56 protein-coding genes (2 of these 56 cut by a window edge) are annotated in these 55,722 nt (G+C 61.0%); 30 read left to right on the top strand and 26 right to left on the bottom strand.

The window, feature by feature from the left end; all coding sequences use genetic code 11:
* Positions 1–823: the 3' portion of a WD40 repeat domain-containing protein gene (locus tag Q5H92_RS11405; protein WP_305011653.1), read on the top strand. Its footprint begins 266 nt before the window's first position; 823 of the gene's 1,089 nt are visible here — the last part of the coding sequence; its start codon lies off the left edge, out of view; the stop codon is at positions 821–823.
* A gap of 132 nt (positions 824–955) precedes the next feature.
* Here Q5H92_RS11405 and Q5H92_RS11400 read toward each other — a convergent pair whose 3' ends face one another.
* Positions 956–2,401, bottom strand: coding sequence for a DUF5723 family protein (locus Q5H92_RS11400; RefSeq protein WP_305011652.1), 1,446 nt, complete (start codon positions 2,399–2,401; stop codon positions 956–958).
* A 196-nt stretch (positions 2,402–2,597) separates the two neighbouring features.
* On the opposite strand from Q5H92_RS11400, the gene meaB reads away from it, so the two are divergent.
* Positions 2,598–3,590 (top strand): methylmalonyl Co-A mutase-associated GTPase MeaB, encoded by a 993-nt coding sequence (gene meaB / locus Q5H92_RS11395; RefSeq protein ID WP_305011651.1) that lies wholly within the window; start codon positions 2,598–2,600, stop codon positions 3,588–3,590.
* A 139-nt stretch (positions 3,591–3,729) separates the two neighbouring features.
* On the opposite strand, the gene Q5H92_RS11390 is transcribed toward meaB, so the two are convergent.
* The gene (locus Q5H92_RS11390; protein ID WP_305011650.1) at positions 3,730–4,197 is read right to left on the bottom strand and encodes a hypothetical protein; all 468 of its coding nucleotides are present in this window, start codon (positions 4,195–4,197) and stop codon (positions 3,730–3,732) included.
* 531 nt (positions 4,198–4,728) lie between these two features.
* Between Q5H92_RS11390 and Q5H92_RS11385 the strand changes: the two genes are divergently transcribed.
* Complete coding sequence (locus Q5H92_RS11385; RefSeq protein ID WP_305011649.1) at positions 4,729–5,727, top strand: hypothetical protein; 999 nt, start codon at positions 4,729–4,731, stop codon at positions 5,725–5,727.
* A 260-nt stretch (positions 5,728–5,987) separates the two neighbouring features.
* Here Q5H92_RS11385 and Q5H92_RS11380 read toward each other — a convergent pair whose 3' ends face one another.
* On the bottom strand, positions 5,988–6,674 hold the full coding sequence (locus tag Q5H92_RS11380; RefSeq protein ID WP_305011648.1) for an LEA type 2 family protein: 687 nt from the start codon (positions 6,672–6,674) through the stop codon (positions 5,988–5,990).
* Between the two features lie 214 nt (positions 6,675–6,888).
* Between Q5H92_RS11380 and Q5H92_RS11375 the strand changes: the two genes are divergently transcribed.
* The 3 genes from Q5H92_RS11375 to Q5H92_RS11365 all read left to right on the top strand — a co-directional run bounded on the left by Q5H92_RS11375 (position 6,889) and on the right by Q5H92_RS11365 (position 10,021).
* Positions 6,889–7,779 carry a carboxypeptidase-like regulatory domain-containing protein gene (locus Q5H92_RS11375; protein ID WP_305011647.1) on the top strand — a complete coding sequence of 297 codons (891 nt, stop codon included), beginning with the start codon at positions 6,889–6,891 and terminating at the stop codon, positions 7,777–7,779.
* A gap of 127 nt (positions 7,780–7,906) precedes the next feature.
* Complete coding sequence (locus tag Q5H92_RS11370; protein ID WP_305011646.1) at positions 7,907–9,541, top strand: S8 family peptidase; 1,635 nt, start codon at positions 7,907–7,909, stop codon at positions 9,539–9,541.
* A 99-nt stretch (positions 9,542–9,640) separates the two neighbouring features.
* Positions 9,641–10,021: a hypothetical protein gene (locus tag Q5H92_RS11365; RefSeq protein ID WP_305011645.1), complete on the top strand. Its 381-nt coding sequence runs from the start codon at positions 9,641–9,643 to the stop codon at positions 10,019–10,021.
* Positions 10,022–10,115: 94 nt separating this feature from the next.
* Here the strand turns inward: Q5H92_RS11365 and Q5H92_RS11360 are convergent, their stop codons facing one another.
* From Q5H92_RS11360 to Q5H92_RS11335, 6 genes are all read right to left on the bottom strand, one after another.
* A complete protein-coding gene (locus Q5H92_RS11360) occupies positions 10,116–12,665 on the bottom strand; it encodes a DUF5916 domain-containing protein (protein ID WP_305011644.1) in 2,550 nt (849 codons plus the stop codon).
* Between the two features lie 330 nt (positions 12,666–12,995).
* On the bottom strand, positions 12,996–15,800 hold the full coding sequence (locus tag Q5H92_RS11355) for a M56 family metallopeptidase (protein ID WP_305011643.1): 2,805 nt from the start codon (positions 15,798–15,800) through the stop codon (positions 12,996–12,998).
* Positions 15,787–16,212 (bottom strand): BlaI/MecI/CopY family transcriptional regulator, encoded by a 426-nt coding sequence (locus tag Q5H92_RS11350; RefSeq protein WP_305011642.1) that lies wholly within the window; start codon positions 16,210–16,212, stop codon positions 15,787–15,789. Before Q5H92_RS11350 ends, Q5H92_RS11355 begins: the two co-directional genes overlap by 14 nt.
* Before the next feature lie 292 nt (positions 16,213–16,504).
* The gene (gene folB / locus Q5H92_RS11345; protein WP_305011641.1) at positions 16,505–16,870 is read right to left on the bottom strand and encodes a dihydroneopterin aldolase; all 366 of its coding nucleotides are present in this window, start codon (positions 16,868–16,870) and stop codon (positions 16,505–16,507) included.
* A gap of 323 nt (positions 16,871–17,193) precedes the next feature.
* Positions 17,194–18,261 carry a DivIVA domain-containing protein gene (locus tag Q5H92_RS11340; RefSeq protein WP_305011640.1) on the bottom strand — a complete coding sequence of 356 codons (1,068 nt, stop codon included), beginning with the start codon at positions 18,259–18,261 and terminating at the stop codon, positions 17,194–17,196.
* Between the two features lie 92 nt (positions 18,262–18,353).
* Positions 18,354–19,292, bottom strand: coding sequence for a WD40 repeat domain-containing protein (locus tag Q5H92_RS11335; RefSeq protein ID WP_305011639.1), 939 nt, complete (start codon positions 19,290–19,292; stop codon positions 18,354–18,356).
* A gap of 181 nt (positions 19,293–19,473) precedes the next feature.
* On the opposite strand from Q5H92_RS11335, the gene Q5H92_RS11330 reads away from it, so the two are divergent.
* Entirely contained in the window at positions 19,474–20,163 is a 690-nt protein-coding gene (locus tag Q5H92_RS11330) for a 4'-phosphopantetheinyl transferase family protein (RefSeq protein ID WP_305011638.1), read from the top strand.
* Positions 20,164–20,200: 37 nt separating this feature from the next.
* Positions 20,201–20,782 carry a redoxin domain-containing protein gene (locus tag Q5H92_RS11325; protein WP_305011637.1) on the top strand — a complete coding sequence of 194 codons (582 nt, stop codon included), beginning with the start codon at positions 20,201–20,203 and terminating at the stop codon, positions 20,780–20,782.
* Positions 20,783–20,922: 140 nt separating this feature from the next.
* On the opposite strand, the gene Q5H92_RS11320 is transcribed toward Q5H92_RS11325, so the two are convergent.
* On the bottom strand, positions 20,923–21,756 hold the full coding sequence (locus tag Q5H92_RS11320; RefSeq protein ID WP_305011636.1) for a transglutaminase-like domain-containing protein: 834 nt from the start codon (positions 21,754–21,756) through the stop codon (positions 20,923–20,925).
* Between the two features lie 196 nt (positions 21,757–21,952).
* Complete coding sequence (poxB, locus tag Q5H92_RS11315) at positions 21,953–23,680, bottom strand: ubiquinone-dependent pyruvate dehydrogenase (protein ID WP_305011635.1); 1,728 nt, start codon at positions 23,678–23,680, stop codon at positions 21,953–21,955.
* Positions 23,681–23,896: 216 nt separating this feature from the next.
* On the opposite strand from poxB, the gene Q5H92_RS11310 reads away from it, so the two are divergent.
* Positions 23,897–24,547: an outer membrane beta-barrel protein gene (locus Q5H92_RS11310; protein WP_305011634.1), complete on the top strand. Its 651-nt coding sequence runs from the start codon at positions 23,897–23,899 to the stop codon at positions 24,545–24,547.
* Positions 24,548–24,725: 178 nt separating this feature from the next.
* On the opposite strand, the gene Q5H92_RS11305 is transcribed toward Q5H92_RS11310, so the two are convergent.
* The 7 genes from Q5H92_RS11305 to Q5H92_RS11275 all read right to left on the bottom strand — a co-directional run bounded on the left by Q5H92_RS11305 (position 24,726) and on the right by Q5H92_RS11275 (position 30,324).
* Positions 24,726–25,985 (bottom strand): hypothetical protein, encoded by a 1,260-nt coding sequence (locus Q5H92_RS11305; RefSeq protein ID WP_305011633.1) that lies wholly within the window; start codon positions 25,983–25,985, stop codon positions 24,726–24,728.
* Positions 25,986–26,056: 71 nt separating this feature from the next.
* Positions 26,057–26,848 (bottom strand): DUF2490 domain-containing protein, encoded by a 792-nt coding sequence (locus Q5H92_RS11300; protein WP_305011632.1) that lies wholly within the window; start codon positions 26,846–26,848, stop codon positions 26,057–26,059.
* 184 nt (positions 26,849–27,032) lie between these two features.
* Entirely contained in the window at positions 27,033–27,758 is a 726-nt protein-coding gene (locus Q5H92_RS11295; protein WP_305011631.1) for a hypothetical protein, read from the bottom strand.
* Complete coding sequence (locus tag Q5H92_RS11290; protein WP_305011630.1) at positions 27,755–28,162, bottom strand: GntR family transcriptional regulator; 408 nt, start codon at positions 28,160–28,162, stop codon at positions 27,755–27,757. The genes Q5H92_RS11295 and Q5H92_RS11290 overlap by 4 nt, the downstream gene beginning before the upstream one ends.
* Before the next feature lie 15 nt (positions 28,163–28,177).
* Positions 28,178–28,975 (bottom strand): hypothetical protein, encoded by a 798-nt coding sequence (locus Q5H92_RS11285; protein WP_305011629.1) that lies wholly within the window; start codon positions 28,973–28,975, stop codon positions 28,178–28,180.
* Positions 28,959–29,816: an ABC transporter ATP-binding protein gene (locus Q5H92_RS11280; protein ID WP_305011628.1), complete on the bottom strand. Its 858-nt coding sequence runs from the start codon at positions 29,814–29,816 to the stop codon at positions 28,959–28,961. The genes Q5H92_RS11285 and Q5H92_RS11280 overlap by 17 nt, the downstream gene beginning before the upstream one ends.
* Positions 29,817–30,093: 277 nt before the next feature.
* Positions 30,094–30,324, bottom strand: a complete 231-nt coding sequence (locus Q5H92_RS11275) for a hypothetical protein (RefSeq protein ID WP_305011627.1) — start codon at positions 30,322–30,324, stop codon at positions 30,094–30,096.
* Between the two features lie 108 nt (positions 30,325–30,432).
* Between Q5H92_RS11275 and Q5H92_RS11270 the strand changes: the two genes are divergently transcribed.
* Positions 30,433–31,683, top strand: coding sequence for a hypothetical protein (locus Q5H92_RS11270; RefSeq protein WP_305011626.1), 1,251 nt, complete (start codon positions 30,433–30,435; stop codon positions 31,681–31,683).
* A gap of 53 nt (positions 31,684–31,736) precedes the next feature.
* Here the strand turns inward: Q5H92_RS11270 and Q5H92_RS11265 are convergent, their stop codons facing one another.
* Both Q5H92_RS11265 and Q5H92_RS11260 read right to left on the bottom strand, forming a co-directional pair.
* Entirely contained in the window at positions 31,737–32,207 is a 471-nt protein-coding gene (locus Q5H92_RS11265) for a hypothetical protein (RefSeq protein WP_305011625.1), read from the bottom strand.
* Between the two features lie 17 nt (positions 32,208–32,224).
* Positions 32,225–32,926, bottom strand: coding sequence for a hypothetical protein (locus Q5H92_RS11260; RefSeq protein ID WP_305011624.1), 702 nt, complete (start codon positions 32,924–32,926; stop codon positions 32,225–32,227).
* 297 nt (positions 32,927–33,223) lie between these two features.
* On the opposite strand from Q5H92_RS11260, the gene Q5H92_RS11255 reads away from it, so the two are divergent.
* Positions 33,224–33,910, top strand: coding sequence for a leucine-rich repeat domain-containing protein (locus Q5H92_RS11255; protein ID WP_305011623.1), 687 nt, complete (start codon positions 33,224–33,226; stop codon positions 33,908–33,910).
* A 2-nt stretch (positions 33,911–33,912) separates the two neighbouring features.
* Here Q5H92_RS11255 and Q5H92_RS11250 read toward each other — a convergent pair whose 3' ends face one another.
* The 3 genes from Q5H92_RS11250 to Q5H92_RS11240 form a co-directional block, all read right to left on the bottom strand.
* Positions 33,913–35,541 (bottom strand): acyl-CoA carboxylase subunit beta, encoded by a 1,629-nt coding sequence (locus Q5H92_RS11250; protein ID WP_305011622.1) that lies wholly within the window; start codon positions 35,539–35,541, stop codon positions 33,913–33,915.
* A gap of 211 nt (positions 35,542–35,752) precedes the next feature.
* A complete protein-coding gene (locus tag Q5H92_RS11245) occupies positions 35,753–36,757 on the bottom strand; it encodes an MlaD family protein (RefSeq protein WP_305011621.1) in 1,005 nt (334 codons plus the stop codon).
* Between the two features lie 120 nt (positions 36,758–36,877).
* Entirely contained in the window at positions 36,878–37,684 is an 807-nt protein-coding gene (locus Q5H92_RS11240) for an N-acetylmuramoyl-L-alanine amidase family protein (RefSeq protein WP_369811138.1), read from the bottom strand.
* Between the two features lie 265 nt (positions 37,685–37,949).
* Between Q5H92_RS11240 and Q5H92_RS11235 the strand changes: the two genes are divergently transcribed.
* The 11 genes from Q5H92_RS11235 (at position 37,950) to rplS (ending at position 49,497) form a co-directional block, all read left to right on the top strand.
* Positions 37,950–41,042 (top strand): putative LPS assembly protein LptD, encoded by a 3,093-nt coding sequence (locus Q5H92_RS11235; protein WP_305011620.1) that lies wholly within the window; start codon positions 37,950–37,952, stop codon positions 41,040–41,042.
* A gap of 127 nt (positions 41,043–41,169) precedes the next feature.
* Positions 41,170–41,553, top strand: coding sequence for an ANTAR domain-containing protein (locus Q5H92_RS11230; RefSeq protein ID WP_305011619.1), 384 nt, complete (start codon positions 41,170–41,172; stop codon positions 41,551–41,553).
* A gap of 166 nt (positions 41,554–41,719) precedes the next feature.
* Positions 41,720–42,535, top strand: a complete 816-nt coding sequence (gene panB, locus Q5H92_RS11225) for a 3-methyl-2-oxobutanoate hydroxymethyltransferase (RefSeq protein ID WP_305011618.1) — start codon at positions 41,720–41,722, stop codon at positions 42,533–42,535.
* A gap of 271 nt (positions 42,536–42,806) precedes the next feature.
* Entirely contained in the window at positions 42,807–44,309 is a 1,503-nt protein-coding gene (creD, locus tag Q5H92_RS11220; protein ID WP_305011617.1) for a cell envelope integrity protein CreD, read from the top strand.
* Positions 44,310–44,461: 152 nt separating this feature from the next.
* Positions 44,462–45,172: an RluA family pseudouridine synthase gene (locus tag Q5H92_RS11215; protein ID WP_305011616.1), complete on the top strand. Its 711-nt coding sequence runs from the start codon at positions 44,462–44,464 to the stop codon at positions 45,170–45,172.
* Between the two features lie 212 nt (positions 45,173–45,384).
* Positions 45,385–46,173: an acyl-CoA desaturase gene (locus Q5H92_RS11210; RefSeq protein WP_305011615.1), complete on the top strand. Its 789-nt coding sequence runs from the start codon at positions 45,385–45,387 to the stop codon at positions 46,171–46,173.
* 243 nt (positions 46,174–46,416) lie between these two features.
* Complete coding sequence (locus Q5H92_RS11205; protein WP_305011614.1) at positions 46,417–46,857, top strand: DUF2846 domain-containing protein; 441 nt, start codon at positions 46,417–46,419, stop codon at positions 46,855–46,857.
* 128 nt (positions 46,858–46,985) lie between these two features.
* Positions 46,986–47,531 carry a 30S ribosomal protein S16 gene (locus Q5H92_RS11200; protein ID WP_305011613.1) on the top strand — a complete coding sequence of 182 codons (546 nt, stop codon included), beginning with the start codon at positions 46,986–46,988 and terminating at the stop codon, positions 47,529–47,531.
* A 97-nt stretch (positions 47,532–47,628) separates the two neighbouring features.
* Positions 47,629–48,198 carry a ribosome maturation factor RimM gene (rimM, locus tag Q5H92_RS11195; protein WP_305011612.1) on the top strand — a complete coding sequence of 190 codons (570 nt, stop codon included), beginning with the start codon at positions 47,629–47,631 and terminating at the stop codon, positions 48,196–48,198.
* A 75-nt stretch (positions 48,199–48,273) separates the two neighbouring features.
* Positions 48,274–48,948 (top strand): tRNA (guanosine(37)-N1)-methyltransferase TrmD, encoded by a 675-nt coding sequence (gene trmD / locus Q5H92_RS11190; RefSeq protein ID WP_305011611.1) that lies wholly within the window; start codon positions 48,274–48,276, stop codon positions 48,946–48,948.
* A gap of 168 nt (positions 48,949–49,116) precedes the next feature.
* Positions 49,117–49,497, top strand: a complete 381-nt coding sequence (rplS, locus tag Q5H92_RS11185; RefSeq protein WP_241934825.1) for a 50S ribosomal protein L19 — start codon at positions 49,117–49,119, stop codon at positions 49,495–49,497.
* 140 nt (positions 49,498–49,637) lie between these two features.
* Here rplS and Q5H92_RS11180 read toward each other — a convergent pair whose 3' ends face one another.
* Positions 49,638–50,045 (bottom strand): hypothetical protein, encoded by a 408-nt coding sequence (locus Q5H92_RS11180; RefSeq protein WP_305011610.1) that lies wholly within the window; start codon positions 50,043–50,045, stop codon positions 49,638–49,640.
* 172 nt (positions 50,046–50,217) lie between these two features.
* Complete coding sequence (locus Q5H92_RS11175; RefSeq protein ID WP_305011609.1) at positions 50,218–50,901, bottom strand: hypothetical protein; 684 nt, start codon at positions 50,899–50,901, stop codon at positions 50,218–50,220.
* A 303-nt stretch (positions 50,902–51,204) separates the two neighbouring features.
* Here Q5H92_RS11175 and Q5H92_RS11170 point away from each other — a divergent pair, with 303 nt between their 5' ends.
* From Q5H92_RS11170 to Q5H92_RS11140, 7 genes are all read left to right on the top strand, one after another.
* Positions 51,205–51,612, top strand: coding sequence for a 6-pyruvoyl trahydropterin synthase family protein (locus Q5H92_RS11170; protein WP_305011608.1), 408 nt, complete (start codon positions 51,205–51,207; stop codon positions 51,610–51,612).
* Entirely contained in the window at positions 51,605–52,264 is a 660-nt protein-coding gene (folE, locus tag Q5H92_RS11165; RefSeq protein WP_305011607.1) for a GTP cyclohydrolase I FolE, read from the top strand. Before Q5H92_RS11170 ends, folE begins: the two co-directional genes overlap by 8 nt.
* A gap of 89 nt (positions 52,265–52,353) precedes the next feature.
* Entirely contained in the window at positions 52,354–53,289 is a 936-nt protein-coding gene (locus Q5H92_RS11160; protein ID WP_305011606.1) for a TIGR01777 family oxidoreductase, read from the top strand.
* A 30-nt stretch (positions 53,290–53,319) separates the two neighbouring features.
* Positions 53,320–53,571, top strand: a complete 252-nt coding sequence (locus Q5H92_RS11155) for a DUF6364 family protein (RefSeq protein ID WP_305011605.1) — start codon at positions 53,320–53,322, stop codon at positions 53,569–53,571.
* Positions 53,568–53,975: a type II toxin-antitoxin system VapC family toxin gene (locus Q5H92_RS11150; protein WP_305011604.1), complete on the top strand. Its 408-nt coding sequence runs from the start codon at positions 53,568–53,570 to the stop codon at positions 53,973–53,975. The genes Q5H92_RS11155 and Q5H92_RS11150 overlap by 4 nt, the downstream gene beginning before the upstream one ends.
* A gap of 332 nt (positions 53,976–54,307) precedes the next feature.
* Positions 54,308–54,517, top strand: a complete 210-nt coding sequence (locus Q5H92_RS11145; RefSeq protein WP_305011603.1) for a RyR domain-containing protein — start codon at positions 54,308–54,310, stop codon at positions 54,515–54,517.
* Between the two features lie 53 nt (positions 54,518–54,570).
* Positions 54,571–55,530, top strand: a complete 960-nt coding sequence (locus Q5H92_RS11140) for a hypothetical protein (protein WP_305011602.1) — start codon at positions 54,571–54,573, stop codon at positions 55,528–55,530.
* Here the strand turns inward: Q5H92_RS11140 and Q5H92_RS11135 are convergent.
* The gene (locus tag Q5H92_RS11135) at positions 55,527–55,670 is read right to left on the bottom strand and encodes a hypothetical protein (protein WP_305011601.1); all 144 of its coding nucleotides are present in this window, start codon (positions 55,668–55,670) and stop codon (positions 55,527–55,529) included. The two genes, Q5H92_RS11140 and Q5H92_RS11135, sit on opposite strands and share 4 nt — an antisense overlap.
* On the opposite strand from Q5H92_RS11135, the gene Q5H92_RS11130 reads away from it, so the two are divergent.
* Positions 55,662–55,722, top strand: partial view of a DUF2625 domain-containing protein gene (locus Q5H92_RS11130; RefSeq protein WP_305011600.1) — the beginning only. It continues 635 nt past the right edge of the window; the window shows 61 of its 696 coding nt (coding positions 1–61); it begins with the start codon at positions 55,662–55,664; its stop codon lies off the right edge, out of view. The genes Q5H92_RS11135 and Q5H92_RS11130 overlap by 9 nt on opposite strands.

Genomic DNA, 55,722 nt, shown 5'->3' with positions numbered 1-55,722 from the left:
GGGCAGCGGCAGCAGCACCCAGTCGGCCCTCATCGTGCCCGACCCCGGCTCGGGCAACATCTTCTACATCTTCACGGTGGCACCGCAGGGCACGCCCAACGGCCTGCGCTACTCGATAGTGGACATGACCCGCGACGACGGCTTCGGCGACTTACCCCGCGTGAACCTGCTCCTCATCCAGCCCGTGGCCGAAAAGCTGGCCGCCGTGCGCCACCAGAACGGCCGCGACACCTGGGTGGTGGCCCACCGCTGGAACTCCAACGCCTTCGTGAGCTACCTCGTGACGGCCGAGGGCGTGGCCGGCAAGCCGCTGATGAGCAACGTGGGCAGCATGAACGCCGGCCCCGGCCGCAACGCCATCGGCGCCCTCAAGTTTTCGCCCGACGGCAAGCACCTCGCCGCCGCCCTCTGGCGCGAAACCAACAAGTTTGAAATCTACGATTTTGACCGCGCCACCGGCAAGGTGAGCAACCCGCGTAGCTTCGGGCCCTTTGCCGAGGCCTACGGCGTGGAATTTTCGCCCGACGGCTCCAAGGTGTATGGCACCTGCAACGGCGTGGGCGGCGGCGAAACCCAAATCTGGCAGTTCGACCTCAAAACCAAGGACAAAGTCATGGTGGGCAAGTCGGCCAACCGCAAAATCGGCGCCCTGCAGCTCGGGCCCGACGGCCGCATCTACGTGGCCCGCGAAGACAACCCCAACCTCGGCGTCATCGAAAACCCCAACGCCCTGGGCAAGGACTGCAAGTACGTAGACGAGGGCCTGAAGCTGGGCGGCCGCCGCAGCAAGCTGGGGTTGCCCGCGTTTGTGGTGGTGCCGTAGGGTTGGTTTGGGCAATAAAAACGCCTGTCATCCTGAGCGGAGCGAAGGACCTTATCACGTTAAAACAGCTTGTTCTGACGTGATAAGGTCCTTCGCTCCGCTCAGGATGACAGGCGTTTTTGTTTTTAACTCTTAATTCGTCGTCGACTCCCCGCCAATCTTAAACCGCAGCACGCCAAAGGCCACCGACGAATACGGCGATTCCTCGCTCAGCAAACCCACCACGTCGCGGGTGCTGATGCCGGCTTCCCAGATGGGCGTCACGAAGGTGAGGCCCAGCGGCAGGCTCTTGCCGTAGCCGGCGCCCTCGGTGAAGCCGCTGCTCAGCTTAAGCCAGTGCAGGGGCTTGTAGTCGACGCCCACGCCCACGAAGGGCGCAGTGAGGTTGCCGGCCACCTTGTTGAGGGGCAGGGTCACGTCGAGGCCGGCTTCGAAGAACTGGCTGATGCGGACGCCGCCGCCCAGGCGCAGCTTGGCTGGCAGCGAAGCCTTGCGCTCCTTGGACGCTTCGTAGGTGAAGAGCGTCGACTCGGTGTTGCTGAACTGCTTGCTGATTTCGTTGATGACGTCGTAGGTGCTCAGGCCGGAGCTGTTCACCTGCTGCAATTTCTGGTCCTGCGCCTGCAGCACGTTGCCCGTCCAGGTCATCGAGCCCAGGTCAGCCACCGAGGCGCCGACGCGCACGATTTTGCCAATTTCGGCCGCCAGCCCGAAATCAAACCCATTGCCGTGCCCCACGGGGCTCAGCCCGCCGCCATTTTCATAATTGAAATTCGTAGCATTGGGATTAGCTAAAGTGCCGTAGTTGACCTTGAAGAGCGGCGACAGCGCGTTGTAGGCGTAGAGCGTGCCGCCGGTCGTGCGCACGTCGGCAATGCCGATGCCCTGAATGTAGCGGTAGCCCAACCCAGCCGATAGCTTGAACCCGGTGTTGTCGAGCACCTGCACGCCGTAGGCCAGGTTGAATTCGCTGGTCCAGGCCGCCTGAATGGCCGTGCCGTCCAGGAAAGCCGCCACCCCAATGGTCTGGCCTGTGGGCGTGACGGTGCCCGTGCCCGAGGCGTAGGCGTAGTAGGGCTGCAGGCTGGCCGCCGACTTGCCGTTCACGATAACATCGGCGGCGTTTTTGTTCAGGGCCAAGTGGCCGGCCACGCGCTGGCGGTTGCTGAAGGCGATGCCGCCCAGGCCGTTGGGCAGGGTCACGGCCAGGCCCAGGGTGGTCACGTCCACGTTCAGGTTCAGTACGTTGTCGCCGGTGAGCTGCTGCACTAGCGCCGTGCGGTCGGCGGGCGTCAGGGCTTGGCTGCCGTCGTAGAGAATGTGCTTGAACATGCTTTTGGTGAGCGACTGCGAGCCGATGCCCGCCCCGGTTTCGGCGATGGTGAAGGCTACCTTGAAATCGGTGCCGCGCCCCAGGTTGGCGGGGTTGATGCCGATAACCTGGTAGTCGGTGGCGAAGGTGTTGATGACGCCGCCGCGGCCGGTGGCCGAGAAGTTGCTCAACTCGTTTTGGGCCCATGCCGAGCCCGGAAGCGCCAGCCCGAGGGCCAGCAGCGCATAGTGAAAAGGTACTTTCATATCGAAGGCAGGTGAAAAAGGTGGACGAATGGGGAGGTGGGAGGGGAAGGGTGTGCGCAAAGAACCCGCGCGCGGCCAGCGGCCCCAACCGCAGTCGCCCAACGCCGGGGTAGCGTCGACAACTGCCGGGCTTCGGCCTTGATTGCCGAAACGCCCGTTCTTTGCAGCCGCAAGCTAACGCCTCCTTTTCAATATTTTGCCTCCCAAACGTCTTTCCGTCGCCGAATACGCTGCCGGCATCCAGGCCGGGTCCCGCACGGTGCTGGGCCGCGCCATCACGCTGGTCGAAAGCACCTTGCCCTCCGACCAGGCCCTGGCCCAGCAGGTGCTGCAGGCCGTGCTGCCCCACACCGGCCGCAGTCTGCGCGTGGGCATCACGGGCGTGCCGGGCGTGGGCAAAAGCACGTTTATTGAGGCCCTGGGCCGACTTTTGGTCGAAACCCAAGGCAAAAAACTGGCTGTGCTGGCCGTCGACCCCAGCAGCCAGCGCGGCGGCGGCAGCATTTTGGGTGATAAGACCCGCATGCCCTGGCTGGCGGCGCACGCAGCGGCTTTCATCCGCCCCTCCCCCGCCGGCAGCAGCCTGGGCGGCGTGGCCCGCGCCACCCGCGAGGCCGTGCTACTGTGCGAAGCGGCCGGCCACGACGTCATTTTTGTGGAAACCGTGGGCGTGGGCCAGTCCGAAACCACCGTGCACGGCATGGTCGATTTTTTCCTGCTGCTGCTGCTGGCCGGCGCCGGCGACGAGTTGCAGGGCATGAAGCGCGGCATCATGGAAATGGCCGATGCCCTGTGCATCACCAAGGCCGACCACGGCAACGAGCAGGCCGCCCGCCGCGCCAAAGTCGACTACCAGAGCGCGCTGCACCTGTTTCCGGCCGCGCCCTCGGGGCAGGTGCCGCCGGTGCTGCTCACCTCGGCCGTGAGCGGCACGGGCCTGGCCGAGGTGTGGCAGGCCATCGAAGCCTACGCCCAGGCCACCCAACAAAACGGCTATTTCCAGCGGCGGCGCCAGCAGCAACAGCTGCAATGGCTGCATCAAAGCATCGCCCAGGAGCTGGAAACGCGCTTTTATGCCGATGCCGCCGTACGCCAACGCCTGCCCGCCCTCCAGCAAGCCGTGGCCGCCGGAAGGGTTACGCCCTTCGCAGCGGCCACGGAGTTGTTGGACCTAACGGCGGGCAAATAGGAAGCCATTTTAAAAAAAGCACGTCATGCTGAGCGCAGTCGAAGCATCTCTACCGCGTAAGTAATCCAATCAACAGGATTTACTATTACGGTAGAGATGCTTCGACTGCGCTCAGCATGACGTGCTTTTTCCTAAACTGCTACAGCGCCGCCGTAGCTAGGCCGCTTTCCACGCGGCGCGTGGTGGTTTCGCGCACGGCAATGCTGGTGCGGCCGGCTTGGGCGGCCTGCACATCCACGGTGTAGCGGTAGCGGCTGGCGCCCACGCGGCACTGCACCGCATAGCGGCCCGCAGGCAGCCCGTTGAACTTGAGCAGGGTGCCGTAGGCGGGCGTGCGGTAGGTTTCGTTGAGCAGCGTTTGGTTGGTGCTGAGCTGAATAACCTGCATGCTGGCCTTTTGCTGAGCGGGGTTGCTGATGCGGACGCGCAGGCTCTCGGCGTCGGGCTGGGTCACCTGCACGGGCTCAGTGGCCAGGGTTTGGGCTTGGGCGGGCTGGGCCCAGGCGGCGCCGAGCAGCGCCAGCGCGCCGATGACAAATGAGCGGGCGCCCTGAGCAGCTTTTGCGGCTGGGGTGGCGAGGTGGGCGGAGCAGAAGGTGGTTTTCATGGGTTTGCAGAAAAAAGGTTTTGGGAAATGATGAAGCGTTGTCCCTGGCAAGGCCGGCGCCAGCTTGCCACTCGTGTCCAGTTTTGAGCGGCGGCGGCCCAGGGTCAGGAGGTACAATTCTATTCCCGTGCCAATTTTATAAGTTATTATTATACAGATTATTGCCATACATATAGCTGGTTTTTGGGTTTGGAAAACATGTTCACGACCGGCCACTTGTCCGGTTATGAACATTCGCCGGTGCTACCAGCCACTGCCTACGCCCGCTGCGTGCGGCAAGTGGGTTGGTTGCGCTGGCATCGGGAGCAGATTCTGGCTTGGTATGGGGCCAAATCCATCGGGTTCTGCTTGTGCCGGGCCAAAAGTTCCGCTTGGTGAGAAGCGCCATTCGCCCGCTTTATGCCGCCGCTCACTTGGTAAACCCGCCTACTCAACCGCCGGCCTCCACTTAGGGGCGTACTTCTGGGGCCGCCTCATCCTCAAGGCGCACTACCACGCAGTCCAGTAATTCTTTCACTTTTCACCCTATCCATGACACCTGTTTCCAACACGACCGACCACGGCTACCCCGCCGCGCCGGCTCCTTTCATCAAGCGCATTTCCTGGGGCGCGGTGCTGGCCGGCGCCGTGCTGGCCCTGGTCATTCAGCTGTCGCTGAGTTTGCTGGGCCTCGGCATCGGCCTGGGCACCATCGACCCGCTGGAGGAGCAAAACCCCATGTCGGGCATCGGCATCGGGGCCGGCATCTGGTGGCTGGTTAGCTCGCTGGCGTCCATCTACATCGGGGCCACGGTGGCCAGCCGCCTGGCCGGCATGCCGCGCCGCACCGACGGCCTGCTGCACGGCCTGCTCACGTGGGCCGTGGTGACGCTGCTCACGTTTTACCTGCTCACCACGGCCGTGGGCCGCATCATTGGCGGCGTGACGGGCGTGGCCGGCCGGGCCCTCTCGGGCATCGGCAAGGGCGTGGCCGCCGTGGCCCCGGAAGCCGGCGAAGCCATCAAAGGCGAGCTTAAAGAGCGCGGCATCGACACCAACGACCTCAAGCGCGAAGCCCGCAAGCTGCTGCGCCAGACCGGCAAAGCCGAGCTAAACCCCGACAAACTGGAGCGCGACGCCAAAGCCGCCGGCCGCGACGCCAAAGCCGAAGCACGCCAGACCGCTGCCGACCCCCAGGCCGCCGACGACAACTTCGACGAGCTGATTGACCGCCTCACCAGCAAGGCCGAAAACATCGGCAACGCCGCCGACCGCGACGCCGCCGTGAACGTGGTGATGCAGCGCACCGGCAAGACCCGCGCTGAGTCGGAGCAAATTGTCGATAACTGGATTGCCACCGCCAAACAGGCCCGCGCCAAGTTTGAGGAAGGCAAAGTGAAAGCCGAAGCTGCCGCCCGCGAAGCCGGCGACAAAGCTGCCGAGGGCCTCTCGAAAGCCGCGCTGCTGGCCGCCCTGGGCCTCGGCCTCGGCGCCGCTGCCGCTGCCTACGGCGGCCGACGCGCCACGCCCCACGCCGTGGTGGCGGAATAGGTTCGCCCACTCGTATTCCTCAGTAAAAGGCAGCTCCATATTGGTGGGGCTGCCTTTTTTCGTTTGCGGTTAGTTGCTGGCGACTAAAGCACGTCATGCAGAGCGCAGCGAAGCATCTCGCTTGTGGTAGCAACCCAATCGTAAGAATTAGTGGTGGCACGCGAGATGCTTCGCTGCGCGCTGCATGACGGCTAGTGCCTACAACGAAAAAGCCGCCCCATTTGCGTGAGCCGGCTCTTTCTGTTGCTCCTGGGGCCAGGCTAGGGACGGCGGCTGCGCACGGTGTCGCGGCGGGCGGCAGCGTCGAGCAGGTCGGTGGCGCGAAATTCTTTATCGACCGTGGTGTAGCCGCCGGGCGAGATGCGCCGGCCGCTGTTGGTGATGAACGTAGGCTTGAGGCGCAGGGTGAGGCGCACGGGCTGGCGGTCGCCGTCGGCGAGGCCGAGCACGAAGTCGGCCAGACTGTTTTCGGTCTGGTCGCCGATGGCGTCGCGCAGGTTGCTATTCACGTCGATGGGGGCCGTGGTGACGCCGCCGTTGGCGGGCACTTCGATGCGCTGGGTGCTGCGGCCTTTGGCCACTTCCTTGCCATCGATGAGGGCGATGTAGTCGAACTCGTTGAGGGCGGCGGTTTCGTCGTTGGGGTTGCGGAATTCGAGGTTGACGCGCATGCGCAACGGCAGGTTGCGGGAGGCGTAGCCGGCCAGCAGGGCGGCTTTCTGGATGGTGGTGAGGTCGCTGGCCTGGCGCACGCGCGTCACGTCGATGCCGGCCACGGTGGCCTGCTCGATGTTGACGAGGCGCACATCGACGCCCTTAAAGGCTTTGGCTTGCTGCACCTGCTTGCTAATGCCGCAGCTGCTGAGGCTGAGGCCGGCGGTGCTCAGGGCCACCGCCGCGGCCAGGAGGCGGGCATGCCGCTGGTGGGAATAGGAGAAGCTGAACATGGGTGAAGAAATAAATAGTTGAAGATGAATAATCTATGGTCTTACTTTCTGCATCCTCCTATCGTTGGCCCCGGGCGGCGAGCGGCGCTTTTTGGCCGGTGAATGGTATTGTTTTGGCCGGTGAAGCAACAATTCTTACCCCACCGACCGTGACTGGCTAGTCCGTTTTGCTACCTTCGTTTCTAATCAACTCACTTTCTTGATTCCCCCTGGTTTGGTTTTTCGTTCCTTGTTTCCGGCCCTTGTATCGGCCGCGCTTGGCCTGCTGCCCGGCCGCGTTCTGGCCCAAACTTTCAGCGGCACCGTCGTCAGCGGGGCCACGCAGCAGGGCGTGCCGTTTGTGAATATCGGCCTGCCCCGCCGGGGCCTGGGCACCGTGAGCGACGAGCAGGGCCGCTACCACCTGACCTACAATGCCGCCTACGCCACCGACACGGTGCGGATTTCCAGCGTCGGCTTCCGGACGCAGCTTCTGCCGTTTGCATCCCTGCTGGCCGCCCCGAGCATCCAGTTCGTGCCGGAGGAGGTGGCTCTCAATGAGGTGAGCGTGACGGCCGCCGGCGCCTACCGCCGCACCCACACGGTGGGGCTCGACAAGCCCAGCTCCCATCTCAATTTTCACATGATTTCCAACGAGCTGGGCACCGAAATCGGTACCATCGTGCACCTCGACCGGCGCCCGGCGCTGGTGCAAAGCCTGCACGTGGCAGTGGTGAAGAACGAGGCCGGCCCGCTCACGTTCCGCCTCAACCTGTACCGGCTCGACGCCAAGGGCGTGCCCACCCCCGAAAAGCTGCTGGCCCACGATGTCTTCGTGACGGCCCAGCCCCAGGCCGGGGTGCTGAGCGTGGACCTGGGCTCCGACCGCGTGGTGCTCGACCAGGATTTTCTGCTGGCGCTGGAATGGGTGAAAGCCCCCGACGGCGCCCCCGAGGCCGATTTCACCAAGCGCATCAGCTTCGGGGGCGCCATGAAGGCGGGCGGGATGCAACTCTACATGCGGCGCACCAGCCAGGCCGCCTGGATAAAGCCAACCTTCAGCAGTAACGTGCCCATGCTGGGTTTGCGGCCCGCGCTGGCCCTTTATGCCACGGTGAAAGACTAGGGTGCCGCCCGGGGTTTGAGCGGCCCGAGTGCAGCCCGTGGCGCTTTTGCTTGTTTTTAAATAGCTTCGTTGCCCCGTCCCTACCGGGCTGGGTTTTTCCTTCGTTCCTTCCGTTTTTCCACTGTTTATGTCGTTTGTCGCTCGTTTGCCGTATTCGCGCCTGGCACTGCTGGGCTTGCTCACCTTCGCTTCGTTTAGCAGCCGCGCCCAAACGGCCCCCACGCCCGAGCAGGTGCGCCGCTGGCAGCACCTCGACCTGCAGGCCGACGGCGTGCCCGGCATCAGCGCCGACAAGGCCTACCGCGAGCTGCTGGGCAGCCGCGTGCCCACGCCGGTGCTGGTGGCCGTTATCGACTCCGGCATCGACACGGCCCACGTTGACTTGAAGCCGATTTTGTGGCGCAACGCGAAGGAAATGGCCGGCAATGGCGTCGACGACGATAAGAACGGCTACGTGGACGACGTGCGCGGCTGGAATTTTCTGGGCGGCAAAGACGGGCAGAACATCGCCGTCGAAACCCTGGAGCAGACGCGCATCGTGGCCCAATACCGGGCGCAGTTTGAGGGAGCCAAACGCAAAAAACTCTCGGTCGACGACCAGGTGAAATTTGACCAGTACCAGCGGGCCAAGAAGTCGTTTGAGAAAGACCTGGACGAGGAAAACAAGCAGCTGGCGTACCTGAAAGAGGCGTATTCCAACAACACGTTCTCCTTCGGCAAGATGAAGCAAGCCCTGAACGTAGCCGTGCTCGATACGGCCCTGCTGCGGCAAGCTGCGGCGTCGCGGGCCGATGTGCCCAGCGCAGGTTCGCTGTACGCCTTTTTGCGCCGCAACCATTTCGCCAGCACCGACGACGCCCTGAAATCGTTGGACCAGGCCGTGACCCGCTCGCGCAACCGGGTGGAGAAAAGCCTCAACCCGGCTTACAACCCGCGCCCATTGGTAGGCGACAACCTGAACAACCTTGCCGAAACCGGCTACGGCAACCCCGACTCGCAGGGGCCCGATGCCAGCCACGGCACGCACTGTGCGGGCATCATTGCGGGCCTGCGCGGCAACGGGCTGGGGGCCGACGGCGTGGCCGGCGACATGGTGCGCATCATGAGCGTACGCTCCACACCCAGCGGCGACGAGCGCGACAAGGACGTGGCCAATTCCATCCGCTACGCCGTCGACAACGGCGCCCAGATTATCAGCATGAGCTTCGGCAAGGACTTTTCGCCGGAAAAAGCCGTGGTGGACGACGCCATGCAGTATGCCGCCCAGAAGGGCGTGCTGCTGGTGCACGCCGCCGGCAACAGCAGCCTCAACACCGACAAAGACCAGAACTTCCCTTCGGCCCGCTACCTCAACGGCAAGTTTATTCCGAACGAAATCACGGTGGGCGCCAGCAGCCGCCTCAACACCTCGGCCCTCACCGCCACCTTCTCCAACTACGGCAAGCAGACGGTGGACGTCTTCGCGCCCGGCGTCGACATCTACTCCTCCACGCCCGGCAACACCTACGCCACCTACAGCGGCACGAGCATGGCGGCGCCGGTGGTGGCCGGCATCGCGGCGGTGCTCAAGTCGTACTTCCCGCAGCTCACGGCCCTACAGCTCAAGCAGATTATCGAGCAATCGGCCACGCCCTACCACACGCAGGTGCTGCGGCCCGGCAGCAAGGAAATGGTCGATTTCGCCACGCTCTCCAAGTCGGGCGGCATCGCCAACCTCTATGAAGCCGTGAAGCTGGCCGACCAGATGATGGCCAAAAAGTAATTATAGCGTGGACTCTGCGAGTCCGCGCCTGGTCGGTCCGTAAAGCAGGCGCGCGATACCGTTTCGCACCTTCTGGCAATCAATAACCCAAACGATGAAATGGCCGATGCTGAAAAATATCGCAGATTGGTGAAAGGCAAAACCCTCACGAATCTGTTCTTCACCAAGCAGGATGGGCCCTATGACTATAGGCCGGGGATTCACCCGGCCTATTTTTTTTCAACAATCATGGAATTGGGCGACAAAAGCCAATGGGCTTTTGACAGTGATTCTATTTTTGAATGGAAGGCCGCCGGTGCGCTGATTGAGTTGACAAATGAGAATTGGGATTTACCCGCCGCGCTTATTTTCAAAGGACAAACGATAGTTGATTTAACCGAAGACGAAGAGAGGAATTTGACTTTTCACCTTGGAAACGGGATAACCATCGCGCACACCACCGATTATGGTGACCAACTGTTAATCAGAAAGTTGGATTGATGATTTAAACACATCTGGTTTTAAATGCTTTCTGTGAAAGTCCGCGTTTGAATCGTTCGCTCAGGCGCGGACTCGCAGAGTCCACGCTACATTCCTACCCCCGCCGGGGCCGCAGGGCCAAGTAATCGAGGTAATACAGCACCTTCACCGACACGTTGTTATTGTGCGGCGTGTTGATGGTGTTGTTCAGGTTGTCGAAGTAGAGCGGGGTGGCGGCGTTGGCCTCGAAGAAGGAGGCACTGGCGTTTTTCCAGACGATGCTGACCTGCGAGCCGGGCGCAAACCACCACGAATACACCGCGTCGATGTTGAAGGCGTTGAAGGTGTTGTCGCGGTTGCGGCTGTAGGTGGGCTCGGGCGTTTCCACGCCGTCGGGGTGCAGGCGTGAGAAGTCGCGGTAGTGCACGTTGCTCACGTAGTGGCGCAGCCGGATGTTGAACGACATGCGGTTGGTGAAGGTGAAGGTGCCCGTGGCCGTGTTCGTGAACGTGGTGACGTTGCGGCGGCCCAGCAGCACGTCGCCCTCGCGGCCGCCGAAGCTGGTGAGGAAGCCATTATCGTAGGGCAGGCTGCCATCGAGGCCGCCGGCGTAGCCAATCTGGTTCTGGTTGCGCTCCATGCTCAGCGCGTACACGAAGCTGAGCTGGTTGCTGGCGCGGTAGCGCGGGCTCAGGGTGAAGGCTATGGAACGGCGGCCGGTGCGGTCGCCATCGGCGGCAAACAGCCGGACGCCGCCGCTGATGTCGTAGGCGAACTTCTTGCGGTAGTCGGAGGAGATGAAACCGCTCAGGCCCGTGACGGCGGGCTTGCGCACGTAGTAGCGGCCCAGCGGCGCGCGGCGCGGGTCGTAGTAGTCGCGGGTGGTGGGAATGGCCGACAAGTCGACCCCGAGGGTGAGGAAGTTTTTGGTGAAGGTGGTGTTGCCGCCGGCGTAAAAGCCCATGTCCTGGTACAGCGTGGGCCTTTGCAGCAGCGAATGGCTAATGCTGGCGTAGCTCCGGAGCTTGTTCAGCTTCCAGAATGGCTTGTAGATATTATAGTTGGCATAGAGCGACTGCGAAATGTTGTTGTTGCCGAAGAGCAGGCCCAGGTCGTTGGGGTTGTAGCTGTGCGACTCGATGCCGTGGTCAGCGCCCCAGGTGAAATTACCCGATATCTTATTGAAGCCCAGGTAGTACTTGTAGCCGTCGCGGTCCGAAACTTCATCAGAAGTGCCGAAGAATTTGCCGCGGCGGTTGGAATACACCACACCGCCGTTCATGGCGTAGGAATTCTTCTTGTTGGCGAGGCGGAAGAGGGCGCTGGTCACGTTGGCGTCGTAGGTGGCGCCGGCGCGCGTCACGTTGGTGTTGATGAGCGAGACGTAGGAGTTGTTTTTCAGGCTCTGGTCGAGCACCACGATGTTGTAGTTGCTCAGCGGCTGGGTCAGCACATCGCGCCGGGCGCCGTCGGTGCTGTCCTGCACCGTGGCGTACACGTCGTTGCTGATGGCGTTGAACACGCCGATGCCCAGGCCCTTGCTGGTGCGGCCCGATACTTTGGTGGCGTTCAGCAGGCGCGTCACGCCGGGGTTTTGCACAATGAATTCACCCTTGTGCAAGCTGCCGTCGGAATCCCGGCGCCTCGGGCGCAGCTGCCCGCTCACGCCGCCAAATCCGACGGGCGTGGCCCCTACCCTTCTAGAATAGAACAGGTTGCCCTTGTTGAACAGCTCGGTGCCTTCGGTGAAAAACGCCCGGTTTTCGTTGTATTGCACCTCGAAGGGCGAGAGGTTGAGCACTTGGTTGTCGCTCTGCACCTGCCCGAAATCGGGCACCAGCGTGGCGTCCAGCGTGAAGCTTTCGTTGATGCCCCACTTCACGTCGGCCCCACCGTTGAAGCTGGTGCTCATGTTCTGCTTGCCCTGCTCGTTGAAGGGGTAGTGGTTGACGTAGGCGCTTACGTAGGGCGTGAGCGAGAGGCGCAGCGGCGGCTTGAGGTCGCGCAGGCCGGTCAGCTCGCCCCACTGGTTCACGAAGCCCGAAACCTGGGGCTTCACCTCGTTCCAGAAAAACTTCTGCCGGCTGGCCCGCCGCTGCCGCCCAAAATTCATTCCCCACACCTGCTCCGGGGCCTTGCTGAAACGAATGGCCGAGTAAGGAATGCGCAGCTCGGCCACCCAGTTGTTGCCGCGCAGGGCGGTGCGCGAGTCCCACACGGCGTTCCAGGAGTCGTCCTCGCCGTTGGCCGGCGACTGCCGCAAATCGACCTGCACGCCGCCCGAAGTCACGATGAACTCGTAGCCGTTGAGGTGGTCGTTGTACGTATCAAAAAACACCCCGAACCAGTCCGAATTGCCAATGTTGTCGCGGTTGCTGAGCTCGCGCAGGATGGAATCCTGCGACATGTCGTGCATGATGGCGCCCACGTAAATGGCGTTGTCGTCGTAGAGCACGCGTACTTCGGTGGGGTATTTTTCGAGGCGGCCCGGCGTGGGCTCCAGCTCGGTAAACTTCGTGGCAATGGGCGCCGACTGCCACACGGCTTCATCGAGCAGCCCGTCGAGCTTGGGCGGGGTGCTGATGCGCACTGCCTGCAGCTGCCGCTTAGGCGCGGGCGTGGTGGCCGAGGTGGCGGCAGCCGGCTTTTCCTGCGCCTGAGCCATTCCAGCGCATAATACCAACCAACACCCTAGTAAAAAACGAAGCATAGATAAGTCCCGCGTATTTGATTCGGAAGGCCAAGAGATGCTTGCCTGGGCCCGAGAGTTGCTTTTTTCAAGCGAATATTTCTGGATGAGCCTGGGTAGAGAGGTGCCGTTGGATGTCGGGGCGAGGCTTCCCCCGCCCGGGCAGTTGCGCCGTTTCAAACAGTTCCGTTCAACAACCGGGCGACGGCAAGCCCCGCCCCAGCATCGTTCAGCTCATCCCCCACCAAAACAGAGAAGCCGGTTTTCACACAGAAAACCGGCTTCTCTCCCTTCAAACACCAACGCTTAATCGTTGGAAAACATCATGTTGTAAGTGCCTTTTTCGTGGCCCAGCAGCTTGCGGTACTTCGCTGCCATTTCTGCCGATTGGGTTTTGCCATTCACTGTCATTCCCGAGGAATTCAGTTGGAACTGAAAGCTCTTGTCGTCGGCGCCGATGAGGCCGTCTTTGCGCAGCTCACTCCGCAAATCTTCCGAATCAATACGAGGCGGGGCCGGCGGCGGCGGGGGCGACATGGGAGCCGGCGGAGCCATCATTGCACCGGGCGCCTGGGGCGCACGCGGGGCTCGGGGAGCGCGCGGCGGCCGGGGCGGGGCCGGGGCGTCGTTTTCGCTGGTGCTCGTGCTGCTGTCGCTGTTGCGGGTCATCACCACGGCATTGTTGCCGGTCAGCTTGCGGCCGGTGCTGCGCTCATGCAGCTGCCGGTATTTCTGAAACACCGCTTCGGGCTGCGTTTTGCCGTTCACCGTGAGGCTGGTGGCGGTGAGCTTGAACTGGAAATTGCCTTTGTCGGTGATGAGGCCGTCTTTGAGCAGCTGGGCTACCAAGGCGTCGTCCTGCTGGCGGCGACGTTCGGCGTGGGCCCGGTCGCGCTCGGCGTGGCGACGGTCACGCTCGGCACGGGCCCGGTCGCGCTCGGCTCGTTCGATGACCACGCTCTGCACTTCCTCGATGACGTTGTTTTGCATCTGCTCCTCGCGCGACTCCCGGATGCGCTCCTGCTGCCGCAGTTGCAACTCGGCCGGCTGCTCGCCGTTCAGGCGCAGCTGGCGGAAGGCCGTCGCATTGTCGGGCTGCTTGAGTTGGGCCCGTACTTTTTCCAGGCTTTCGCTGATGCGCTGGCGCTGGGTGGGGCTCAGGTTTTTGGTCGTGCTGGCCTCCTGCAGGGCGCGCTCGGCGCTGCGCAGAGCTTCGCGCTGGCCGTCAGTATCCTGCCGCAGGCCGGAGGCTGTGCCGGACTGCAGCCAGAAGCCACGGTTCACCGAGCCGCTCGGGGCCACTTCCACCCGCTGAAATCCCCGGTTGGCACTGAACCCCCGGCTGCCATTGAAGGTCAGCGACTGAAACTGCCGGTTGCGCGAGGGCTGCAACTGGTATTCAAAGGACTGGCTTTGCCCGGCGCGGCGTTCAAATAGCCGTTGCTGCCCGTCGGCATCGCTCCGGTACACAAAAGCCCGGGCCTCGGGCGCCGCGGGCACCTGAATAATCTGCACCAGTTGGCCATCGTCGTCGCGGCCCTTTTTCGCTTTGATTTTGAGCTTGCTCTTACCGATTTCGGTTTCCACGCGCTGGCCATTCACCACGAGGTCGGTCACGCGGCCTTTCTTGTCTTTGGTAATGACGACCGTGCCGGGATTTCCAGCAAAAGGCACCGGGGCAATGAGTTGCCCGTTGCGGCTGGCGCGGCGGTCGCGCCGCCGGGGGCGCGGCCGGTCCTGGTCGGGTCCGGCCTCCTGCCGCGTCACGATGGTTTCGCGGCGCGCTTCGGCAGCGCCAACCACCCCAGAGGCAGAATTAGTTGTAGTGTTTGCGGTACTGGTTATAGTTTTCGTGGTGTCGGGCGCACCGGCGGCTTTGGGGGTGGCCAGGCCGGTTTGCCAGTCAATAGCTTCTGGCTTGGCCGGGGTAGCTTGCTGGGCCAGCGGCCCCGCCAGCACCGCGCTACCGCCCAGCAGGCCCAATCCGCCCAACACCAGCGCCCCGGCCATGAAGCCCTCGGCCAGGGTTGGCGCCGCCGGCCGGCGCTGCACCAGGCGGCGCACGCGGTTCAGCAAGGCGCCGCGGCTGCCCATGGCGGCCAGCGCCAGGCGCGGCGCAGTGGGCACCACGGCGCTCTGGCTCCATTCGGCCAGGGCCGTGAGGGCGCGGGCCAGGCGCAGGGCATCGCCGCCGCACAGGGACGTGGCGGTGTCGTCGCAGCAGTTTTCGCGCTCGGTGCGCACACAGCGGGCCATAAACCACACCGCCGGATGGTAGAAAAACAGGACTTCGGCCACCGTTTGCAGCAGGTTCACGAGATAGTCGCGGCGCAGCACGTGGGCCAGCTCGTGGGCCAGAATGGCTTCCAGATGCGCCACCGATAGCCCCGCCACCGCGCCCAGCGGCAGCAGTATCACAGGCCGCACGTGGCCCACCACCAGCGGCACCTGCACCAGCGCAGATTCCAGTAGCTCTACCGGCCGACGCAGGCCGCCGCGGGCCGAAAGGGCCGCCAGCCGCTCCTGCCACGCTGCACTCACGGCCCGCACCCGGTAGCGCTTCAGGCGCTGCACATACAGCAGGCCGCCCAGCATGCGCAGGCTCATGGCCAGCAGGCCCAGCAGCCAGCCTACCACCAGCAGCGGCATGTGCTTGTCAAAATAGCGCAGCCCGGCCACCAGCCAGTTGGCCGAAGTGCCTCGTTGCGGAGCGACCACAGTAAGTGGCAGCGCAGCGTTGGCTACTGTTGCTTTTGAGTTTCTCGCCTCCGATGCCACAGTCACAGTAGCATCTGTCGCAGCATGTTTAGCGGAGGATTCAGCCCGCCGCGAATCCAGTTGCGAAACTTTCACAGCAGCAGGCAGCAGCTTTTCATTCTGCTCAGCATCAGAATTAAAATAAAGCCCAAACGTGATGCCGGCCAGCGCCACCACCACGCCCAGCGCCCCGGCCGAAGCCACGTAGCGCACCTCGGCGCGCTGGCGGCGCAGCAGCAGCAGCGCGCCTGCCAATACGGCTGCCACCAGGGCGCCCTGCCACAGCGAGTGCAGCAGCGTCCAGCCCAAAGCCCGCGTCAGGGCGGGCGAAACGAAATTCTCAAGCGCGGTCATCGTCGTCGGAATTAGGAGTGGAATTCTGAATTTCAATGTCGTTCAGCAGGCGGCGAATTTGGGCCAGCTCGTCGGCCGAGGTCTGGCGGCTGCCCAAAGCCTGCATCACCAGCTTCAGGGCCGAGCCGCCGAAGGTGGCGTCCACGAACTTGTCGAGGAGCAGGCCCTGGGTTTCCTGCTCGCGCACCGCGGCCCGGTACACGTGGCTACGGTCAGCATCGTCGCGCCGCACCAAGCCCTTCTCCAGCATCAGCTGGCATATCTTGAGCGTGGTGGTGTAGCCCACCTCCGCCTGGCGGCGCTGGCTCAGATGGTCGTTGATGGCCCGCACCGTGGCGGGCCCATGCTGCCAGAGCACGTGCAGGATTTCCAGTTCGGAATCCGTAGGTTTGGGGGGCGGTGCTTTACTCATGATATGGAAACGTGAGGTTACTACGAACTATTTCGTAGGATAAAGCAAAGATGATACGAACATATTCGTAGTTGCAAGAGACATCTACGAATTTATTCGTATAATCAACTCAATTGCTGTTAATCAATTGATTTAAAGACGAATAATTTTTATTCATAGCGTCGAGTATTCCCACGCGGAGCCAACGAAGGACGCGGTACTATCGCAGCCATCGTGGCCAACAGCCCGGAATATGTTTGCCGGGCATCGTTCAGCGGTAGGCGCAAATATGCGTCTCTACCTCATTTGCGCCCTACTGCTGCTTCCGACGCTTCACCAGCGTCACACGGGCGCGGTGGCAGATGCCGCCCAGTGGCGGATTAAATTTGCTCACGTTGATTTTCACCTTGCGCACGTGCGGCAGTTCGGCCATGATGCGGTCGAGCACGCGGTGGGCCACGTGCTCCAACAGCCGCGCGGGCGCCAGCATTTCCTCCGCCACCAAGCGGTATAGCACCTCATAGTTTACCGTTTGTTGCAGCTTATCCGAAGCGCCGGCGGCCAGCAGATTGGTGCCGATGTAGAGGTCGACGCCGTACTTGTTGCCGATTTTCTGCTCTTCATCATAGTAGCCGTGGAAAGCAAAAAACTCCATGCCTTCGAGTGCGATTTGGCCCATGCGGTGAGTGGTGGATTTGTGGATTGGTGGTTTTTTGGATTAGCGGGTTGGCAGAGTAATAGCCCGTTATGCAGCGCGCAGCGAAGCATCTTGCCCGCCACCAGTAATCTTAACCTTAACGAATGGGCTGCACTGCACGGTAAAGATGCTTCACTGCGCGCTGCATAACGAGCCAATGAGGCAACACATGCTGCCTATTACTCTCGCCACAGCGCCCCGCAAAGGTCAACCACAAAAAAGAAAGCCCGTCTTCTCAGACAGGCTTCCCAGTTGAATTCGATACAAAATCCGCGAAATCCGAAAAATCCGCGCGAATCCGTGGTCTAGATTTCGTCAAAAAACGACTTCTCCGCCACCGCTACGGCCGGCTCGGGTGCCTTAGCAGCCATGCCGGGCTGGCCGGGGTGAGTCACGGGCGAAGGCTGGTTGATTTCGGGGTGGTTGGGCGTTACGGGCTGAATGTCGGGCGCGGCGGGCTGCACGTAGGGCGGGTTGGGCTCGGGCACCTGCGAGGGCGCGGGCGGGTCGATGTGGGGCGCGGGTGAGATACCGGGGTTTTCGGCGGGTGCGCCGGGGCGTTCAATCTCAGGGCGCGGAGCTTCGGCGGGCGCGCCGGGGTCGGGCTGCTGGCCGGGCTTGGGGTTGTAGCCGGTGGTTTCGATGGCGCGCTCCAGCTGCTCTTCCGAGCGGGCGCGGGCCGACTGGTGGAACGAGGTGGGCGTAGCGGCGGCCACGGCCGCGGCGGGCGAAACGGCGGAACTGGAAGTAACCTGCATGGCGGAAGGGGGCTCAGATGTGGGTTCGGCGGCCGCTTCTTTCGGCCGCTCTACCTGTACGCGGGCGGCGCGGGAAAGGATGGCTGCCGTGCCACCTTTGGGCCGGTTGCGCGCTTTTTCTACCTTGTCGAGAGCATCGGAAGCCAGGTGATGCAGGTCGCGCACGAGGCCGTCGAGCTGCTGCTCGAGGCGCTGGCACTCCTGGCCCAGGCCCGATACCTCGCGCTGCATGTCGGCCACGGTTTTTTCGGCCTGCTGGTAGGCGCTGTCCACCACTTCGCGGGCGCGCTGGCGGGCGTCGTTGAGGATGGTCTCGGCCTGAAACTGGGCTTCGCGGATGCGCAGGTCGGCGTCGCGCTGGGCCTGCTCGGTGATGTTGTTGCCGGTATCTTCGGCCGTTTTGAGGGTGCGGTAGAGGCTGCTTTCCACCTCGCGCATCTTCTGCACATCCTGCTGGGCGTGCTCAAGCTTGAGGCGCAGCTCGCGGGTTTCGTCGCCCATCCGCTCCCACTGCTGCGAAATCGTGTTCAGGAAGGCCTGCACCTCGTCTTTATCAACCCCGCGAAAGGATTTTTCAAACGTTTTCTGGCGGATATCGAGGGCGGTGATTTTCATGATTTCAATGAGGAATGAAGAATGAGGAATGAAGAATTAGCCCAAGGAGAAGAATGAATGAATCCACATGAATTGGATAAATTCCTCATTCTTCATTCCTCATTCTTCATTCCCAATTGCCATACGGCCAGGCTGCGGTCGTCGCTACACGAAACTAGCCGGTTTTCGGCGCCCGGCCAAACCAGCCGGTTCACTGACGTGCCGTGCCCGGCCGAGCGCGCCCTGTCGAGCACGCGCAGCAGCGTGAGCGTGGCCGCGTCCCACAATTTAATGCTTTTGTCGAGGCTGCACGAGGCCACGTACTGCCCGCTGGGGCTAAAAGCCAAGTGGTTGATGGTGTACATGTGGGCCGGCACGGTGCCACTCAGCGCGTAGCCAGCGGCCACGTCCCAGTTCCGAATCTGGGCATCGCGGCCGGCCGTGAGCAGGCGCGCGCCATCGGGCGAGTACGCTACGGAAAACACCGAATTCGTGCTTTCGCCCAGCGTGTATTTGGTTTCCAGCGAGTCCAGGTCCAGAATTCGGGTGAAGGTATCGGAGCTGCCCACGGCCAGTTCGGCGCGGCCCTCGTGCAGGGCCAGGCAGCGCAGGCTTTTGTCGGCGAGACGCAGAAGCTTCTCCAGCCGAAAATCGGGCAAAGCCAGCACGGCCAGCGTGCCGTCGCCCATGGCCACGTAGAGCCGCTGCCGGCTGGCCGAAAACACGATTTCGAAGATGGCCACCGGCGGCAGGGCCGTGGCGTGGGCCAGCTTACGCTCGGCCAAATCGATGGCCTGAATGCCTTGGAAATTGTGCCCCAGCACCAGCAGATTCAGCTCCGGCAGGTGGCGCAGGGCGTACACCGAGTTCTCGACGCGGGCCAGCAGCTCGCCGTCGCGGGCGGGGTCGGCGGTGTCCCAGCCCACCACCATGCCATCGGCGCTGCCCGAGTAGACGGTGCTGCCCGTGCCGCCGGTGAGGGCGTACACCGCGTCGCGGTGGCCGGCCAGGGTGGCTATCTTGGTAACGGGCGGGCGGAAGATTTCAGACATAGCGGAGCGGCAAAGGTAGCTTCGGGCCACTTGGATAGGCATAGAGTGAACTCAAACGTCATGCTGAGCAGAGTCGAAGCATCTCCCCCGCTTCGTTGTGGCAGTATTGATTACTTACGCGGCAGAGACGCTTCGGCTCCGCTCAGCATGACGTTCTTTGTTTTCGACGACTGCTTCAATTATGCCCCTCTACTCCCTGCAGCACCTCTCCCCTACCGCCGTGCTGGGCCTCTGGCACCTCACCGAAACACCCGCCGAGCTGTGGCCGCTGCTGCCCCAGCCGGAAGCCTACCAAGCGCTGCTGCCCGCCAAGACCGATGCCCGGCGCCAGGCCCAGTGGCTGGGCGGCCGGGTGCTGCTGCACCGGCTGCTGAGCGAAACCCTACCGGACCTTGCCGCCGAAATTCTGGTTCAAAACGACAACACGGGCCGCCCCTGGCTGGCCGGGGCCGGGCCCGGCCCGACGGTTTCGCTGTCGCACTCGGGCACCTGGGTGGCCGCCATTTTGGCGCAGGATGGCCGGGCGGGGGTGGATGTGGAGGAAATTCGCGACAAAGCCCACCGGCTGGCCAGCAAGTTTCTGGCCGCTGATGAGTGGGCGGCGGCTCAAGCTGCCAGCCAAGCCGGTTTAAATGATGCCAGCACTCACTACAGCCTCTTGTGGAGTGCCAAAGAGACACTTTACAAGCTGTCGGCGCAGCGCGGCATCATTTTCAAGACCCAGCTTTTGCTCGGCGAATTTGAGCCCCGCGAATCCGGCGAAATCCCGGCTACGTTGGTACTGAACGGGTTGCAGACGCGGCACTGCATTTGCTATTCTCAACCAGCGCCGGGCTACGTGCTTACGTATTGCCACGAACCGCACGCGTAGCCGTCGGCGCTTACATTTGATTCATAAACCCTTCGCCATGTCATTCCGCCGCATTTCCATCGTCGCCGCCGTTGCGCTACTGGCCCTCACGCTGGCTGTGGGCGCAGCCCGCGCCCAGGGCGGTGGCACCGTCACCGATTTCACCCTCAAAACCGCTGCCAACGCCGACGTCAGCCTGAAAAGCTACGCCAGCGACAAGGCCGTGGTGGTGGTCTTCCTGAACCCCGCCTGTGCCTTTTCGCGCCTCTACCAGGAGCGGCTGGCCTCGCTCAGCAGCAGCTACCGGAGCCGGGGCGTGCAGTTCCTGTTCATTAACGTGCCCATCAACCTCGACGCGCCCGGCACCGCTGCCCCCGGCGAAGTGGAGCTGCCCACTCTCACCGATGCCAGCCAGCAGGTGGCCGGCCTGCTCGGCGTAAGCAAAACCGCCGAAGCCGTGGTGCTGCAGCCGACATCCGGCGGTTTCGCCGTGCGCTACCGCGGCGCCATCGACGACAACCCGCAGGTAGCCGGCAGCGTGCAGCAATATTACCTCAAGCAAGTGCTGGATAACGTGCTGGCCGGCCGCTCCGCCGGCGTGGAAGACAAGCGCGCCGCCGGCTGCTTAATTAAGCGGTAGTAGAACGACGAAAAAAGAACGTCATGCTGAGCGCAGCCGAAGCATCTCGCGTGCAATAGTAAATCCTGACGTTTGGATTACTACCACACGCGAGATGCTTCGGCTGCGCTCAGCATGACGTTCTGGTTTTATCGCCTTGCTTACTCCAGGATGCTCAGCAGCACAGCTACTTCCGCCGCTTTCATCGGTTCCTGCAGCTTTTCGAAGCTCATTTGCAGGTTGCGCAGGGCGCGGCGCACGATGTCGAGGTTGGAGCAGGGCTCGTAGAACATCGGGTTGGAGGAGATGTTGAGCTGCGACACGTAGTGCTCGATGTCGGTGCGGGAGAGCACGAGGCCACGGTTGTAGCAGTTGATGTAGAACGGCTCGGCGCCCTTGATTTCGGGGCGGAAGGTGAGCACGAAGAGGTTGGGCAGGTTCACGCCGAACACCGGCAGCTTGAGGCGCTGGGCCACCAGCAGGTAAATCACGCAGAGCGTGAGCGGATTGCCGCGCTTGGTTTCAATCACGCGCTGCAGCATGGAGTTGGCCGGCGAGTGGAAATGCTGGGTGTTGGCCGCGAACTTGTGGGTGCGGAACATCACGTAGTTCAGGGTTTGCACCTGGTCGGCGGGGTGCATTTCGGGGCGCAGGGCCGTCCAGGCCTCGAAGCGGAGCTGCTCGATGGCGCGGTTCAGGGCCTGGTAGTCGGCGTCGGGGTATTGGTAGGTATTGAGCAGCCACATGCCTTCGAGCAGGTCGGTGGCGCCGGCTTCGCGCCACACTTTCAAGCGCTGCTGCAGGCCCTCAAACTGCAGGTGGTGAATCAGGTCTTCGAGCCGCTGCTGCTGCTGGCCGTCGAGGGTTTCTTCCCAGCTTTCTTCCAAAAACGGAATGATGCTCTCGCCCAGGTTCTGGATTTTGTCCTGAATCTGGGGCGCGATTTCCGGGTCGTCGAGCAGCGAGATGAGGGCTTTTATTTCTTTGTTGGTCATTGGATGCGAAACGGCCACCACTAGGGTTGCGGGGCCGAATTTAACACTCAAAAGGGCCTTTTGGGTTTCATACAACGATGTAGCGTGGACTCTGTGAGTCCGCGCACGAGCATGGCGAGTTCAATTGATGCCTGCTAGCAGCGCAAAATAGAACTCGCTGCGCTCGTGCGCGGACTCGCAGAGTCCACGCTACAGTCTACCGAAACAGGTTCGTCTTGGCCACTTCCAGCAGCTCGCTACCTTTCCCATTCATCAGCGCTTTCAGCGCATACAGGCCAAATCCCGCCGCCTGCTTCACTTCGATGGTGGGCGGCATGCTCAGCTCCTGCCGCTTCACCACGGCATCGACCAAGGTGGGGCCGTCGTGGGCCAGGGCTTCGCGGAGCACACTTTCCAGATTGGCCGGGTCGCTCACGCGGAAGCCTTTGAGGCCAGCGGCCGTGGCCAGCGCGCCGAAGTCGGGGTTGTCCAGCTCGGTGCCGTATTCGATGATGCCGGCGGCCTTCATTTCCAGCTCCACGAAGCTGAGCGCGGAGTTGTTGAAGACGATGATTTTGACCGGAATTTTGTGCTGGCGAATGGTTAGCAGCTCGCTCAGCAGCATGGCCAGGCCGCCATCGCCGCACATGGCGATGACCTGCCGGCCGGGCTCCACCAGGGCTGCACCGTAGGCCTGCGACACGGCATTGGCCATGCTGCCGTGCACGAACGAGCCGAGGAGCCGGCGTTGGCCGTTCATATGCAGGTAACGGGCGGCCCAGATGGTGGGCGTGCCCACGTCGCAGGTGAAAATGGCGTTTTCAGCGGCTATTTCGTCCAGCAGGCGGGCCACGTGCTGGGGGTGCAGGCTGGTATCGCCGGCCTCGCCGGTGGCCAGCTCGGCGAGGTGGGCGTCGTCGTCGCGGTGGCGCTGCTGGGCTTCTTCGAGGTGGGCGCGGTCGGTGCGCAAGGTGAGGTGGGGCAGCAGCTGGCGCAGGGTGTCGGCCACGTCGCCGGCCAGGCCGATTTCGACGCGCGTGCGCCGGCCGATGTTTTCGGGCCGGATATCGACCTGCACCACGCGGGCCTTTTCGGGGTAAAACTGGCGGTAGGGGAAGTCGGTGCCCAGCATCAGGATGGTGTCGGCGTCCATGAGGGCGTGGTAAGCGGCGGGCATGCCCAGCAGGCCGGTCAGGCCCACGTCGTAGGGGTTGCCGGGCTCCACGTGCTCCTTGCCGCGCAGGGCGTGCACTACAGGAGCCTGTAGCGCGGCGGCGGTGTGCACTAGCTCATCCAGTGCCCCGGCGCAGCCGATGCCGGCCAGAATGGTCACCTTTTCGCCCGCGTTCAGCAGCGCGGCGGCTTGCCTGATATCAGCTTCGGAGGGACGCAACGCGCTGCGGCGGCCGTGGGTGGGCAGCCGCACTTCGGGCGCTTCCGTTTCCAGATACGCCACGTCGCCGGGCAGCACCACCACGGCCACGCCGCGCTGGCCCAGGGCGGCGGCCACGGCGCTCTCGATGGTGCGCACGGCCTGCTCGGGCACCGAAATCAGCTCGCAGTAGTGGCTGCACTCGCGGAACAGCCGCTCGGGGTGGGTTTCCTGGAAGTAGCCGGTCCCGATTTCCACGTTGGGAATCTGGGCGGCAAGGGCCAGCACCGGCACGCGGCTGCGGTGGCAGTCGTAGAGGCCGTTGATGAGGTGGGTGTTGCCGGGGCCGCAGGAGCCGGCGCACACGGCCAGGTCGCCGGTGAGGTGGGCTTCGGCGCCGGCGGCGAAGGCCCCGCCTTCCTCGTGCCGCACGGCAACGAATTCGATGTCATCGCGGGTGCGAATGTTGTCGGTGATGCCGTTGAGGGAGTCGCCCACTACGCCGAAGACGCGCTTGACGCCGGCGGCTACGAGGGTATCAACAATGATTTCAGCTACGGATTTTTTGGGCATGGTTTCACAGGTTAGCGTCTGGGTTGTACGGGAAAACGCCAGGGCCGGCAGTTTTTTTCTGCTTTTACTCGCCTGTTATTCCAGCGGCTTCGGATGGCGAAACGACGCTTTGACCGGGTTTTCGCCGTTCCGGGCCACCGGCTGACAACGCGCCACCAGCATACACAGTACGGTGCTTACTGAAATCTCTTTTCCACTCAAACAATAACTTTCCAAATGAAACACTTCTTCACTGCGGCGCTCGTTTTGGGCGCTCTCACGGCCCAGGCCCAGCAGGGCTCGCTCTACATCGGCGGGCAAGTCGGTTTCAATACTTCCAACACCGAAGTGGACGGCACCGGCGGCTCCAGCACTATCCGAAAAGCCAGCAACTACAGCTTTTCGCCTGAAATCGGCACCTTCCTCACCAACCAGCTGCAGCTCGGCGTGGGTGTCACCGTCAGCGGCTCGCGGCAGGAAACGCCCATCTCGCCGAACAGTACCGCCATCTCGCGCACCAACCGCTTCGGGGGCACCGTGTACGGCCGCTACTTTTTCGGCGAAGGCAATTTCCGCCCCTTCCTGGGCCTGAACGTGTCGGTGTTGCCCGGCAACAGCACCGAGGAAAGCGGCGGCCCTTTCAACAGCACCACCAAGTACACCACTCTGGACCTGGGCGCCAACCTCAACGCCGGCTTTGCCTACGGCCTGAACACGCGCTGGACCGTGGTGGGCTCGTTTGGCACGCTGGGCTTCCAGCGCTCCACCTCGAAGCGGGATGACATTAACTACAAAACCACCACCACCGACTTCGGCCTCAACGCCAACACGCTCGGCAATCTGTTCACGGTGGGCGTGTACTACACGTTCCGCGAGGCGGATAAGTAGGGCGGGCGGCTGGGCGAAACGCCAAAAAGCACGTCATGCTGAGCGGAGTCGAAGCATCTCTACCGCAATAGTAAACCCAATTGGAAGGATTAGTTATGCGGTAGAGATGCTTCGACTGCGCTCAGCATGACGTGCTTTCTTACTCCGCCGCTTCCCTCCTCACCTCCTTCCCCGCCCCCTACAGCTTAAACACGGCCTCGCACTCGCCGTCGGCGTTGCCTTTGAAGGCTTCTACCATGCCATCGGCTGAGATTTTGATGGCCGTGCCGAACGGGGCCAGCGTGCGCGTGGCGGCCAGCCGGCCGCCGCCCACGCTGCCGCCGCTGATTTTCACGATGGCCCCCACCGCCAGAATCTCGCCCTGGTACTGGATGATGGTGGCCCCGTCGATGCCTACCAGTTCTTTGCGCATGGCGCGGCTCAGCTCTTGGAATTTGCGGCCCTGAATCAGCCGGCTCACGACGCGGCTTTTCATGGAAGTGGGGTTTTCCAGGATGTCGGCGCGCTTCACCACGCTGTCGTCGCTGTTGCCGTCGTCGTGGATGAGGCCCTTATTGTTGGCGTACGGAATGGCCACCAGGCAGCCGCCCGTGCGGGCAAACGACACGTCGAGGATGGTTTCGTACATGGCCTTTTTCACCTCAATGGAGGCGCCGGGCATGGTTTTCAGGGTGGAGTCGTCGTTGTAGTAGTTCCACTCGCCGTTGCGCTTCGAGAAGAACAGCTTCTGGTCTTTGAAAATGAGTACCTCGCCGTTGTTGGTTAGTGTGAGGCAGAGCTTATTATCGTCGGCGCAATTGGCCACCGAGATGAAGCGGGCGGGCGCGAAGGTGTTGGCGTCGGCGCTGTTTATCGTAAAATCGACGTACTCCAGCAGGGCGCCCTGCGCCGATACCAGCACGCCGCTGTCGACGCCGTTGGAGAGCGGGGCGAAGAAATCATGGTCCAGAAAATCCGTAATCAACGGGTGGCTTTGCGTCACCTTTTTCGGGTTGTTCAAATCCACCACAATGGTGAACGTGGGCTTGCGGCCTTCGTACGTCCGCGCCGACCAGCTGTCGAACGAATCCAGAATGTTGACCAGCAGGTCGCCGTTGTGCTCCGACAGAAAGTGGCAGATGCCCACCTCAATGGCGTAGCCAATCACCCGCTCCTGATACGGCGACGCCGTCTTGTCGAAATTCTCTACAATCTGGGCCACAATGGCTTTCACGAGCTTCACGTCGTCGCCCGTGAACTTCTGGTTGCGCTTTATCTCGACTTTGCAGCGGGCCTTTTTGGTTTCGCTGATGTGCATCGTCTGCCCGTGGCCGGTGAGGGCGGCCAGCTCGTGGGCGTGTTGGTGCTCGTCGTGCTGTAGCTCGGGCGTCATCACCGAGCCCGCCAGCAGCGGGCAGATATATTGCTGAACAATCTGCTGGAAATCTTCTTCTTTCATCGGCGTGAGCAAGGCCTGTAAAACCAGCTACGAAGGTAGCAGCCAGGCCGTCCGTGCCTCGTACTGCCGGCCTAGTCCTGCTGCGAGGGCAGGCGTTCCTGGCCCGGCGGCACAGCGCGGTGCGAGAACTTGTAGGTGAGCGCCAGCACGATGTTGTTTTTGGCCGCCGTGTTTTGCAGTACAAACTGGTCCTGCCGGATGGCGTAATTGTAGTTGGCCTGATTCACGTAGCCCAGCTGCACAATGAGGTGCTTGGTGAACTGGTAGCCCACGCCGCCATACACGCGGTTGCGCTCGAACACCGGGCCGCGCGGGTTGAGAAAAATCTCGTCGTAGGCCGAGAGGAAGAGCGTGCCGGTGGTAATGGTTTTCTTGTTGAGCGGAAAAAAACCATTGAGACGGTAGCGGATGCGCTGGCGAAACGCGGAGCTGTCGTCGCGGAAATTGAACCAGCGCTGCTCGATGCGGTAGCGGTGTTCCAGCTTGAGGCGCTTGGAATACTGGGTGAGCACGAGCTGTTCCCAGAGGCGCTTTTCGGTGTTGAGCGGGCCATCTTCCAGCGCCCGATAGTCGGAGGTAGAGTAGCGGCCGCCGCCCACCAGCACGGTGAAGTTGGGGTCGATGTCGAAGCTGGCGCCGCCCTTTATTTCATAGTAGAAAAATTGCCGGGCCAGGGCATTGGAGCGGCCCTGCAGCTCCACGTAGCCGCCCCAGCGGTGCTCGGCACTGCCGGGGAGCTGGGCGGTTAGAATGACCCAGCTGCCCCAGGGTTGCACGGGGTTGAGGGGCGTTTGGGCGTGGGCGCGGAAGCTTGCGGCCGCTGAAAAAGCCAGTAATAGTGCGCCGGTGGCCGTTTTATTCATCCCGATGGTACAGCGGCAAAAGCATGGCCACTCGTTCTAGGCACAAAGCTACTGGTACATTGAGGCAAACGCAGGCACTCATTGCAACTGAATAAGAAATCAAAAAAGCCGGCCGCCAGCGAATCCGTCGATTCGCCCGCAGCCGGCCCGTCTGTTGCAGAAAAAGATGAGAAAAGCGTAGTTCTTAGCGCTGGCCCAGGTTGTGCAGCCCGGCGCCCGTGAGGGTGGCCCGGGCGCTGTCGCCGAACTGGGTGCGCAGGTTGGCGATGCCGCCGGCGTCGAGCAGCAGTTGGCCTTCATTCTGCACGTTCAGATAGGCGGCGGCTATGCGGTTTGTGTTTTCGATGCGCAATACCGGGTGGCTGCCGGGGCTGTGGCCGGCCTCGGCCCGCAGGAAGCCCAGTTGGTTGCGGGCCAGCTCTACCTGGGTGCCGTGGTCCTGCTGCACGTTCAGGCTGTCCTGGCGGAAGCCCTCGATGCGCAGGGAAACGCCGGTGTGGTACTTTCCAGTCACGGGTTTGCCGTTCATCAGGTACGTGCCGGTGGCGGTGAGCTTGGCGAGTTGGGGCAGGCTGATGGTCAGGTTCTGGCGACTATTCAGCGACTGGCGGTCTTCGGGGAAAACCAGCGCAATGGTCAGGCGCTGGCCTTGCTGGGTCACCTTCACGTACTTTTCGGCGTCCTTATTCAGGCGCACGCTGTAGGGGCCGGCCACCACTTTCAGGCCCACAATGTTGGCGGCCTGCAAGTCGATTTCCGAGAAATCCTTGAAGTTCAAGGCCACGGTGTTGTGGGTGGGGTCTTTGTAGGTGCCTTTGAGGTACTCGGCGCGCAGGCCCATGTTGTAGGCCGTGAGGGAGCCCAGCAGCAGCAGCAGCGCCGCCAGCAGCCATTTATTACTGGTTTTCATTGTCCGTTAGAAGTTACGGTGGAAATGGGAAGAGGGGCCGTTTGCGCGGCTTTGAACTCGGTGTAGCGCTGCTCCAGCTCTTCGAGGCTGATGTCGAGCAGAAAAATGGTTTTGAACACCTCCGGCAGCTCCTGCTCCAGGAAGCGGGCCCGGCGCATCTGCTTCACGTTGGCGCCGGCATCGGGCGCCACGAAGAAGCCGATGCCGCGCTTGTTGTACACCACGCCCTGGTTTTGCAGGTATTCGTAGGTCCGCATCACCGTATTGGGGTTCACTTGCAGCTCACTGGCCAAGTCGCGGACGGACGGGATTTTGTCGTCGGGCGGCCACTGCTGGCGCAGGATTTTTTCGCTCACGTACCCGGCTATCTGCAGGTAAATGGCTTCGTTATCGCGGAATTCCATAAGAATTGAGAAGGATTAAAGCTGCTTTTCCGTCACCCGGAAGTACGAGGCCAGCCACAGCAGCCCGGCCAGCAGCAAGGGCACCCAGGCCAGCCAGTTCATCTGGTCGTCGGGCAGGCCAATGCGGAAAAACTGCTGCCCCTCCGAGAACACCACGGCCGTGAACGGGGGCGCCACCCGCATGTCGGCTTTGCCCACTATTAATTTGAGGACCTGATGGTTGAGAGTCGATAACACGCCCATGAGCAGTAGCACAGCAAACGCGGTTTTGATAAAGTGCGCTTTCTCAAAATAGATGGCGCCCCACAGCCCCACGCCGTTCAGCAGCGTCAGGAACCAGAGCACACCTCCTATTTCCTGGCGAGCCGAAGCGGCGAAAATGTTCACCACCTCGGGCGTTTGCCCCGGCCCGACCCCGGCGTACACCACCGCCGCATCGGCCAAGTAAAACAGCGGCGTGAACGCCAGCAGAAAAATCGGCAGCGAGTAGAGCCAGGCCACCAGCCATTTCTCGAAGTGCGAGGCCGGCAACAGCAGCGCCACCGAGGCCCGCCGTCGCTCGCCAAACTGCGCAAACACTGTGCTGGCAAATACCACCCCACCGCCCAGCACAAACAGCATGAAGAAAATGCCCTGCGCCATGACGCTGGGCGCGCTTTTTTGCAGGTAGGTGAGGAAGCCCATGACCACAAACATGAGGCCCAGGCCCACGGCCGCCGTCAGGAGGTAGGCGGGCAGGTGCTCGGCCGTGTGCCGGCCAAAGAGGCGCGCAAAACGCGGAAAGCTGAAGGTTTGGTTACTGGACGGACGCATGGCTGGGCTGGTTGAGATAGGCATAGAAGGGCGCTGCATCGGCGCTGGTGAGGGCGTTGAAGAGCAGTTCCAAATCGACGCGGCTGTAGGCGCCGGTCTCGTTGGGCCGGATGGCCACCGGCCCGCGCACCGACATGCCGGTGTGAAACGCGCCCGGCGCTTCGGCCTCCTGGCCCGTGGCGAAGGTGAGCCGTTCGGCCAACTGGTCGATTTCCTCATTGAGCACGATTTCGCGGTTGTGCACCACCACCACGGTGTCAATCAGGCTTTCGAGGTCGCGCACCTGGTGGGTCGAAATCACCATGCAGCGCTCCTCGCTCAGGGCCGAGGCCAGAATTTTGCGAAACTGCACCTTGCTGGGGATGTCCAAGCCGTTGGTGGGCTCGTCGAGCACCAGCAGGCCGGTGTTGGCGGCCAGCGCGAAGGCAATCATGAATTTCTTCTGCTGGCCGTGCGAAAACTTGTTGAGCTTGGCGCCGCGCGGCACCTCCAGCTCCTGCAGGTATTCATATAGCTGCTCGGCGTTGAAGCGCGGGTAGAAGCCGGCCGTGTGCGCCACAAATTGCTCGGCCGTGAGAGCCGGCGCATACACTTCCTCGGGCAGGAAAAACAGGTCTTCCAGCACTTCGGGCCGGCGGGCGGCAGCCGGCTGCTCGTCAATCAGGCAGGTGCCGGCCCAGGGGAAGGCCAGCCCCACAATGTTCTTGAGCAGGGTGGTTTTGCCCGCCCCGTTCTTACCCAACAGTCCGTAAATGTGTCCCCGGTCGAGCGAGAGGCTGAGGTTTTGGAAGAGCGGGACCCGCCGGGAGTACCCAAAATCGAGGTTTCGGATGCGCACCATGTGCTTGTTGTTTTAGTGTACTAATTATCTAGTACACCACAAACATAAGAGACAGTTTTACATCTGCGCAAATTTTATTTTAGATGGACATGAAAAAGCCCTTACCAGTAACAGGAAGGGCTTTTTTGACTGGAAAATAATTCAGATGATACTTAAAACGTGATGCTGAGCGTAGCCGAAGCAGCTCTACCGCTTCGTCGAATAAGTTAGATTACTTACGCGGTAGAGCTGCTTCGGCTGCGCGCAGCATGCCTGTTCTAAGGGGTACTGCTAATCCCTAAAAGCTGGCCAGAATGAAGTTGCGCCGCTCATCATACTCCACTTCCGTGATGAGGGCTTGCTCCAGCATCCTTTTCAGGGCGCGTAGTTCCGTCAGGGTGCCGTTGGGGCCGGTGCCAGCGGTGGCTTTGGCTCTTCGGACTGCAATGGCTAGGCGGTGGCGTCGGGCGCAGTGGCTACAGGTATCGCCCAGCAAAATATGGCCATGTTCGCAATACTTAGTTTGCATAAATAAAATATCTGGCTGCTAACGAAACTTCAAATATCCAAAGGCCGCGTAGGACGATGCGAAGGTCAAAAATTTCTTTTTCTTTGCGTTGAATCTACCATCCTTGCCGTGCCTCGCCTTCCCCTCCCCTTGCAAGCCGCGCTACGTGAGGCCGTGGCGGCCCGTTTTGGCCAGCCGCTGCGCTACCCCAGCCACTGCGATGCCCTCGAACTGGAGCTGCAGCAGAATGCCGCTACCGCCGGCCGGCGCCTGAGCCCCAGCACCCTGCGCCGCTTCTTCGGCTTGGTCGACAAAGACGGCGGCTACCACTTGCACACTCTCGACACCCTGGCCCGCTACGCCGGCCACGCCGATTTTGCGGCCTTCGGCCAGTCGGTTTCGGGCATGGCCCTGCAGCAAAGCGCTGCCCCCCAAAACGCCACCACCGACATCCCCGAGCTGCTGGCCATGGAGCAGCTGGCCTACCCCGAGCGCCTATTACTGGGGTATTTTCTGGGCCGCATCACGCGGCCGGCCCAGCCCGGGGGCCCGGCTGCGCCGCTGGCCCTGCAGCTGGCCACCCACCCGGCAGGCCAGGAGTTCTACGTTGAATCGTTCGTGGACTTGGCCCACCTCACCGGCGCGTTTGGCGAAGTCCTGGCCACCTACCTTCAGCACAAGCACACGCCGGAAGCGCAGCTTTTCGGCCATGCTGCGCTGTTTCTGGCCGAATTTCTGGCTCAGGACGAGCCCGCCTGGCGCCAGCGGCTAGCGGTAGTGCGGGCGTTGCCCGTGCCGCCCGAGGTGCACGCTTTCCCCCGGGGCCGGCGGGCGTTTGCCGAAATCGTGACGGCCTGGCACGAAGCGCCCAACGGCGTGGTGCCGGCCGAGCTTCTGACCCAGATACGCCAGGAAGCCGCCACTGTGCCGCGCACGGTGGTGCCCCAGGCGCCGCTACCGGCGTTCTACAACCTGTTTCCGGCCGGCTACCACTTTTTTGTGGCCGAGGCGCTTTTCCTTACCGGCCAGTTTCCAGCGCTGCTCGATTGGCTGGCCTTCACCAACCGCGAGTTTCCCGACTTGGCCTGGCTCGAAACCAACGTTTTCGACCAGTTGATGCGCGCCTTCCAGGCCGTGGCCGAGCTGCGCACCGGGCTCATCAGCGCCCGCGCCCCGCACCTGCACCTGCTCTTCAACCTGGAAACCAACAGCTGGCTGCTCGATTATTTCCAGGTACACATCTGGCTGGTGGAGTTGCACTTCGCCGCCGGCACCGACGCGGCCGAAGAAACCCGGCTGCGCAGCCACATCAAGGAGTTTACGGCGCTGCACCGCATGCCGTTTTTTGAGCGCGTGGCGGAGGAAATTGGGGCGGCTTAATTCGGTGCCCCCCGAACGCCGAGCGGAATACTACCGGCCAGCGCGGCTCCCGCTCAGGTAAAGAGTTTGCGCAGCCACTTTCCGAAGCTTGGGCGGCCCACATCGCCATCTTCCAGAGGCAGCTTGCCCAGCAGCGCCCGCACCCGAAAAATGTTTTTCCCCACCACGCTCACCACCTGCCGGTAGTCATCCTGAGCATACAGCAGCCGGTAGGCATACGTGGCAATGCCCTGCGATTCCAGCCGCGCCCGCAAGGCTCGCGCCGCCGGCTCCGACCGCAGCAGGGCCACCAGATGGCGGTGCTCCATCTGCATCACAAAGTCGAAGAAATACTGGCAGGCCACCGCTTCATCGGGCGAGGTGAAAATGGGGGGCTGGTCAGAGCCCCGCTCGGAGTAGAAAACGTCCCACTGCTGTCCCCGACGCATGAGGCAGAAGCCGTCGTAGCTGCGGGTGTTGATGGCGTAGTTGGCGGGGTTGCAGCCTTCGGCCAGCAGGCGGGCTTCCAGTTCGGCGGTGGTCATAGCTGGGGCTCACGTCGTTACTTCAGCAGCGCATTTATTGCTTGTTGCGCTCCTATTGGGCTGTATCCTTTTTTGACACACGCCAAATTGATGAGCTCGGAAGTGAGACCCGAGGCGTACAAATCTTGCGGTTTGGTGCGCTCGTAACGGTCAATTACCCCTTTAAGAGAACCGCTCTTTATTTCTTCGAAAACATCCTGCGCTTGCTCCTTGGTTGAGATTTTTTTCAGTCCTGCTAGTTTTTTCATATAAGCGGAGCTGAAATATGTAAAGTAGAAACCGGTGCGCAAGGCATTGGCACTCATGTTAGCCGTGTCAATTGCGGCTTTGGTCGACCCCAAGCGCTGGGACAAATAACCCACGGCATTATCGTCCACATGATTCAAAATCACGAGCGAATACCTTGTTTCGGGATAGGGCTCCGAAGTAAGCGCGAGTGTATCGAGCTGCTCCACCTTCAGAACATCAAATTTTCCGGACCGGGAAGCAGCAATGATTTTGTAATGCTGCCCCGCCCGCTTCAGCTGGGATGAGGAATAGGGTTTGCCCACAAAGCCTGCTGGATAGCCACGAAATAAGTAGAGCGTATCGTGGCTCTGACGCAGCGTGGTCGTCCCCAGTCCCCTTCCGATGAAATGATAGTCCTGCGTGAGAAAAGCTTGTCCCTGCGCAGGGCCAAACGCGAGTAGTACGGCAACAAGCAGCAAAAATCTTGTCATAATACTACCAGTTTAATAACTAAAAAACAGTACGTTGCGCTACGGCAATTTATCCAACCAGCAAGCAGTTCCTGTAGCCGCGCCAGCATCAGCCGGCCCGCCTGGATGCTCACCGTTTCGGGCTGAAAGGGCGAGAGGCCACGGGCTATTTCGTCGGTATTCACGAACTACCGGCAACCGAGCAGGCCGGGCAGCAGCGTGAAGGCGGCCGTGGTTTTGCCCGCGCCGTTGGGGGCGGCTGGGAGATATGCATATTTGCTATTACTGAACAGCATTTAAGTATTATCAAAAATCAGCATGTATAATTCCAACATATTGAAAAGTGCCTTGTGCTTGCTTGTTGGCGCTATGCCATTAACATGCTGTACTCGTGCAGAAAAACCTGATGATTTCACCAATCTCAAAGTCTTCGAATCCGAACTCTCACAACTGTGTAGGCTGCATCCCGAAATGCGTTGTTCCCCGAGTTTGAATGTTAGCGTGGGGGGCGGACATGTGCTAGCTATCAATATTGACGGGCGCGGTATAGGTGGGCAAGGTCTAAATCGACTTCCAAATTCCATTTACCAATTCAAAAATCTTATGGAGTTTTCACTTCTCAGCACTGATTTTGAACAGATACCAGATTTGAGACCATTCAAAGGTCTTAGGAAGGTTACCATCGAATACAACAGATTCAAGGGACCTGTTCACTTGAAAAACCTTCCTCCTTCGATTGAAGATTTGATGCTGAGCCGGGACGGAATCAAAGAGGTAATAGTTGACGATTCGTTGCCCAATTTATCCTTGTTTGACTTGACCCAAAATCTTATGGATGGCCGAATCAACTCAACGTTTTGCAAACTGCCCAATTTGCAATTTCTAGATATTTCTTCTGGCTGCTGTCTATCCGATGCAGAACAAACGAGAAGAGCCAATGCCGCAAAAGAAGTGCTCTGTAAAAAGGACGTTGGAGTATCAGCTAACCGAAGCTTTACCGACTAGACTCACACCTGAATAACCCCCACGTTGTACGCCTTCTCAATCGGCGCATGATTCGCAGCGGAAATCCCCTCCGAAATCACCTTCCGGGTTTCCAGCGGGTCAATCACGGCATCGACCCAGAGGCGGGCCGCCGCGTAGTAGGGCGAGAGTTGCTCCTCGTAGCGGGCCTTGATGCGGTCGAGCAGCTCCTTTTCGGCTTCGGGGGTGATGACTTCGCCTTTGGCTTTGAGGCTGGCCACCTGAATTTGCAGCAGGGTGTTGGCGGCCGCCGCGCCGCTCATTACGGCGAGTTGGGCGGTGGGCCAGGCCACGATGAGGCGCGGGTCGTAGGCCTTGCCGCACATGGCGTAGTTGCCGGCGCCGTAGCTGTTGCCCACGATGACCGTGAACTTGGGCACCACCGAGTTGGACATGGCATTCACCATCTTGGCGCCGTCCTTGATGATGCCGCCCTGCTCGCTCTGGCTGCCCACCATGAAGCCCGACACATCGTGCAGAAACACTAGCGGGATGCGCTTCTGGTTGCAGTTCATGATGAAGCGGGCCGCCTTATCGGCCGAGTCGGAGTAGATGACGCCGCCCATCTGCATACCGGTTTTCTTACTCTTCACAATTTTGCGCTGATTGGCCACGATGCCCACCGCCCAGCCATCGATGCGCGCCAGCCCGCAGATGAGCGTCTGTCCGTACAGGTCCTTGTAGGGCTCAAATTCGGAGTTATCGACCAGTCGGTTGATGATGTCCATCATGTCGTAGGGCTTCACCCGGTCCGAGGGCAGCAGGCCGTAGATTTCCTGCTCGTCCTGCGCGGGTTTGGCCGGGGCCACGCGGCTGAAACCGGCCGTGGCCTGCCCGCCCATCTTGTCGAAAATGTTGCGGATGTGCGTGAGGCACTCCTCGTCGGTGTCGAACTTGTAGTCCGTCACGCCCGAGATTTCAGAGTGCATGCTCGCGCCGCCTAGTGCCTCGTTGTCGATGCTTTCGCCAATGGCAGATTTCACCAAATAAGAGCCGGCCAGGAACACCGAGCCGGTCCCGTTTACAATCATGGCCTCGTCGCTCATGATGGGCAGATAGGCCCCGCCGGCCACGCAGGGCCCCATAATGGCGGAAATCTGCACGATACCCATGCTGCTCATCACTGCGTTGTTGCGGAAGATGCGGCCGAAATGCTCCTTGTCAGGGAAAATCTCGTCCTGCATGGGCAGGTACACCCCGGCCGAATCGACGAGGTAGATGATGGGCAGCTTGTTTTCGATGCTGATTTCCTGGGCCCGCAGGTTCTTTTTGGCCGTGATGGGAAACCAGGCGCCGGCCTTTACGGTGGCGTCGTTAGCCACCACCACGCACTGCCGCCCGGCCACATAGCCGATGACGACGACCACGCCGCCGCCGGGGCAGCCTCCCTCCTCTTTGTACATCCCCTCGCCGGCAAACGCGCCAATTTCGACCTGCGCCGCGCCCTTATCCAGCAGGTAGTCAATCCGCTCGCGGGCGGTGAGCTTGCCTTTGGCTTTGTGGGCCTCAATGCGCTTCTGGCCGCCGCCGAGGGCGACTTTCTGGAGCTTTTGGGTGAGGTTGAAGCTGAGCTGCTTGAGTTGGTCTTCGTTGCGGTTGAACTCGACGTTCATAAGAAAGGCGGGGTGGGAATTTGGTGGGAATCGGCACAAAAAAATCCGCCCGGGGGCGGATTTCAAAGGTACGGCGCGTTTGAGCGTCATGGCTCAGGAACGTCATGCCGAGCGCAGCGAAGCATCTTTACCTCAATGGCAATTATTTACTACTGCGGTAAAGATGCTTCGCTGCGCTCGGCATGACGTTCTTTTTGCACGGATAGCAAGACTACTTAATCGTCGTCTTTTTCTCCGTTTCCACCACGCTACCGTTGGGCTTGGTCGTGGTGGTTTCCACCTCGGTTTTCTTCTTGCCGCCCCCGCCGCCGAATACCGAGAAATGCACGTAGCGCTTGGGGTTGGCTTTCAGGTCCATCAGCAGGTCATTGGAGCTGGCGGTGGTGGCGGCCAGGTTGTTGTAGAGCGTCGAGTCGTGCAACAGGCGGCCCATCGAGCCTTTCTGGTCGCTGAGGGCGGTATTGAGGCTTTGCACGGTCACCTGGGCGTCGGCCAGGGTGGAGTTGAGGCGGCGCAGGGCAGGGCCCACGGGCGCGGTTTTCAGCGAGTCGGAGAGCTGGCTGAAGTTCACGGCAATGCGGTCGAGCTTGCTGGTGGTTTTGTTGAGGGCGGTGCTCATCTGGGCCAGGTTGCGGGTGATGAGCGCCACGTTGGCTTGGTTGGCGAGGATGAGCTTTTGCAGGGCCTCGGTGCTGGCGCGGGCGCCGAGCAGCGTGCCCTGGATGTTGCTCTGGGCATCCTTGTTCAAGAAGCCGTTGATGTGGGCCAGCGTGGCGCCGACGGTGTCGAGCACGGGCAGGGCTTTGGCCTGGAAGGCGTCGATGCTACTGATGGCCGACTTGGTGCGTAGCTCTTCGCCGCCGCTGAACTGCTTCGTGTTTTTGCCCATGATAAGTGTGATGCTCTTCGAGCCCAGCAGCGAGCCGCTGAGGCCGGCCGTGGTAGAGTCGCCCACCACGATGCCTTTTTCCAGCTCCAGGGTGGCGCGCACGGTATTGCCTTTTTCGGGCTGCAGCTCCAGGTTTTTCACCTGTCCTACTTTGATGCCATTGAGCAATACCTGGGCGCCCACCGTCAGGCCGTCGGCCGAGGGATACACCGCGTAGTAGGTGCGGTCATTGGACAGCAGATTGCTGCCTTTCAGGAAGTTATAGCCTATGACCAGGGCAGCGATGGCGACGATGGCCAGTAGCGCCACTTTTATTTCTTTAGACACGAGTCGAGGTATTGAGTGATAAATTGAGGAATAGGCCGATGCGGTTGACCACCTACGAAAGCCGGCCGCCGAAAGGTCGGCCGGGGGCGAAAGAATAGCCCCGACCGTAGCGCCGGAAGGCTACCCGCCTTCGAGCTCGCGCTTGTATTCGCGGAACGCGCGGTAGATGCCCGCGGCCATATACGATTGATTGGCTTTGTCGTTCAAATACCGCTCCTCGGCCGGGTTAGTGAGGAAGCCGGATTCGATGAGCACCGAGGGCATGGTCGACTTCCAGAGCACGATGAAACCGGCCTGCTTCACGCCGCGGCTGGGGCGTTTCACGCTGGTGCGCAGCTGCCGTTCTACGCGCTGGGCGAAGCGCAGGCTGTTGGTGATGTAGGCCGACTGGAACAACGAAAACATGATGTGGCTTTGGGGCGAGCTGGGGTCGAAGCCGTTGTAGCGAGTCTGGTAGTTTTTTTCCTGCAGAATAACCGAGTTTTCGCGCTGGGCCACGCCCAGGTTGGCGGTTGTTTTGTGCAGGCCCATGGTCCACACTTCGGTGCCGTGCCCGGCGCTGGGGCCGGCGTTGCAGTGCACCGAGATGAACAGGTCGGCGTGGTTGCGGTTGGCAATGGCGGCGCGCTCGTCCAGCTCCACGAACACGTTCGTCTTGCGCGTGTACACCACTTTCACATCGGGTAGGTTCTCCTCAATCTGCTTGCCCAAGGCCAGGATGATGCCCAGCGCCACATCGGCCTCGCGGGCGCTGGCGCCGGCGCAGCCCCGGTCTTTGCCGCCGTGGCCGGCGTCGAGCACCACGGTGCGCAGGCGGTAGCGGTTTGATGAGTTGTCGGCCGATAGCTGGTGGCCGTTCGCTTTTTCCAAATCGGCGGCGATGGTATCGGGCCGCGCCGCGCCGCGGCTGCGGTTAGAATCGGCCACCGGCGACTGGCTGGCCGTTAGCAGAAAGCTAGCGGCTAACAGCCAAGTGCTAATAGCTAATGGGGCAATAATCCGCACGTTGTTCGTTGAAGAGGCGGTAGCGACCTGCTACCTTTGTAGAAGCCCCAAAAGTAAACGAATTAACCGCTACTATACTTTGCCTGCTAGGTTTAGCCTTCGTCCCGAAGCCGGGTTTCGGCCCCGGCCACTCTGCCTGACGGCGGCGCGGCTTCGCCCTGGCGTGCTGGGGTGCCTCTTTTTACTGTTGTTCGGCCTCGCGGGTTCGGCCCAGGCCCAGACGGGGCAGCCCACGCCCAAAAAGACCCAGCGCAAGGCCAAAATCCAGGCCCGCAAGGCCCGGGCCCGCGCCATTCGGCAGGCGCCCACCACGCCGGGCGTCGATTCCAGCACCGTGGCCACGCCGCGGCGCGGCACCACGGTGGCCCCGGCCAAGCCCGGCCAGCGGCCCGGCTCGGCCCCTACCCCGCCGGTGCGCAACATCTCGGCCGACCCGCGCGACCCCGTGGGGCCGCCCCCGCCCGGCGTGCGCAACACAGGCCAGTCGCGCGTGCCCGGCGCCTCGCACCAGCCCGTGCCCGACACGCTGGCCCCCGGCGGCACCGCCCGGCAGCGCGGCACGGCGCCCACCGACACCAGCGGGCTGGTGAACGGCGTGCGCGGCAACGGCGACTCGCTGCAGGTGGCCGCCCGGCCCAAAGGCCAGATTTCCACCACCATAAACTACACGGCCAAGGACTCCATTCAGTTCGACGTGACCAAGAAGATTGCGCGTCTCTATGAAAGCGCCAGTGTGGTGTATGGCCAAACCGACCTGAAGGCGGCCCTCATCACGGTGAACTACGGCACCAACACCATGCAGGCCGAAGGCCGGCAGGACTCGGCGACCAACAAGCGGGTGGGCACACCCATGCTCACCGACAACGGCCAGAAATACCAGGCCCGCAGCATTGCCTACAACTTCAAGAGCAAGAAGGCCAAGGTGAGCGAGGCCGTGACCACGCAGGGCGAAGGCTACGTGGGCGCACAGGTCATCAAGCGCCTGCCCAGCGGCGAAATCAATGGCCTGATGGGCCGCTACACCACCTGCAACCTGGAGCACCCGCACTTTTATATTCAGGCCAAGAAAATGAAGGTGATTCCGGGCGATAAGGTGGTGACCGGGCCGTTCAACCTCGTCATTGGCGACGTGCCCACGCCGCTGGGTTTCCTGTTTGGCTTCTTCCCGACGCCGAACAAGAGCCGGGGCTCGGGCGTGCTGATTCCGACCTTCGGGCAGGCGGCCGACCGGGGCTACTTCCTCACCAACGGCGGCTACTACTTTGCGCCGAACGACTACATCGGCGTGCGCCTGACCGGCGACATTTACGCCGGCAACGCCGATACCTTCGGCGGCTGGGGCGCCACCGCCGACGTGAGCTACCTCAAGCGCTACACCTACCAGGGCAACTTCAACTTCCGCTTCTCGACGCGGCCCAGCAACCAGATTCTGACCCAGGACGCCGTGGGCGTGGGCCAGACCTACATTCGCCCGCCGGCCGCCAATTCGTTCTGGATTACCTGGAACCACACGCCCCAGGCCAAGCCCGGCGGCGGCCGCTTCTCGGCCAGCGTGAACGCGGGCACCAGCAGCTACAACCAAATCAACAGCCTCGATGCCCGGCGCTACCTGTCCACGCAGTTCAGCTCCAGCATCAGCTACTCGAAGCAGATTCGTAACTCGCCCGTCAATTACGACGTCCGCCTGAGCCAGAGCCAGGGCACCGACGGCCGCATGACCTTCACCCTGCCCGACATCAGCGTGGGCGTGGCCCGGCAGTACCCTTACCAGTGGTTCGGCATCAAGCCGGGCCAGGGCGGCCGGCTGGGCGCGGCCACCTACGAGCAGTTCACGCTGAGCTACAACATGACGGCCCGCAACGAGGTGAGCAACATCATTGGTGCCCGCACACTGGCCAACGGCCTGCCCCTGTTGGGCGGCACCACCACCGATACGCGCATTCCGTTCAGCTTCGCCACCCTGGGCCGGCTGCTGCAAAATTCCAACAACGGCATGCAGCACCAGTTTGGCATCGGGCTGGGCTCTTACGACTTAGGGCCGCACGTCAAGTTCAGCCCCTCGGTGAGCTACAGCGAGGTGTGGTATGCCAAAAGCCTGAAATATACCTACAGCCCCGTGGCCCAGGCCGTGCGCATCGACACGACGTACGGCTTCAACCGCCTAAATACCTACTCCGGCTCGGCCAGCCTCAACACCACCATCTACGGCACGTGGGTGCGCCGCGGCACGCACAAGATTCAGGCCCTGCGCCACAAGATGACGCCGAGCCTCAACTACACCTACGCACCCCCTCTGCGCACCCAAGACCGGTTCCCGCTGGGCTCGACCGTGCTCAATGGCTACATCAACCAATTTGGGCAGCGGGTCTATAATACGACAACGGCCAATGAGCTGCTGCTCAACAACTACACTTTCGATTCCTACCAGAGCTTCCTCTACGGCACGCCCGGCGGCGCAGAGCAGAGCCAGATTTCCTTCAGCCTGCAAAACGCGGTGGAGATGAAAATCCGCGACTCGAACGACACCACCGGCCTGAACCCGTTCAAGAAATCCAACCTCATCGAAGGCCTCGATTTCAACATCGGCTACAACTTCAAAGCGGACTCCCTCAAGCTCTCGCCGCTGGGCGTGAACTTCCGCACCCAGATTGCCAAGAAGCTAAACCTGAACAGCAACGCCAGCTTCATTGCCTACCAGCGCGATGGTTCCGGCCGCATCATCAACAAATTCCTGTTCGAGTCCGAACCGCGCAAGCTGCTGCGCCTGGCCTCGGCCAGCTTCGGGGCCACCTATAGCTTCAACCCCGCTACGGGCAAGAAAAAGAGCACCATTCCGCGGGCCGTGGCGCCGGCTAACGACCCCACCCTGGGCACCGTGGGCCCCACCAACTACTACGCCGATTACGTCGATTTCGACATTCCGTGGGAGCTGGCTCTCACCTACGCCGCCGGCTACACCACCAACACCATCCCGCTCACGGCAGAATACATCCGGGCCAATGGCCGGCCGCCCATTCTGGCCCTGAACACAGTAGGCGTCACGGGTTCCGTCAAGCTCACCGAAAACCTGCGCCTGAGCTACAACCTGGGCTACGACATCACCAACCAAAGCGTGACGTACCCGAACATCACCTTCTTCCGCGATTTGCACTGCTGGCAAATCAACGGTACCTGGATTCCCTTCGGAATCACGAAAGGCTACAATTTTACCATTGCGGCGAAGAGCAGTTTATTGCAGGATTTAAAGATTAACCGGAACCGCTACGCGCAGTTTCAGTAGCCGCAGGTTCGTTCGCAGAGGGTTTGGCCACGTTGGCGGGGCAAGGCGGCGTATTGGTCGCTATTGCCAGCACGGACGCCGGGAGCTTGGTTGTTTTGAAAACTCCTTTCGTTTTCTGCACCCGGCTATGAATCCCTTCTTCCTCCGCGTACTCCTGGCCGCCGATTCGGCCCACGAAGCTGCTGCCGTTGAGCACTATTTGCACGATGCCGGCCACGAAGTGGTGCGCGTGGAAGCCCGCGGCGACACCGCCCTCAAAGCCGCCCGCCTCGTTCACCCCGACCTGGTGGTGCTCAGCGGCGCGCCATCCGGCAGCATCGACGGCGCGGCTCTGGCCGAGGCACTGGCGCGCCACGTGCTGGCGCCCACGCCCATCCTCGTCATCACCGACCCGGCCGAGTTGCCCGAGATGCTGGCCCGGCAAATCCCGTCCGCCAGCTGGCCCAGCCATTCCGAGGCCTCGTCGCTGCCCGACCCGGCCCTCGATGCCGATGCGGTGGAGGCCGCCTGAGCGGCCGGCGGGCTGTTGAGTTGTTTTTTCCTGGTGAATATTTCAGCCCCTGTGCTTCGGCCAGGGGCTTTTTGCGGCTGTGGCGGCGCGGGGTAACGAAATTGTTGCCAGCTTTGCCCCGCCAAACGGCCCCCTCACCCCAACCACTGCCGTTTGGCCCATCCCCATGTCCCAGCACAAGGAAGTCAAGCTCATCACCACCCACCAGATGCTCGCCATGAAGCAGCGGGGGGAAAAAATCTCCATGCTCACGGCCTACGATTACTCGATGGCCCAGATTCTCGACGGCGCCGGCATCGACGTGCTGCTCGTCGGCGACTCAGCCTCGAACGTGATGGCCGGGCACGAAACCACCCTGCCCATCACCCTCGACCAGATTATCTACCACGCCCAGGGCGTGGTGCGGGCCGTGAAGCGTGCCTTTGTGGTGGTCGATATGCCCTTCGGTTCCTACCAGGGCAACTCCAGCGAGGCCCTGCGCTCGGCCATCCGCATCATGAAGGAAAGCGGCGGACACGGCGTCAAGCTCGAAGGCGGCGCCGAGGTGAAGGACAGCATCATCCGCATCCTCACGGCCGGCATTCCGGTGATGGGCCATCTGGGCCTCACGCCGCAGTCCATCTACAAGTTCGGCACCTACACCGTGCGCGCCAAGGAAGAAGCCGAGGCCCAGAAACTGCTCGAAGACGCCCGCCTGCTGCAGGAAATCGGCTGTTTCGGGCTGGTGTTGGAGAAGATTCCCGCCTCCCTCGCCAAGCAGGTGGCCGAGGAACTGACCATTCCGGTCATCGGTATCGGCGCCGGTCCCGACGTGGACGGGCAGGTGCTGGTGGTGCATGACATGCTGGGCCTCACCAAGGAGTTCAAGCCCCGCTTCCTGCGCCGCTACGCCGAACTGCACGACATCATGACCGAGGCCGTGCAGCACTACGTGGCCGATGTGAAAAACCGCGAATTCCCAAGCAAAGAGGAAGGGTACTAGATTGATTTCGTATTCAGTCTGAACGACGTAGGGGCGGGGCTTGCCCCCGCCCCTACGTCGTTGGCACCGTTTCAACGATTCCGTTCAACATCCGGGCGGGGGCAAGCCCCGCCCCTACCTCCGTTGGCTTAATTTCTTTATAACCCCAAAGGCCGGGGCCGACGCGCAGCAATGTGCGTCAGCCCCGGCCTTTTTTATTTTCCATCCTCATATATCAATTATTCCAATCCCAACGTTAGCTTTGCAAAACAAAGTACTTCACAAATCACGCATGGGTCCTTTCGCCGCCTTTCCCGCCCGCCCGAACTCCTCCACCAGTTGGGGCATCAGCATCAAGCTCATCATCATCGCGGTGTTGCTGCTGCTGCTGCTCATTCCGTCGAACATGGTGGAAGGGCTGATAACCGAGCGCGCCGAAAACCGCGACGCGGCCACCGCCGAAATCAGCAGCCAGTGGGGCGGGCCGCAACTGGTGCTAGGCCCCGTGTTGGTGTTGCCCTACACGGTGCGCTCGCAAAGCGAAAAGGGCGTGATAACGGAAGAAACGCGCTACCTCAGCCTGCTGCCCGATACGCTGGCCACCACCGGCACCCTGGCCCCCGAACGCCGCCACCGCGGCATCTATGAGGCGGTGGTGTACCGGGCCGGCCTGCGCGTGCGGGGCGCGTTTCAGGCGCCGCCATTGGCCGACCTGGGTGTGCCGGCCGCTGATGTGCGCTGGTCCGAGGCCTTCGTGGCCGTGGGAATTTCTGATATGAAAGGCATTCGCAATGGTCTGGCGCTGAACTGGGACGGCCGCAACCATCCCTTTGAGCCGGGTGTGCCCAACGCCGCGGTGCTGCCCGCAGGCAGCGCGCCCACCGTGTCCACGCAGTTCAACACGGTGCTGAACGAGCGCCGCCGCCTTTCCAAATACCGGGGCGACGACGACGACGAAATGCACAGCGGCTCGGCCACCAACGGCCTGAGCGTGGCCATTCCGATGCCCGACGAAGCCGCCCTCACACGCCGCCACACCTTCTCCTTCGACCTCGACCTGAACGGCAGCACCGGCCTGCTGCTAGCGCCCCTCGGCCGCCAAACCACCCTGCACCTGAGCGCCCCGTGGGCCGACCCGAGCTTTATCGGGGCCTTCCTGCCCGTGCGGCGCACCTTGAACGGCCAGAACTTCTCGGCCGACTGGCAGGTGCTGCACCTCAACCGCAGCTTCCCCCAGCACTGGCGCACCGATACCGACCGCCCCGCCGTAGACGAGTCGACCTTCGGCGTGCGCCTGCTGGTGCCAGTGAATGAGTACCAGAAAACCATGCGCGCTGCCAAATATGCGCTGCTGCCGCTCACGCTCACCTTCCTCGTGTTCTTCTTCGTGGAGGTGCTCACGCGGCGGCGGTTTCACCCGTTCCAGTACATCTTGGTGGGCTTGGCGCTGGTTATTTTCTACGTGCTGCTGCTGGCCCTGGCCGAGCAAATGCCCTTCAATGCCGCCTACGGCTTGTCGGCGCTGGTGATTGTGGGCCTCGTGACGGGCTACGCGGCGGCCAGCTTCCGGCACCGGCGCCTTACGCTGGTCACGGCCGGCGTACTCGTGCTGGTGTACGGCTTCATCTTCGTGGTGCTCCAGCTGCAGGATTACGCCCTACTGGTCGGCAGCCTGGGCCTGGTGGTGGTGCTGGGCGCGGTAATGTTCCTCTCGCGCAACGTGAACTGGTACAACCCCGCACCCGAGCTGCCGGCGGCGCCCGAGCTGCCCGGCGAAGCGCCGGCCGCGCCCTGAGCCGCTCCGGTTTCGCTTCCGCGCGGCGTCGTATCTTCGTGCCAGCAAAAGCAAGAGCGGAGCGCCCGGTGAGTGTGGTCTGATGACGTGCGGAAGCCCCCGAGGGGCCCCTGGCCCGCTCCTGCTCCCTCTCAACCTCCCGCCCCCGCCGCGTGAACCGACCAAACCTCTGGTCTGAAGGCAGAGAAATTCTGTTTGAAGACAACCACCTCCTCGTCATCAACAAGCCCGCCGGCATCCTCGTGCAGGGCGACGCCACCGGCGACGAACCCCTCTCCAAGAAAGCCGCCGAGTACCTGCGCTTCAAGTACAAGAAGCCCGGCGAAGCCTTCGTAGGCGTGTGCCACCGCATCGACCGGCCGGTGTCGGGAATCGTCATCCTGGCCAAAACCAGCAAGGCCCTGAGCCGCCTCAACGAGCTGTTTAGGGACGACAAGATTCACAAAACCTACTGGGCCCTCACCGGCAAGCCGCCCATCCCGGAAAGCGGAACGCTCATTCACTGGCTGGTGAAGGACACCGTGCGCAACGTCACCAAGGCCTACCCCACCGCCCACGGCCAGGGCCTGCGCTCCGAGCTCAAATACGAGTTGCTGGGCCCGGCCGGCAACCGCTACCTGCTCCAGGTGAACCCCGTGACAGGCCGTCCCCACCAGATTCGCACCCAGCTGGCCACTGGCCTGAACACGCCCATCGTGGGCGACGTGAAGTACGGCTTCATCGCCCCGCTGCCTGACGTGAGCATTGCCCTGCACGCCCGCCAGCTGCAATTGCAGCACCCCGTTACGAAAGAAGCGTTGACGTTCACGGCTCCCCTACCTGACGCCCCGCACTGGGACGCGGCGCGCGCGTTCTATCAATAGCCACACGCCAGCGCCTGGTTTTTGCGAATTAAAGCGCTATCAGCCAGCTTTTTTTAACTGCAAACCATTGCGGTCAAATGACGTGCAACATTTTGGCCTTTCGCCTCACCGGCAGCAGCCTGCATATCGGGCGGCCGTAATTTTGTGTTAATAGTGCTGAACCTAAGCTCCGGCGTTTTGCTTGTGCGGTCAGTTCAGTTTTAGCAACCCTCATGGCGATTCTTGTTTTCTTCATTGCCCATTACTACCTCTCGCTGTTCACGCAGACGTTCTATCTGCACCGCTATGCGGCGCACAAGATGTTTACGATGAACAAGTTCTGGGAGAAATTCTTCTTCCTGTTCACCTACCTCTGCCAGGGCAGCAGCTTCCTCTCGCCCCGGGCTTACGCGCTGCTGCACCGCATGCACCACGCCTACTCCGACACCGAGCTGGACCCGCATTCGCCTCACTTCTCGAACAACGCGTTCGATATGATGTGGAAAACCAAGGTGATTTACAACGACGTGGTGAACAACGAGCACGAAGGCGCCAAGCGCTTCGAGGGCGACATTCCGGAGTGGAACTGGCTCGATAAATTTGGCGGCACCGCCTACTCGCGCTTGGGCTGGGGCACGGCTTACGTGCTGTTCTACATCAACTTCGCCACGGCCTGGTGGCAGTACCTGCTGCTGCCCATCCACTTCCTGATGGGCCCCATCCACGGCGCCATCGTGAACTGGGGCGGCCACAAATACGGCTATCAGAATTTCGACAACAACGACAAGTCGATGAACACGCTGGCGCTGGATTTCCTGGCCTTTGGCGAATTATTCCAGAACAACCACCACAAACTGCCCATGCGCGTCAACTTCGGCGTGAAGTGGTGGGAATTCGACCCCACCTACGTCGCCATCTGGAGCCTCGATAAAGTGGGCATCATCAAGGTGAAGCGCAAAAACATGAACCTGAACACGATTTCCAAGCAGGTTCGCACTAAGCGCGAAGCCGTGGCGGCATAGCCGTTCAAACAGTTTCAGAAACGTCATGTCGAGCTTGCCGAGACATCTCGTGTGCCACCACTAATTCAATCGATTGGATTACTAAAGCACGCGGGATGTCTCGGCAAGCTCGACATGACGTTCTAATAGGCTCTGCTGAACCGCTAAAAAGATTCAGCGCTATCAGCTAAAAAAGAGCAAGTTGGGGAAAAGAAGATTTGTCGTTCATTTGCGACTGTATCTTCTTTCCCCCTTCTTTTTTTTATGAAAAAATTGGTTCTCTTCCCAGCCGTTATTTTGATGGCGGCCTTCTCCTCCGCCTTCCGCCCGGCCCCTGCTGGCGATGATGACATGGCCACAGTTTGCATCTACCGCGGCGGCCAGTTCATGGGCGCCCTGGCCAACTACGCGGTGTACATCAACGGGCAGAAAATCTGCAAGCTCAGCAACGAGCGCTACATCGAGTACAAGACTAAGCCCGGCAAGCTCGACATCATGGCCAAAAACGGCGGCGTGGAGGTCTTCAAAAAAGAAACCGGCCTGGAACTGAATGTAGAGGCTGGGCACAAATACTACGTGCGCGGCGACATCAAAACCAGCATCACCCGGGCCCGCATGGAGCTGTCAGAAGTGACCGAAAACACCGCCAAGCGCGACATGGCCAAGCTCACGCCCGACAACTGCCAGCAGACCAACAGCAAATAGGAGCTGGGGCCGGGTGGCTTTTTTGCGTTGGGGCTAGCTAATGCCCTGAACAAATGCTACCTTTGCACTCCCAATTTCGGGAAAACCTCATCCGACGCACGAGCTGCGTCACACAACCCCACCGGTTTATGGCAGTTAAAATCCGCCTCGCCCGCCGTGGCCGCAAAAAGGCCGCGACTTACGACATCGTAGTAGCCGACGCTCGCGCCCCCCGCGACGGCCGTTTCATCGAGAAACTCGGCACCTACAACCCCCAAACCAACCCCGCTACCATCAACTACGACGCCGACCGCGCGTTCTACTGGATGATGACCGGTGCCCAGCCTACCGACACCGTTCGGGCCATGCTCAGCTACCGCGGCGTGCTCTACCGTCGTCACCTGCAGCTGGGTGTTGACAAGGGTGCTATCACCCAGGAAGTTGCTGACCAGCGTTTCAGCGCCTGGAAAGACGAGAAAGATGCCAAAATCGAAGGCAAGCGCACCGGCCTGGTTGACGCCAAAGCCAACGCCAAGAAAGCTGCTTTCGACGCCGAAACCAAAGTGAAAGAAGCCCGCGCCGAAGCTCAGCGTCAGAAAGCGGCTGCTCTGCTGGCCGCTAACGCCCCCGCTCCGGCTGCTGAAGAAGCGACCGAGGCTCCGGCCGCCGAAGCTACTGAAGCTGCTGCCGAGTAGTTTTTAGGTTTCTGAAAACCGAAAGCGTTTGGGAGTTGTGAGCCGGACCGGCTGGCAACCCCCAAACGCTTTTTCGTTTCCCCCTCCCCTGCCCGCCATGACCCTTGACGAAACCTATCAGCTCGGCTACATTCTCAAAACGCACGGCCTGCGCGGCCACGTCGCCGCCCACTTCGACGTGGACGACGTAGCCGACTACCTCAAGCTTAAAACCGTGTACCTCACCCTGCCCGGCGCCCCCACCAAGCTGGTGGAGCATAAAGTAGAAAAGGTACAGACCCAGTTCGGCAACAAAGTCCTGCTCAAGCTGCGCGGCATCGAGCGCATTGAAGAAGCCGAGCTGCTGCGCGGCTCCCAGCTGCACCTGCCCCTGGCTGCCCTACCCGAGCTAGAAGACGACCAGTTTTACTTCCATGACGTCATCGGCTTCACCGTGGTCGATGCCGACCTAGGCGAACTGGGAACCGTGGAAAACTTCTACGAGCTACCGCAACAGGACATGCTGGCCATGCGCTACCAGGGCCAGGAAGTGCTGATTCCGGTAGTGGACGAACTGGTGAGCCACGCCGACCATGCCAAAAAGCAGGTCTACGTGAACCTGCCCGATGGCCTGCTCGACGTCTACCTCAAGCCGAGCACCCGCCAGCAGGACGAAGCAGAAGAATAATGTAGCGTGGACTCTGCGAGTCCGCGCCCGCCCGCCCAAAACGCGGACTCGCAGAGTCCACGCTACAAATCAACCATGCGTATTGACATCCTCACCTGCCTGCCGGAGCTGCTGGTCAGCCCCTTCGCCCATTCCATCGTGAAGCGGGCGCAGGACAAGGGCCTAGCCGAAATCCACGTGCACCAGCTGCGCGAGCACGCCATCAACAAGCACGGTCAAATTGACGATTTCGTGTTTGGCGGCGGCGCGGGCATGGTACTGCGCGTCGAGCCCATTGCGGCGTGGATGGACGCGTTGCAGGCCGAACGGCCCTACGACGCCATCATCTACCTCACGCCTGACGGCGAAACGCTGCGCCAGCCGCTGGCCAACCGCCTGTCGCTGATGCAGAACGTCATCATGCTCTGCGGTCACTACAAGGGCATCGATGAGCGCATTCGCCAAACCTACATCACCCACGAAATCAGCGTGGGCGACTATGTGCTGAGCGGCGGCGAGCTGGGCGCGGCCATTTTGGTCGATGCTGTGGTGCGGCTGCTGCCAGGCGTGCTGGGCAACGAAGAGTCGGCCCTGTCCGATTCTTTTCAGGACGACTTGCTGGCGCCGCCCGTGTACACCCGCCCCGCCGAATGGCGCGGGCAGGCCGTGCCCGATATCCTCTTATCGGGCAATACACCCAAAATTGAGGAGTGGCGGCACGAGCAGGCGCTGGCCCGCACCCAGCAGCGGCGGCCCGATTTGCTCTCCTGATGCCTGCTTTAGTTCGCAGGCCCATTGAATTAGCAGCAAATCAGCGAACAAGCTGAAGCATGTTCTACAAACCGCTTGCTATCCTCAACCTAAAGCGCTATCTTTGCGCTCCGTTTCGTAAAATACTAATTCCCGACGGCGGCGCCGTCTTTCGCAATTTTCTCAGCCATGAGCGTACTACTTGACTTTATCCAGGCCGAATCGCAGGAGCGCCGCGCCAGCTTCCCCCAGTTCGCCGCCGGCGACACGATTAACGTGCACGTGAAAATCCGCGAGGGTGCCAAGGAGCGCATCCAGCAGTTCCAGGGCGTGGTGCTGCAGCGCCGCAACCCGAGCTCGAACGGCGAAACCTTCACCGTGCGCAAGATTTCGAACCAAATCGGCACCGAGCGCATCTTCCCCCTGCTGTCGCCCAACATCGAGAAAATCGAGGTAGTGCGTCGCGGTAAAGTACGTCGCGCCCGTCTGTTCTACCTGCGCGGCCTGTCGGGCAAGCAGGCTCGTATCAAAGAGCGTCGCCTGAACGTGGTGGCCAAGGCTACCGCCTAAGCTCAGCCGCAGCCCACAAGCTGCCTATAAGCAGCCCACAAGCTGCCTATAAAACAAAAAGCCGGCCCCACGCGTGGGGCCGGCTTTTTTGGGTTTAGCATTCGGAAGATTAAGCATCCTCCGGATATTTTACCGACTGTTTAGCTATGCGACGAGAAGTCCTGCGGCAGGCTGCCGTCCACTTCTACCGAGCCGCCTTGCAGCTGCTGAGCCACAGCAGTGAGAACCTCGCCCAATTTAGTCACGCGGGTGGCCGTGTTCACGTTATCGGCGAAGTTGGCGGCCTGGGTGGTGCCGGTGCCCAGGCGGGCCAGCAGCGGGGCAATCACGTTCACGTCGAGCGTGCCGCTGCCGAAGTGGGCCTTTAGGGCCTGCAGGTCGACCACCATCTGGTGCAGGGCTGGGTTGTTGGCTTCCTTCAGGTCTTCAATCCAGCGCTGGAGATGGTTGTCGAGGCCGGATTTTTCAGTCGTGGCGGTGAGGTCGCCGGTGAGCAGATGGATTGCACCATCGAGGTGCTGCTGGTGCTGCGAATCTTTCTTTTCCATGGGTGGGGTGTTTTGCGTAATCGGTAAGCAACGGCGGCGCTGGGTGCGCAACCGTCCTTGCCAAACGTAGCAATGCCCCATGGGGTTGGCAACATTGCCCCAACCGGCCCAAACAAAAAGCCCCGCCGATGTCGGCGAGGCTTTTATTCAGCTTGCGAAAATACGCGGAAAGCTATTCAATCTTGTTCATACGGTCCTTCACGGCTTCCAGGGCCACGCGCATGCTCACAATGTCGCCGCGGGCGGCTTCCTGCTCTTTCAGGTTGGCATCGATGAGGTTGTTGAACTGCTGTAGTTCGGCAGCGTTGGCCGCCAGCATCTGCTGGATTTCAATTTTGCGGGCTTTGTTCTTCTCGATGTCTTTCTTGATGGCATCAGCCTTGGTAATCACAGCCATGTGGTTGTTCTGCGAGGCGACGAGGGCGCGCTCGGCTTCGGCAATCTGCGACACCAAGTCTTCGCGGTACATCATGCGGGCGAAGTCCTTAAGGTACTTCTCGGCCGACTTCCACTGCACCGGCGTTTTGTCTTTAGCCAAGTAAGCGTTGCCCAGGTCGATGCTCCACCACACGGTGGTGCCGGTGGGCGTAGCGTCCACTTTAGAAATGACGCGAATGGGGGTAGGTGCAATTTCTTCGATGATAACACCGTCCATCGTTACCACCCCTTTGCTGTTCTTTACCTTGTTGCCAAACTTCTCGTTCAGCTGCTTCAGCCAAGCCGCTTCCACCCGCTTGTTGTCGAGCTGCATGCTCACGCGCTGGCCGGTACGGGGCACTGCGCCAGCACCAGTGTTAATCGACATATCGTATTCATCCACAGGCGATTTCTGAGCATAAACACCCAGTGTAGCCAAGCATACAAGAAGTAAGATGAGTAGGCTTCGTTTCATGGTAATAATAACTTGATGAGAGCTTTAAGAATGGCCGTTGCAAAGGCGGAAAACGCCATTGCCGTTTTCCGGTTTTTCAAATTTAAGACCTTTCTTTCATGCAAATTCTTTTCCCAAGGATTTTTTTAGGAATAATGCTGTTTTTATTTCTTTAGTCCAATTCATCATGTGTTAAGTATACGAATCCACAATAGGTAAATTCGTTGAATGCTCCGCATCTTCTCTTCAATCGTAACAAAGGCCCGCAGGAGAGAGTTGTAAGGCCATATGCAAGTCACCGTTTGCCGCACCGAGCACTTCAATGCCGCCCACCGCCTGCACAATCCGGCGTGGAGCGACGAACAAAACCATCGGGTTTTTGGCCTGTGCAACAACCCCAACTACCACGGCCACAACTACAACCTGACCGTGCGTCTGACCGGGCCGGTCGACCCCGAAACGGGCTATGTGTACGACCTCAAGCGCCTGAGCGACCTTATTAAGCGCGAGGTGCTTAACCGCTTCGACCACCGCAACCTGAACCTTGATACGGAAGAGTTCCGTATCCTGAATCCCACGGCCGAAAACATCGCCGTGGTTATCTGGCAGCGCCTGCGGCCGCATTTGGAAGCGGGGCTAGCCCTATCGGTCACACTCTACGAGACGGACCGTAACTTTGTAGAATACCATGGATAACCCTTCCGGGCCGGCCCCGGCAACCGATTCGCACCTGCCCACGGGCCTGCGCACCCCGCTTCGCGACGATGCTTTCGTGCGCAGCGACGACGAGAAAATTGCGGCCATCAGCGGCCATTTTGAGGCCATTATGCGGGAGTTGGGCCTCGACCTAACCGACGACAGCCTGGCCGGCACCCCGCGCCGGGTGGCCAAGATGTACGTGAAGGAGTGGTTCAAGGGCCTCGACCCGGCCAACCGGCCTGAGGTACGGATGTTCGACAACCGCTACGACTACCATCAGTTGCTGGTGGAGCGCGACATTACGCTGTTTTCGTGTTGTGAACACCACTTTGTGCCCATCATCGGCAAGGCGCATGTGGCTTACCTGCCGGGCAGCCACGTGGTGGGGCTGAGCAAGCTCAACCGGGTGGTGCAGTACTACGCCCGTCGCCCGCAGGTGCAGGAGCGCCTCACACGCCAGATTGCCGAGGAACTGAAGCAAAGCCTGGGCACCGACGACGTGGCCGTCCTCATCGAAGCCGACCACCTGTGCGTGATGAGCCGCGGCGTGAATGACACCAGCAGTTCGACGCTGACCAGCGAATATGGCGGCCGCTTTGCTACTGATGAAGCGCTGCGCAACGAGTTTCTGCGGCAGATTGGGAAATAAGTTGTGTTTTAGGTTTGGCGGGCCGAGCTATATGCTTGGTTCGATGTTGGCTCAGTGCGGCAGTTTTACTTTTGTCTGAAATAACTACCATGACCGAAACCTCTTCTCGCAAAGTCCTCATTACTGGCGGCACCGGGCTCATTGGCACTCGCCTGGCCGAAATGCTGATTGACAGCGGCTACGAAGTGGCCTTGCTGAGCCGCGAGCCGGCCAAGAGCAGCCATTTCCGCAGCTTCCGTTGGGACCCGCAGGCGGGCACCATTGACGAGGCGGCGGTGCCGTATGCCGACTACATCGTGAGCCTAGCCGGGGCCAGCGTGAGCGACGGCAAGTGGACCGACGAACGCAAGCGCGACATCATGACCAGCCGGCTGGGCGGGCTGAAGCTGCTGCACCGCGAGTTGGCCAAGCCCGGCCACCACGTGCGGGCCGTGATTTCGGCCTCGGCGGTGGGCATTTATGGTGATGCCGGCGACCAAGTGGTGACCGAAGAAACGCCCCCGGCGCTGCCCACGCACGACTTCCTGGCCGATGTGTCGCACCAGTGGGAGCTGGCGGCGGCGCCCATCGCGGCGCTGGGCATTCGGACGGTGATTCCGCGCATTGGCGTGGTGCTGAGCACGGAGGGCGGCGCCCTGCCCCAGATTGCCAAGCCGGTGAAGCTGGGCGCGGGTGCGGCGCTGGGCAGCGGCAAGCAATACATGTCCTGGATTCACCTCGACGACATCTGCCGCCTGTTCATCGCCATGCTGGAAGACCCGGCCTGGGAGGGCACCTACAACGCGGTGGCCCCATACCCGGCCACCAATCAGGCCTTCACCGAGGTGCTGGCCCAGGTTCTGCACCGGCCGCTGATTCTGCCCAAGGTGCCGGCCTTCGGGCTGAAGCTGGCGATGGGCGAGATGAGCGAAATCGTGCTGGCCTCGCAGAACGTGAGCGCGGCCAAGGTGCTGGCGCAGGGCTTTCGGTTTGAGTACCCGGAGCTGCGCGGGGCGCTGGAGGCGCTATATGGCGAAAATGCGTAATTTCATTCCATCGCTATTTTACCTTGCTTTATGAAAGCCGCCGACATCACCGTACACTTGGAATCGCCTTTTTTGGACCGTTTGGAGCAGTTGGCGCAGTTGAGCGGCAAATCGGTAGCGGAAGTAGTGGAGCTATACATTAAAGTGCAGATGGGCTGGCGGCCGGTAAGCGGTGAGGTGCCGGCGGCGGTGCAGGCATTGGCTGGCAGCGTGCCCCTGCCACCTGACTGGGACTACAAAACCGCCCGCGACGAAGCCCTGACCCGTAAATACGGCCGATGAAACACCTGTTTCTCGACACCAATATTCTCATCGACCTGCTGTCGGGCCGCGAGCCCTTCGGGGCCGTGGCGTTGTTTGCTGCGGCCCACGCCCGGCAGATGCACTTGTTCGCTTCGGGACTTTCCATTAGCACCTGCCACTATATTCTGGAGCGGCATCATCCGCAGCTCAATGGCCGGGCGCTGGTGAGGCAATTGCTGCCGCTGCTCACCATCACGGAGGTGTCGGCCACCGTGATTCAGCAGGCGTTGGATTCGGCATTTGCGGATTTTGAGGATGGGCTTCAGTATTATTTGGCGAGCTCCAATCCGTTGGTGGAAGTCATTGTGACGCGCAACGTGAAGGATTTTTTGCCGGCCGATATTCCGGTTATTGAGCCAACGCTGGCCGTGCTGTTGGCATAGGTCCGGCGCTGGCGCCAGACGGGCACCGGTATTCCGTCAACGCCTCCGCAAGCCACTCAACGGCCCCGCAATCTAATGCCTCCGGAACCGCGTCCGATGGCTCTGCAAGTCCGCCGATGATTCCGGAAACGCATCCGATGGCTCTGGAAGCAATCCGATGCATCCGGCAAGGCGTCCGATGACTACGGAGAGGCATCCGACGCATCCGGAAGCTGTCCGATGGCCCCGGAGATGTCTCCTATGCACCCGGAAACGCATCCGATGACTCAGGCCGGGCATCCGATGGCATTGGAAATACGTTCCATTTTTATTTTCACCCCCCTTTCAACCTCATGCCCACCTTACCCGACCTCGAACTTGTAGCCGAAAAAGTCCACGAAGCCTGGATGAAAACCAAACAGAGCCAAGGCGTGACTACCCGCCTGAGCGAAACCGGCGAGGAGCTGATGGTGCCCTACGCCCAACTCAGCGAGCCGGCCAAGGAACTGGACCGCATGACCGTGCGGACGGTGTATGCGGCCATTGAAGCGTTGGGTAGCTGAGGTGGCGGCAGATGCGGTGCGTTGACTATCAAGCTCGGTAATCTGTCGTCATTATGAAGCATCTCCATTGGGTTCTGCTCCTTTTCCCGTTGATGTCGCTGTGCAGCGATGGGCCTAAGCAGCGGGGTTATACCTTGAAGATTTTCCAGTATGAGGGCACCGATTCACTCCAAAGGACGCTGGCAGTGACACGGGTATTCAATGCACAAAATCAATTGCTTTTCGAGCAGTACCACCAGAAATATGAGGAAAATGGCTATGGGTATTTTGGAGGCTCCACGACACGATTTATTTACCGCGATACCTGCTTGGTCAAAACTATTGGTGCTATGCGAGGCGATAGTCTCAAAAGCTACTCTTTATATAACGATAAAGGCCAGTTAATCAAAAGCAGGTCTTTTCAATACCAGAAGAAACTCAAGCCCAGCGTTGACAAGGGTTTGACCAGACCCGGCGGATGCATCATCCTACCTGAGGACTATGAAAAGAACCGGGTTTGGCAGGAAGGAGTCACTAGTGTTAATCGGTACAATGCAGAAGGCAAACGGGTTGAATACACTAGTATGCAGGGTTCAACAGTACTAGATAAACGCCGGTGGAGCTATTACAAATCCGGAAAGTTGCGCGAACAATCATCAAGCAGCGATATCGCAGCATCTATCTCCCGCACGTGCTATTTCTACGATGACCGCGGCCGGCTAAGCAAGCAGGTTTCCTACAGAGATGAGAAAGTTAGTGCGACCAATAATTACAGCTACCGCAACAATTCGGTTTATGTGAATGGCACCTATGCTGCCTTTCCCGGGCAATATCCGCTTTCGGTTTATCGCAATGTCAAGAAGCTGGATTTGAAAGGCCGTCTTATTGAGGAAACGGACTACGTGGGCCGGTGTACTCTGGAAACCAAGAAACGAATACGTTACCGTCCTGACGGGAGAATAGCCCAGACTGTTCTCTTCACCTGCCGGGATAGTAGCCGCTTGGTGCACGACTACGTGTATACTTCTCGTTAGCGCCGCAAACTATCCGGTACGCCGCCCCCTTTGTTCATCTGCTCCAGCAGGTTGTCGGCGGCAATGGCATCGACGGCCACGGCGCGGCTAGTGTAGTTTTGTTTATGCGTGTTGCCTTGCTTCTCCTGCTCTTGCTTCAAGCAGATTTTCTGTTTGCCCAATCGATGCAAACCCGCCCACTGACTGAGCTTA

Origin of the sequence: Hymenobacter mellowenesis, from assembly GCF_030581005.1 — a bacterium.
Lineage (GTDB): Bacteria > Bacteroidota > Bacteroidia > Cytophagales > Hymenobacteraceae > Hymenobacter > Hymenobacter mellowenesis.
Note: the sequence above shows the minus strand (reverse complement) of the source record. Positions and strands in the feature narration are given on the sequence as shown.

Coding starts and splice junctions, on each gene's coding strand:
- Q5H92_RS11400 (WP_305011652.1), bottom strand. CDS start 2,401: ATGAAAGTACCTTTTCACTATGCGCTGCTGGCCCTCGGGCTGGCGCTT.
- Q5H92_RS11390 (WP_305011650.1), bottom strand. CDS start 4,197: ATGAAAACCACCTTCTGCTCCGCCCACCTCGCCACCCCAGCCGCAAAA.
- Q5H92_RS11385 (WP_305011649.1), top strand. CDS start 4,729: ATGACACCTGTTTCCAACACGACCGACCACGGCTACCCCGCCGCGCCG.
- Q5H92_RS11380 (WP_305011648.1), bottom strand. CDS start 6,674: ATGTTCAGCTTCTCCTATTCCCACCAGCGGCATGCCCGCCTCCTGGCC.
- Q5H92_RS11370 (WP_305011646.1), top strand. CDS start 7,907: ATGTCGTTTGTCGCTCGTTTGCCGTATTCGCGCCTGGCACTGCTGGGC.
- Q5H92_RS11365 (WP_305011645.1), top strand. CDS start 9,641: ATGGCCGATGCTGAAAAATATCGCAGATTGGTGAAAGGCAAAACCCTC.
- Q5H92_RS11360 (WP_305011644.1), bottom strand. CDS start 12,665: ATGGCTCAGGCGCAGGAAAAGCCGGCTGCCGCCACCTCGGCCACCACG.
- Q5H92_RS11355 (WP_305011643.1), bottom strand. CDS start 15,800: ATGACCGCGCTTGAGAATTTCGTTTCGCCCGCCCTGACGCGGGCTTTG.
- Q5H92_RS11350 (WP_305011642.1), bottom strand. CDS start 16,212: ATGAGTAAAGCACCGCCCCCCAAACCTACGGATTCCGAACTGGAAATC.
- folB (WP_305011641.1), bottom strand. CDS start 16,870: ATGGGCCAAATCGCACTCGAAGGCATGGAGTTTTTTGCTTTCCACGGC.
- Q5H92_RS11340 (WP_305011640.1), bottom strand. CDS start 18,261: ATGAAAATCACCGCCCTCGATATCCGCCAGAAAACGTTTGAAAAATCC.
- Q5H92_RS11335 (WP_305011639.1), bottom strand. CDS start 19,292: ATGTCTGAAATCTTCCGCCCGCCCGTTACCAAGATAGCCACCCTGGCC.
- Q5H92_RS11330 (WP_305011638.1), top strand. CDS start 19,474: ATGCCCCTCTACTCCCTGCAGCACCTCTCCCCTACCGCCGTGCTGGGC.
- Q5H92_RS11325 (WP_305011637.1), top strand. CDS start 20,201: ATGTCATTCCGCCGCATTTCCATCGTCGCCGCCGTTGCGCTACTGGCC.
- Q5H92_RS11320 (WP_305011636.1), bottom strand. CDS start 21,756: ATGACCAACAAAGAAATAAAAGCCCTCATCTCGCTGCTCGACGACCCG.
- poxB (WP_305011635.1), bottom strand. CDS start 23,680: ATGCCCAAAAAATCCGTAGCTGAAATCATTGTTGATACCCTCGTAGCC.
- Q5H92_RS11310 (WP_305011634.1), top strand. CDS start 23,897: ATGAAACACTTCTTCACTGCGGCGCTCGTTTTGGGCGCTCTCACGGCC.
- Q5H92_RS11305 (WP_305011633.1), bottom strand. CDS start 25,985: ATGAAAGAAGAAGATTTCCAGCAGATTGTTCAGCAATATATCTGCCCG.
- Q5H92_RS11300 (WP_305011632.1), bottom strand. CDS start 26,848: ATGAATAAAACGGCCACCGGCGCACTATTACTGGCTTTTTCAGCGGCC.
- Q5H92_RS11295 (WP_305011631.1), bottom strand. CDS start 27,758: ATGAAAACCAGTAATAAATGGCTGCTGGCGGCGCTGCTGCTGCTGCTG.
- Q5H92_RS11290 (WP_305011630.1), bottom strand. CDS start 28,162: ATGGAATTCCGCGATAACGAAGCCATTTACCTGCAGATAGCCGGGTAC.
- Q5H92_RS11285 (WP_305011629.1), bottom strand. CDS start 28,975: ATGCGTCCGTCCAGTAACCAAACCTTCAGCTTTCCGCGTTTTGCGCGC.
- Q5H92_RS11280 (WP_305011628.1), bottom strand. CDS start 29,816: ATGGTGCGCATCCGAAACCTCGATTTTGGGTACTCCCGGCGGGTCCCG.
- Q5H92_RS11275 (WP_305011627.1), bottom strand. CDS start 30,324: ATGCAAACTAAGTATTGCGAACATGGCCATATTTTGCTGGGCGATACC.
- Q5H92_RS11265 (WP_305011625.1), bottom strand. CDS start 32,207: ATGACCACCGCCGAACTGGAAGCCCGCCTGCTGGCCGAAGGCTGCAAC.
- Q5H92_RS11260 (WP_305011624.1), bottom strand. CDS start 32,926: ATGACAAGATTTTTGCTGCTTGTTGCCGTACTACTCGCGTTTGGCCCT.
- Q5H92_RS11255 (WP_305011623.1), top strand. CDS start 33,224: ATGTATAATTCCAACATATTGAAAAGTGCCTTGTGCTTGCTTGTTGGC.
- Q5H92_RS11250 (WP_305011622.1), bottom strand. CDS start 35,541: ATGAACGTCGAGTTCAACCGCAACGAAGACCAACTCAAGCAGCTCAGC.
- Q5H92_RS11230 (WP_305011619.1), top strand. CDS start 41,170: ATGAATCCCTTCTTCCTCCGCGTACTCCTGGCCGCCGATTCGGCCCAC.
- panB (WP_305011618.1), top strand. CDS start 41,720: ATGTCCCAGCACAAGGAAGTCAAGCTCATCACCACCCACCAGATGCTC.
- creD (WP_305011617.1), top strand. CDS start 42,807: ATGGGTCCTTTCGCCGCCTTTCCCGCCCGCCCGAACTCCTCCACCAGT.
- Q5H92_RS11210 (WP_305011615.1), top strand. CDS start 45,385: ATGGCGATTCTTGTTTTCTTCATTGCCCATTACTACCTCTCGCTGTTC.
- Q5H92_RS11205 (WP_305011614.1), top strand. CDS start 46,417: ATGAAAAAATTGGTTCTCTTCCCAGCCGTTATTTTGATGGCGGCCTTC.
- Q5H92_RS11200 (WP_305011613.1), top strand. CDS start 46,986: ATGGCAGTTAAAATCCGCCTCGCCCGCCGTGGCCGCAAAAAGGCCGCG.
- rimM (WP_305011612.1), top strand. CDS start 47,629: ATGACCCTTGACGAAACCTATCAGCTCGGCTACATTCTCAAAACGCAC.
- trmD (WP_305011611.1), top strand. CDS start 48,274: ATGCGTATTGACATCCTCACCTGCCTGCCGGAGCTGCTGGTCAGCCCC.
- rplS (WP_241934825.1), top strand. CDS start 49,117: ATGAGCGTACTACTTGACTTTATCCAGGCCGAATCGCAGGAGCGCCGC.
- Q5H92_RS11180 (WP_305011610.1), bottom strand. CDS start 50,045: ATGGAAAAGAAAGATTCGCAGCACCAGCAGCACCTCGATGGTGCAATC.
- Q5H92_RS11170 (WP_305011608.1), top strand. CDS start 51,205: ATGCAAGTCACCGTTTGCCGCACCGAGCACTTCAATGCCGCCCACCGC.
- folE (WP_305011607.1), top strand. CDS start 51,605: ATGGATAACCCTTCCGGGCCGGCCCCGGCAACCGATTCGCACCTGCCC.
- Q5H92_RS11160 (WP_305011606.1), top strand. CDS start 52,354: ATGACCGAAACCTCTTCTCGCAAAGTCCTCATTACTGGCGGCACCGGG.
- Q5H92_RS11155 (WP_305011605.1), top strand. CDS start 53,320: ATGAAAGCCGCCGACATCACCGTACACTTGGAATCGCCTTTTTTGGAC.
- Q5H92_RS11150 (WP_305011604.1), top strand. CDS start 53,568: ATGAAACACCTGTTTCTCGACACCAATATTCTCATCGACCTGCTGTCG.
- Q5H92_RS11145 (WP_305011603.1), top strand. CDS start 54,308: ATGCCCACCTTACCCGACCTCGAACTTGTAGCCGAAAAAGTCCACGAA.
- Q5H92_RS11140 (WP_305011602.1), top strand. CDS start 54,571: ATGAAGCATCTCCATTGGGTTCTGCTCCTTTTCCCGTTGATGTCGCTG.